We start from the raw sequence: 56,817 nt of genomic DNA, 5'->3' as shown, positions 1-56,817 counted from the left end.
TGATCAGGAAGCTGGACCAGCCCTCAGCCACCGGCGGTACGACCAAGGTCATTCGCCTGAGCCACGCGGACGCGGAGAATCTTACCGAGATTCTCAAGGGTGTCATGGGTGAGGTGGCCAAGGAATCCACTGGGGGCTCAGGTGGTGCTGGCGGCAGTACCGGAAGCGGGCGTAATACGAGCTTTTCAGTGTTCGCTGACGAGGGTCTGAACGCACTTGTGGTACGCGGTGAACCGTCGATGATGCAAGAAGCTGAAATGATCGTTAAGGCTCTGGATGTTCGTCGTGCCCAGGTAATGATTGAGGCGGCCATCGTCGAAATCAGCGATGAACTGGGGCAGGATCTGGGCGTCCAGTTGGCGCTGGGGGATGAATCCGGCGAGTCTACGCCAGTAGCCGGCACTAACTTCAACAACGTCGGCCGAAGCCTGGGCGACGTATTGGGTGCGATCCTTTCTGATTCGGTGATTGCACCGGCCACCGGCGGTATTACCATTGGCGCAGGCCAGCGGAATGAAAACGGCGTTTCCTGGGGCGTGCTGCTGCAGGCTCTGTCGACCTCGGCGGCGGCAAATCTGCTGTCTACTCCCAGTATCATTACCCTGGATAACCAGGAATCCGAAATCATCGTTGGCCAGAACGTACCTTTCCGTACCGGTCAGTCCACTGTCACAGGTGACGGTACAACCAACCCATTTACCACGATTGAGCGTCGCGATATCGGTCTCACCCTGAAGGTGACACCCACTATCAGCGCCGATGGTCTTGTACGGTTGGTGGTGGAGCAGACCACCGAGAATATTGGTGACAGCGTGGAGTCCGCCTCCGATATCATTACCAACAAGCGTGAAATCAAGACTACGGTCTTGGCAGATGATGGCGAAACCATCGTTCTGGGTGGTTTGACAACCGATGATTTGCAGGTGAATAAGAGTAAGGTTCCCCTGCTGGGCGACATCCCGGTGTTGGGGCGTCTGTTTTCCTCCGAATCCGAGCGCCGGGTGAAACGCAACCTGCTGGTATTCCTGCGCCCGACGATCATGCTTGGCAAGGCCGATGCTGTAGCCGCCACGGATGAGAAGTTTCAGAGCCTGTGGGAGATCAATCTCGGTGTGCGCAAGAAGCTGGGCCTGCCAGACCCGGAAAGACCGCCAACGAAAGACTCGCTGTTCCGGCCTCAGCCTGACTGATCGGCCAAGGGGCTGATCTCAGGCTGCCAGTGGCGGCATCGGGCAGTCCAGTTGATCCGCCACCAGGCGGATCAACTCATATTCCGTGGTCTTGATCTCTCCATCCGCAAGCACGCAATGGCCGCAAGCGTCGAGAATTGCCGGTTTTAGCAGCGGCGACAGGGTGTTCAGCACCAAAAGCGCATCCCGCAGATGCTTGATCGACACCGTCTCCAGAAGTTCCGGCTCCTTAGGTCCGTCGGTAAAACCTGCCATCGCCTCAGTGAACAGTCCCTGGCTGTCGATGCCCTGACGAGCACCCGCCCGGGCCATCAGGCTGAACAGCACTTGCAACTGGTCGGTTACTGTCCGGTAGCTGCGATGGCGTACCGGAACCGGGCGGGCCGAGTCTCCCGCCAGGTGGCGGCGAAGAAAGGTATGCATGGCCAGTTCGTAGAGGCTCAGTCGGTTGTCTGCCCTGATCAACACCTCCGTACACGACATTAACTGGTTGCGCTCATCCGGATCGAGCTTTCTCAGGGCCGGCATGGCCAGTTCCAGCGCCGGGAATCGTACTGTCTCGCCCAGTGAGGTAAGGGCGGGCAGCAGTTTGTTCAACAGGTCGGCGTTGGGCGCAAAGAGGGCGTTGGCGGTGACCAGCGCCAGTCGTTTCTGTTGCGATGACTCAGGAAGCTGGTAGATCAGTAGCGCATAGCACAGCTGAATGGCGCCGGCCCGGGTGTAAAGCAGGTTGCGAAATGTTGATGGCAGTCGGTTGAGAAGGTCCACGGCGTAGTCTTCGCTGCGTTTGTTGACGGTGCCTACCGTCGTTGAGATATCTGCCGATGGCCGGGTGTTCAGGGGCGATGTGGAGGCGCGAGGGCTGGCTGCGCTGAAGCCGGAAACCGCTCCATGGGCCGTATCTGCACTGGTTTCGGAGGTTTGGAGCGAGCCCATGGATCGAAGGGCACTTCCCGGTTCGCTGTCTCTAAGCCTGCTGCGAAGGCGGGCAAACATACCCGGCTGGATGGCTTCGATACGCTCCTGAACCGGAGGGTGGGACGCCAGCAATGCTGCAAATTTCATGCGTGCGCTTTCGCCAAAACACATGTGGTTCATGTCACTGGCATGGCTGGTGGTGTCCAGATAGCCCCCTTTGAGGCCAATCTTGAACAGCGCGCCGGCAACGCCTTCGGGGTTACGGGTGAATTGTACCGAGGAGGCATCCGCCAGCATTTCCCGTTGCCGTGATACCGCGGACTGAATCAGTCTTCCGAAGAATACGCCCACATAGCCGATTACCAGCAACGCCAAACCTACCAGCCCGAAAACAGCCTGGCCCCGACGGTCACGGGATGAGTGGCTGGAGACGTGGGAGCGGTGGAAGGATGCCCTGAGCAGGAAGGCACCGATCTGTCCGATCATCAGGATGCCGGCCAGGATGGCGATCAAACGGACGTTCAGACGCATATCGCCGTTGAGAACATGGCTGAACTCGTGACCAACGACGCCCTGGAGCTCATCACGGGTGAGTTGTGTCAGGGCCCCATGGGTCACCACCATGACCGCCTCGCCGGGCGTATAGCCGGCCACAAAGGCGTTGATGCCGGTTTCATGATCCATCACGTAAAGATCGGGCACACTGATGCCGCTGGCGATGGACATTTCTTCCACGATATTGCGAAGCCTACGCTCGTCGGTGTCCCTGGTGGCGGGGTCAATCGCACGGGCGCCGACCATTTTTGCAACACGCTCGCCACCGCCCGACAGGTCCGCCCAGCGGATCAGAGAGCCAATACCGATCAGGGCAACGACCGCTATCGCTGTATACAGCCCATGGCGGCTCAGTAGCCAGTCGGCAAACGCCAGCCCGGTGTATTCGCTGCGGGTTACCAGATAACCCACCAGACAAACCAGGAGCGTGATGATCACGACCGCGGCCAGAAACAGAGCCACCAGCAAGCCCGTGTTGCGACGGGCGCTGGCCTGGCGCTGGAAAAAACCGGGATGTGCCATGGCAACGGGCCTCAGAAGGCGACTTTCGGCGCCTGACGGGCCTCAGGAGATTCCAGCTCCAGCTGGGAGGAAGGTTTGAAAGCGAACAGTCCGGCCACGATGTTGTTGGGGAACTGTTCACGGAAGATGTTGTAGCCCATGACGCCATCGTTGTAGGCCTGGCGGGCAAAGGAAACCCGGTTCTCTGTGCTGGAAAGCTCTTCCATCAACTGCTGGATGGTTTCGTTGGCTTTAAGCTCTGGGTAGTTTTCCGCCACGGCGTAAAAGTTGGCGAGCGCTTTGGAGAGCATGTTCTCGGCGCTTCCCAGGCGCTGGATTTTGCCCCCGTCCGCCGGGTCGCCCGCAGCATCCTTCTGAGCGCTGACCGCATTATTCCGGGCTTCCATCACTTCGGTAAGGGTGTTGCGCTCGTGGGAAAGGTAGGCCTTGGCCGATTCCACCAGGTTGGGAATCAGGTCGTGGCGGCGCTGGAGTTGAACATCAATCTGGGCAAATCCGTTCTTGAACTGGTTTCTCAGGGATACCAGGCGGTTGTAGATAAACACGATGTAGACAACAACAACTGCAATAACAATCAGGCCGATCAGTGTGGTTCCCATGGGCGGCTCCTTGCGTTCCTGGTGGGGTGACTCAGTGGTCAGACATTATTTTCGACAATTTTGTTGTGAAAGCCAGCAACAAATACCTCGAAATCGTGGGGTTTGAGCGGCTTGCTGAAGTAGTAGCCCTGGGCCAGTTTGCAGCCACGCTGCGCGAGGTAGTATTCCTGTTCCGCGGTCTCAACGCCTTCAGCCACTACCGTTAGATTCAGACTTTTGCCAAGGTCGATGATGGTGTTGGCAATGCGGGTGTCTTCCTCGTTGACAAGCAGGTCATGAATGAACTGCTTGTCGATTTTCAGATGCTGGACCGGCATGCGCTTGAGGTAGGTCAGGGAAGAGTAACCGGTACCGAAATCATCCACCGCTATGCTGATGCCCGCTTTATGCAGGCGTTTCAGCTTCTTCACGGCGTCTTCCAGATTGGTCATGAAACTGGTTTCGGTCACTTCCAGTTCAAGACGTCCGGCGGGGATGTTGTGGCGTTTCAGGGTATCCAGAATCTCGTCCACGATGTGGTTCTGACGTAATTGTACCGCTGAAAGGTTGATCGCAATGCGCAGGGGCATGCCGTCTCTGGCCCAGCGCGCCGCCTGCCAGCAGGCCTGATCCAGAACCCACTGGCCGATTTCCACGATACTGCCGTTCATCTCGGCTACCGGTATGAAGTGATCCGGTGGCACAAGGCCCTTCTCTGGATGTTCCCAGCGAATCAGCGCTTCCGCCCCGATAATCCGGTGGGTTTCCAGGTTGATCTGTGGTTGGTAAACCAAGTGGAACTGCTGGTTGTGGAGCGCGATGGAGAGATCTTTCTCAAGCTGTTTGCGTTCACGAATTTCCTGGTCAACGCTGGCAACGTAGAACTGGAAATAATTGTGTCCGCCTTCCTTGGCCAGGGCCATGGTTTGTTCGGCGTTTTGTAGCAACCTGTCGGCTTGACTCGCGTCTCCTGGAAACAGGGCGATGCCGAGGGTGGCGGTCATGGTGATGGTCTGCTCATCGAAGATCATCGGGCTGCTTAGAGAGGCCAGTATACGGTCGGCAGTGTCGGCGGCCTGAAATCCGTCTCTCAATCCCTTCTCCACCACAACAAACTGGTCGCTGCCCAGTCGGGCGATGGTAAAGCGCGTACCGCCGAGCTTCTGCGTAAGGCGATCGGCCACGGTTTGCAGGATCATGTCGCCGGTGCGGAAACCGCACTGCTCGTTGATGGACTTGAAGTCATCGATGCCACAACAGATCAGTGACAGGACCAAGTTGTCATCACTGGCGTCTGCAATATCGGCCTGGAGCAACTCCATGAAGGTGTCTCGGCTGGGCAGGCCGGTTAGCTGATCGTACCTTGAGAGCCGGGTAACACGATCTTCTGCTTCCCGGTGGCGGGTCTGGCTGTCGCCAATCGCAACCAGGAGGTTGTTGGTGGCGTTGACCCAAAGGCCCAATTCATCTTTCTGATGGCCGTGAGGCAGGTGGATCAGATTGTCATCGGGGTGATCCGGGTTGACCTGTTTAACAGAGCGTACAATTCGTAGCAGTGGGCGCGTCAGCAGTAGATGGAAAACCACAAACAGCACCATTCCGAGAATGACGGCAATAGCGATGCCGGAGGCGAAGGTGATGGAAGCGCGCTCAAGCCAGGTTCGGGCAGCCGGACCGGTGTCGTACTTTAGTTCAAGGTAACCGTAAACATTGCCGGCGCCAGTGTCCCGGGAAAGCTCTTTGCGATAGTAACGTTCAGATTCAAAAATCGGGTCCGTAATCCGGCGGGAGCCGCTTTCCTTCAAAGGGCGGTCACGGCTGCCGAGAGGTTCGCCGTCGGGGTGGGTAATGCGTGCGACACGCATGGCTTCCTGAGCAAACAGGCCGTCGACCACCTGTTGGGCAAGGTCAGCATCGATACTGAAAACGGCCTGGGTTGATGCGTCCTTGACCAGTGCCATGGTTTGCCGCGCCTGATCATCGAGAGACTGCGATACCCGTCCGGCATCAAGGATGACCTGCACGGTGCTGACGATGACCCCACTAATTAACGCCACGGCGAGTACCCATCGCAGCACCCGGTACCCCAGGCGATGTTCTACCTCATAAGAATTTTGCATGGAGGCCTGTTTGATTCGTTCCAACTGAATGAGACCCGGTATCGCTCACCTGGGGCAAAGGGGCTCTCGGCTGACATATTCTTTTTCAAGTATGGTTCAGTTTTTACCTACTGTACCCAGTATCGGCAATTCTTCCAGATAATTCAGGCTACGGGTGTATCAATTTGTAAGATCGTTTGTATCACAGATACGAAAACGCCCGCGAAGTGCGGGCGTTTTTGCGTGCAGGTTGTGGCCTGCAAGGTATCCGAAGCGCTGTTATGCCAGGTTTTCGTTGACGAAATCCCAGTTAACCAGTTTCCAGAACGCTTCCAGATAATTCGGACGGGAATTGCGATAGTCGATGTAGTACGCGTGTTCCCAGACGTCGACCGTCAGTACCGGCTTGTCGGCGGTTGTCAGCGGCGTTTCGGCATTGCTGGTATTAACAATGGCAACGCTGCCGTCGGCCTTCTTCACCAGCCAGGTCCAGCCTGAACCGAAGTTGTTGGCGGCCTTGTCGTTAAATTCTTTCTTGAAGTCTTCGAAAGAACCAAAGGCTTTTTCGATCGCGTCCTTGGCTGCTCCTGTAGGCTCACCACCACCGTTCGGGCTCAGGCAATGCCAGTAAAAGGTGTGGTTCCAGACCTGGGCAGCGTTGTTGAACAGTGGGCCGCTGGCGCTCTTGATAATGTCTTCGAGCGATTTGTTGGCGTTGTCGGTGCCTTCGACCAGACCGTTGAGCTTGGTTACGTAAGTGTTGTGGTGCTTGCCGTAATGGTACTCAAGAGTCTCCTGAGAGATGTGTGGTTCCAGTGCGTTCTTTTCATAGGGCAGTGCGGGAAGTTCAAATGCCATGAGGTCGTTCTCCCTGATTCTCTCTGTTTATGTGTATGTAAGCCATTATTAAATATAGGGGCGCTTTGAGTTATATCAACCCCTTGTGTGCACCCTGCCTACTGCTCGGACAGGGTGCTTTTAAACTCTGGACAACCGGGTAAAAACTGGGCGCAGTTCTTTACCCGCCAGACCAATTCTTCGTAGCTGTCCGCCAGAACGGTCACATGGCCAAGTTTCCGGCCCGGGCGCTCGCCTTTATTGTAGAGGTGTACATGAGCGTAAGGCAGTTCAAGGATTCGTTCAATGTCGCCATGCTCGGCAATAATGTTGATCATGCAGCTGACACCGCGAGCGTCGGTGCTTCCCAAGGGGTGGCCGCTCACAGCGCGGATGTGGTTCTCGAACTGGCTGGTCATGGCACCCTCGATGGTCCAGTGCCCAGAGTTGTGGACCCGCGGTGCCATTTCGTTGGCGACCAGACCTTCGGCGGTTTCAAAGAGTTCAAGCGTTAGTACGCCGACGTAATTCAGTTCGTTCAGCAGCGCCTTGATGTAACGTTCTGCGTCTTCCTGGACATGTTTTTCCAGCTTTGGTGCCGGAGCAATGGAATAACGCAGGATGCCTTCGTTATGAGCGTTTTCCGCCATCGGATAGAAGGCCAGTTCGCCATCCTCGGCACGCACGGCAATAATGGAGACTTCGCGGCGAAACTCGACGAATTTCTCGACGATCAGACGCGGATGACCAATGGATTTCCAGGCCTCTGCTGCGTCTTCCGGTGAACGAAGAACTGCCTGTCCCTTGCCGTCATAACCTTCGGTGTTGGATTTGGCAACCACCGGGCAACCGAGTTCTTCGGCAGCGGCCTGCAATGACTCTGCGGTGTCTGCAATTCTCCATTCTGGTGTGGGAATGCCAAGCTCGCCAAAGAGCGTCTTTTCAGCTTCTCGATTCTGGCAAACCTGCAGCGCTCGGGGGCAGGGGTGAACCGGCTTTTCTTTGGCAATTCGCTCTGCTACGTCCACCGGCAAGTGTTCGAACTCATAGGTGACCCGATCTACCCGGGAAATGAGGTCGTCCAGGTATTGACCGTCTCGATCAATAATCACTTCACCCAGCCCGGCACTGGGATTACCTGACATATCATAGAAAACAAACGTCTTGGCCAACGGGTAGCCAGCCAGAGCCAACATCCGGCCAAGCTGACCGGCCCCTAAAACACCAATTCTCATTCGTTGTCTCCTGCCTTTAATTAGTAGGCATCTGCATTAGTTCGGGGAGTGGGTGGGGGATGCTTTCCAAAACTGTGCGGAGCCATGGATGGCGGAGCCCAAGCGCCACATGGATGTGCCGCAAGGAGCGTGTTTTGGAAAGCATCCCCCACCCGCTCGTACACCAAAGTCCGATTCCTGATTATTGATCGCTGGGATCAGGATTATCCAGGATTGTCTGTGTCTGTGTAGCGCGAAACTCATCGACCGCTATACGGACATCGTCCTTGAATGTACCGATAATCTGAGCCGCCAGCAGGCCAGCGTTAGTGGCACCGGCTTTACCAATTGCCAGGGTGCCAACCGCAATGCCGCCGGGCATTTGTACGATGGACAGCAGCGAATCAAGACCGTTGAGTGCTTTGGACTGGACGGGAACACCAAGGACCGGCAGTGACGTTTGTGACGCGACCATGCCAGGCAGGTGAGCAGCACCGCCCGCGCCTGCAATGATCACCTTCAGGCCCCGATCAGAGGCAGTCTTGGCATAATCAAACAGCAAATCCGGCGTACGGTGGGCAGAGACAACCTTCGTCTCGTAAGGCACGCCCAGCTTGTCCAGCATCTCGGCGGCGTGTTCCATGGTGGGCCAGTCAGACTTCGAGCCCATGATGAGTCCTACAAGCGGCTGCATATGCAACAGTCCTGATATGTGAGAAAGCCGGACATTGTATGTAAGGCCCCGTGGCCATGCAAACAGTCGATGGCCAAGGAGCGCATACTGTCAGCTCTCCTGGCCGTCATTTTGCTGAGTCGCAAGGTACGGGTATTATCGTGCTTTATTAACGTTACCGTCCATATACCGGAGCTGTTATGGAACCAATCCGTCCAGATGATGATGAAGTACGTACCGGCGTGCCCGGCAATAAAGTGGAAGAGCGCAAAAAACGCCAAGCACCCGCGCCAGAGTCGGCCGGTAATGGCGGCCCGGGCAAACCTGCTGGAAAACGCCGGAAAACATCTGGCGGTGGTGGTTCGGGCCGCAGTGCAGTGTTGTTGATCGCGCTGTTGATTGTTGCCGGAGCGGCGGGCGCTGGCTGGTATCAGCAAGAGCAGCGTATACAGGCGCTGGAAGGTCAGCTGGAAGAAGCGGATTACTGGGCGCGCCAAAGCAAACTGGCGCTGGCCCGGTTTGAGGGGGAACTTTCCGAGACCGGCGAGAACCTGCAGGAGAAAGGGCAATCCATTGAAGACACGCTGGCGTCCCACAAGGAACGCCTCAATACGGCTGACAGCGAGATCGCCAAGCTGTGGGGGGTTGCTAATGACCGCAACCGCAAGCGGCTCGACGACCACCAGGCCAGGTTGGAATCTTTGAGGTCAGATGTGGATAGCGGCAACAGCCAGCGGGAAGCATTGTCTGCCTCGGTCAAGGAGCTGGAGGCAACGGTGTCCTCCAGGCTGGACAAGGTTCAATCGGACTTTGAGCGGCAGCTTACCGCCGTTCGCGAAACTGGCCAGGAGAATGCCTCACAATTGACGAAGCTGGATGAATCCCTGGCCGGAGTGGACAAGCTGGTAGAGCGCCAGCTGTTGCGTTTCGAGCGAGAGCAAAACCTCACCATTGATGGCCTGGAAAGCCGTATTGCAGCGTTGGAAAAGGCCACCAATAACCTGTCCAGCGGCAGCCAGCTGGATGCCGTTCGCAAAGATTTGGCGGGGCTGAGGGAAACCGTGTCTTCGATTGACTCTTCGCGGGCGCAATTAACCTCAAGGCTGGTTCGCCTGTCGGAAGAGGTCAATGATCTGCGCTCGCGGATGTCCGGCCAATAGAAGGCGGCTGCGAACGGGTACGCAGGCACAGCAGGGCAGGCAGGGCCTGCTGTGCTTTGTAACAGTTTGTATTCATCCCTTGCGGTAGCTCTCAGTTCCGCGAGATTGCAGTTGTTATGATCGGGACAACTCGCGAAAGGATGAAGAGTGCACAACAATGACAACCCGATTTCTTTTTCCCGGTTTTCCCCGGCCACTGGCGGCCGTATTTGTGGCTTTGCTGTTGGTTTCTGGTGCCGGCTGCACGGTGTACCAGTCCATCGGTAAAAGCGTTGGCTCGTTTTTGCACCCGGTATCCGGGCACGATTTCGTTCATATCGGCAATGATGAGTGGGATCGCAGCAATGCGGTTCTCTATTTCTACCGCACCCATTCCCAGTGGGCTGCGGACGAGATCGAGGCGCCAAGCGTTTACATAGACGACCACCACTATTTCAATATTCGAAACGACAGTTTTACCTGGCTTGAAGTTGCCCCTGGCGAGCGGCATATCGCCATCCGCCGGCCACTGCTGGGGCTTGAGGGGCTCAATTCGTTCAGCCTGAGCCTGATTGCAGACGCCACGCTCAAGGTCGAACCCGGAAGGGTGTATTACCTGCGCTATAACGAGTTGCAAGAGCCGGAGAGTAACCATCCGGAACTCGCCGAGGACCACCCCCTGAGGTCTGGCGACTTGCAGCTCGTGACCCGTGACTACGCCATGCAGGCCAAAGAAATTGTCTCCACGCGTTTTCTGAATAGTGATTTGCTTGCCCCTAATCACGCTGCGACCTCCATTGTTGAGGTGAATGAGGACGCAGACTACGAGCGCAATCTGGTTCTTCTGGAAGAGGAGCGAGCGGCTGAAATCGAGCGCCTGAGAGAACAGGGGAAGTATGACGAAACGCCTTGGTACTGGCCCTTTGGCGGTGGCCCTACGGTGCCTCTTGAAAGCGATCGTCGATTGCGGGAACTGGAGCGGGAGTATGCGGCGTTGGAACAGGAGCGGGAGCGTCGGGAAGAGGCAGAATCCGGTGGCGGTTGGTGGATATTCTAACGTCGCCGATCTGGTGTACTGCGAATTGTTGTTTCCGGTTTCGGTTACTAGACTGTGAGGTGTCCGTATTCAGAGGGTTGCCGGATCATGTCGCTGAGAGATTCATTACAACTAACGTTTCGCCGGCTTTCCGGAGAATTGCTTCCCGAGGCACTGGAAAACGCAGGCCACCGGATAGCTAGCCTCAGAAAACGTCTTGATCATCTCAATTGCTCGCTGGCGGAGCGGGCATTGCCTGCGGATCGAAAGTCGCGTGTGAACGAGCTGTCACTTGATCACAAGGCGAGGAAGGCAGGACAGAAAGCCACTCGGTTGAAGTCTGTGAAGGCGGCAAAGAAAACCGGGAGTGATAAACAGGCTTGATTGAAAATTGTACATTTTTTAGCGAGTTGCAGGTTTTTTGAGAAAAACTCCGGAAAAAATTTGACACCGCCAGACAAATGCTTAAAATGCGCGTCTCACTTGGTTGAGACAGCAACGCTGACTCACCAGTGTGCTGTAAAAGTGGGCGGTTAGCTCAGCTGGGAGAGCATCGCCCTTACAAGGCGAGGGTCACTGGTTCGATCCCAGTACCGCCCACCACTTTTCAGCATCACCGGGCCACCCCGCCCGGTTTCAGGTCCCTAAGGCCGATCAGGCCGGGATTGATGCGGAGCGGTAGTTCAGCTGGTTAGAATACCGGCCTGTCACGCCGGGGGTCGCGGGTTCGAGTCCCGTCCGCTCCGCCATTTTTTTGTTTCCAGATCCCGGGTGGTTAGCTCAGCTGGGAGAGCATCGCCCTTACAAGGCGAGGGTCACTGGTTCGATCCCAGTACCACCCACCATTTTCCCCCCTCGTTATTTTCCAATCAACGATTGCCCGCAAACCCGAACAACGTTCCCGTTCACGCCGTTTGATGCAGGATTGCAGTACCACGCAATAGCCTCGGCCACGTCGACTGGCAAACCGCCCTGAGACAAGCTGTTCATGCGCCGGCCGGCCTCGCGAATGGTAATCGGCATAGCGGCCGTCATCTGGGTTTCGATGAACCCGGGCGCTATCGCGTTGATGGTCACGCCGTTTTTCACCTGTTTTGCCATCGCCTCTACATAGCCGATCACGCCGCACTTGGCGGTGGAGTAATTGGTCTGGCCAAAGTTGCCAGCAATGCCGCTGATGGAGGAAATGCAGACAATGCGTCCGTTTTCACGCAGCAGCTCCTGGTGCATCAGCTCTTCGTCGATCAGTTCCTCGGCGGTCAGGTTCACGGCAATGGTCATATCCCAGAAATGCTCGGGCATGTTGCCCAGGGTTTTGTCACGGGTGATGCCGGCGTTGTGGATGACCAGATCAATGCCTTCGAAATGTTCCTTCACAAAGTCTGCAATCTGTTTTGGCGCTTTCTCATCCGTAATATCACACGCCATCGCCTTACCCTTGATGGGGGCCATAACTTTCTGCAGGTCCTCAAGGGCCGGTGGGATATCCAGGCCAATGACCGTGGCGCCATCCCGCGACAGGGTTTCGGCAATAGACGCGCCAATGCCGCGGGACGCACCGGTTACCAGTGCAATCTTTCCGGCCAGCGGCGCGACAGGGTTGCTGGCGTGAGCGGTCGCTCCCTTACTGATGCGGGTTACCTGGCCAGAGACATAGGCCGATCGGGGCGATAAAAAGAACCGGATGCTGGACTCCAGTTGCTGTTCGGCGCCGGGGGCCATCCACAGTAGGTTCGCGGTAGCTCCTTTCTTGCCGACTTCCTTGCCGACACTGCGCACGAAGCCTTCCAGTGCCTGATGGGCAGCGGCCTTGGCGGGTTGGCGACAGGTGCTTGGGTCCTGGCCTATCACCAGCACTCGACCGTTGCCCGCCAGCTTGCGGATGGTGGGGTGAAAGAAATCGTAAACCGCTTTCAGATCGGTGGTGTCTTTCATACCCGTGGCATCAAACACCAGGGCGGAGAATTTGCGATCAATGTCCGCGTTCAGGGGCAAGGCTTCGGCCTTGTTGCCGCTTTTGGCAGAATCGTTCAGAGTATCCATGGCGCTGGCATGAAAGAGTTTTGCGGCGCTGGCGCCCAGCACCTTTCCAATCGTCGAGATAGCTTTGCTGCTGTTGGCAGCGCCGATCAGCACGTCGCCCTCAATAAACGGCTGGTCCGCGCGCTTCCAGCGTTTCAGGGGAACCGGGGCGGGCAGCCCCAGGGACTGGGCGGCGGTCTTGCCAAACGGAGTATTGACGAACTTGAGATAGCGATCAGACATGGCATTTTCCTTTTGCGAAACGAATATCGGCGTACAGGTTAAAGAATCCGGCCGCTTTTGAATTGACTCAATGCCCTGTTACGGTTGTCAGGGATGCCAATGAGCCGGGCCCGGTTGGCGCTAGACTGCAACGCAACGGATACACTCGTTTAAACAGGACATCATCATGGCACAGGCACCGAAAAGCACCCAAAAGAAAACGTCGACGGCAAAGAAGACCACGGCCGCTAAAAGCGATATCCGCCGGGTTGCCATTATTGGTGGCAACCGGGTTCCTTTTGCCCGCTCCAATACCGCGTATAGCAAGGTCAGCAACCAGGAGTTGCTGACCAGTGCGCTGCGAGGACTGGTTGATCGCTTCGGGCTGGAGGGGCAGCGCCTTGGAGAGGTCGTTGCTGGCGCGGTTATCAAACACTCCAGGGATTTTAACCTGACCCGGGAATCCGCGCTGAGTAGCGGCCTGGCGCCGGAAACACCCGCCTACGATATCCAGCAGGCCTGCGGTACGGGGCTCGAAGCGGCCATTCTGGTGGCCAACAAGATTGCGTTAGGGCAGATCGAGTGCGGCATCGCTGGCGGCACTGATACCACGTCGGATGCGCCGATTGGGGTAGGCGAGGGTCTGCGTGAAATTCTTCTGGATCTGAATCGGGCCAAGACAGCCGGAGAACGCCTGAAAGTGCTCAGTCGTTTTCGTCCGAGCCATCTGAAACCGGAAATTCCGCAAAACGGCGAACCCAGAACGGGGTTGTCCATGGGGGGGCACTGTCAGATTACCGCACGCGAGTGGTCCATCCCCCGCGACGAGCAGGACAAGCTGGCCTATGAGAGCCATCAGAAACTGGCATCCGCGTATGATGAAGGTTTTTTCAAGGATCTGATGACCCCACTGGCAGGCCTGGAGAAAGACAACATTCTGCGCCCGGACACGACCCTTGAAAAGCTGGCGACGCTCAAGCCCGTATTTGATCGTGAGAACGGCACCATGACCGCCGCCAACAGCACTGCGCTGACGGATGGTGCCTCCTGTGTGCTGCTGGCCAGCGAAGAGTGGGCAAAAGCCAACAACATGGAGATCAAGGCGTACCTGACGTTCTCCGAGGTGGCTGCAGTGGACTTCGTCGACAAGAAGGAGGGCCTGCTGATGGCACCTGCTTACGCCGTGCCACGCATGCTGGAAAAAGCCGGGCTGACGCTGCAGGATTTCGACTTCTACGAAATCCATGAAGCGTTCGCCGCCCAGGTGCTCTCCACCCTGAAGGCCTGGGAAGACCCTGCGTTCTGCAAGGACCGGTTGGGTCTGGAAAAGCCGCTGGGGAGCATTGATCGAAACAAACTGAACGTCAAGGGCAGCAGTCTGGCCACCGGCCATCCCTTCGCGGCGACCGGTGGGCGTATCGTGGCCACTCTGGCGAAGCTGCTGGAAGAGAAAGGCAGTGGCCGTGGCCTGATCTCCATCTGCGCCGCAGGGGGGCAGGGGGTGACGGCCATACTTGAGCGGTAAGTTGGCGAAAAAATTCATTTTTCCCTTTGACAGGCGCATCAACGCCCCGTACTATGCGCACCTCGTTGATCGGGGCCTTACCCGGTTAACCACCAGTTTGATGCGGGGTGGAGCAGTCTGGTAGCTCGTCGGGCTCATAACCCGAAGGTCGTTGGTTCGAATCCAGCCCCCGCTACCATATTAAAGAAAGGCAGATCAGTTAGTTACTGGTCTGCCTTTTTTGCGTTTGGGCTAGCAGAAATTCCATGTGACGTATATGTGACAAATATGTGCCATGGCTTGTGACGGTTCGATCTGCGGCCAGGTGGAAAATGACCGTCAGTCAGTTTTTGTTCTTCCTGTGACAGTAGTCGTCTACGCTGCAAGTCTGAGTGTGTTCTTGACGTTCCAGTCTAGCCCAAGCTGCCACATTATGGCGACATAGGCCGGGGTTCTGGCCACGCTTTCTCATTGGAAAGCGGACCTTTTACCGCGACGAGATGAGCTAGTGAAGAGAGGCTGAACCGGGGTAGGTTCACTCATGGGTTAGGAGTGACAAGGGCACCAGCATAAGTCCAAGCTTTTAAACAAAAGCGGACATTAGTAATCGCTTTTTAAAGATCCACGCTTCCATTGGGAAAGCAGACCTTTTTCTGCCACGACGAGATTGCCTACTGAAGGATTCTGGGTAGTCGTCCAAAGAGTACGTGGCTCGATTTAGCAACTGGGATAAGTCCACTTTGCATCGCCTCCTAAAACATAAAGTAACATAATGTTTGTAGCTTACCTCTACATGTGTCGTTGTATCCTGCCCTTCGACGTATCACTAACGCAGGAGAATGCATGCCTTTTCAGACCAAGATGTTCCCTCTCATAGTCTCCACGCTGGCCATTGGATTGATCAGTGGTTGCGCGTCTACCGGAATCACGGAAGCCGAGCCTGATCACAGTCGGGCATGGAACCTGACCCACAGTGTTGGAATGACCGATCTCGAAGATGCAGAGGTGCCCAAGGACCAAATCCCGAGCGGTCTGGGTACGGCGACAGGTCTGGCCATCGATGTGGCTTACTTCATGAATAGTTCTACCCTTGCAATGTCATTCGGCGACGCATTCGGTCTGGGATTGCTTGGGGCGCTGACTACGACGAATAAGAGTCACGCTGAGCGAAGCAGTGTCATCGCATGGGTACCGCAAGACCAGGTAGAAGGTCCCGAAACTGTCAACATTTGGCTTGGTAACGAGATTAAAGACGCCACGATGACGGCGATGAACGAATTGGGGATTGAAGGAGAGCCTGAGTTTCACAACGAGCTGACGGATAACTTTTTCAACGGAACCTTCACTGAAACGAAGATTTCAGGTGTGAAGGCCGATGGCACTGAATGTGGCGCGTATTTCAAGGTGTATCCCGAGCAAGTGTCGGAGCTTAAAACAATTCCTGATTTCATTGCTCCAAACAAAAAGGGTTACCAGGTCTTCGCCGGCGATGAAATGGAGTATCCCCGTTTTTCTGCTTACTGCCTGAGTGATACCTCTTTGGATCAGTACGTGGAATTTGTGAGTGCTATCAGCAAGCATCTCCCCGATACGGTGTACTTTTACACGCGCCAGCTGGAGCTTGCAGACCAAACGATCCCGCCCGTTGTGTATGATCACGGCCAGGCGCTGTTATTCCTCACTGCCGAGAACTAAGACAGCCTTAGTCCCCTTAGAGCCAGAGCCGGGAGCATAGAGCGCCCCGGCTTTTCTTCATCAGGCCGAAGGATCACATGTAGTGGCCAGGACCACCGTCATCGTCATCGATCTGGTGAATCTTCCCGTCTCTGGCAGCCTGATGCTCGTTTAAGTAGAAGCTACCAGGCCTCTTGGTTTCTTCTGTCTCTGAATCATTTTTTGTGAATATGTTGTAGATCATAATAAGCACCATGACCACTATGATCGCTCCAAAGAATCCCATCTAAATCTCCAACCCCGAGTCTTTAATCTCTAACTATGACAGAGACGTGAATTGACTGTCGAAACGAGTCGCGACAACTCGCGTTCTTTTTTGTAAACAACAGAATTTGCAGTTCAGTGGGCGGTGCTGGGACTGGCTATGGCTGTGTAACCATCCCTATTTCAGTTGCACCGCTGATCAGAGTTTTCCACCCTTTGGTGTTTGCCCAAATATTCCCATGGCGTCAGGTCTTCCAGTGAATCGGAGTGGGAGGTAACGGGCTCGCGCGGCCCTGCGAAAGGCTCGCTTTGCGACCGTCACGCATCCCACGCGACACCTAAACAAAAGCGAACATTCGATTCAGGTCTTTCCTCCAGAGCCTTAAAGCCGATCACAGCCATTTCATCCAGTACGATGGGAGCAAGTTGCAGACGCTGAATGATTACATGGCAGAGACGGTCATGCTCGGCTAAGCTGTTGTTTTATAAATTTATGCGCAGCGCCATTGATAGTTCAAAGTCAGTAATCATGACGCAGTCAACTTTCTGCAATGATCAAGCCCGCAGCCTAATTATTGTAAGTGGTAAATAAAGGGAATCTATGGCATACGATTTCGAGTTATGGAGAAAGCGCCACGTTGAGAGAAGTGATCTCACCACGGAATTAGTTCACCTAACACGCTCTAAGGGCGATGATCAGGTGGCCCTCGATTCCCTATTTGAAATACTTGAGTCAGGGAAGTTGATTGGCAGTACAACCTTTTCAGGCTTTATCGTTGGCGACACGCCCGCAGTTTGTTTTCAAGATGCGCCGCTCAGCGCGGTTGGACAGAATTGCTGGTTCGAGCAAACTTTTCGGGAAGAGAATACTTGGGCAAAAAAACGGTATGATCCTACCGGAGTCATGTTTTCAAAGACGTACGTTTTTGAAAAGGGCGGAAGACCGGTTGTCTATGACAGGACTTCAGAAGCGAAAATTTATCTGCCCGGGGACCAATGGTGGCGCATTGTCAACTTTGATTTAAGTGATAGAGAGAATATTCGAGATTGGTCCCATGAGAGGGAGTGGCGGATTCCGAACGCGCTGAATTTCAAGACATCCGACGTGATTTTGCTGTTTTCGAACAACGCTTGTGTACAAGAGTTTATCGATAAGTGCGATGACGCTGGCAAACCTTTCTACCGTGATGCTAGGGGAATTACCACAATGGAGAGCGTCATAGGCTAAGCCCTAAAAAGTGCAGGTACGGCGATGCCCACTATATTGCGCTTTCGGCTTCACTACGTGGGCGCGCATGCTGCAAACGTTATGCACGAAGGAGAATGAAGCGCCGGGCTAATCGTTTGTTGTGTTCTCAGAAAGTTCATGAACCTTATGAGGAAAAGGGCCATATAGGATGATTGCCGAGACCGATTTAAAGGAGATAAGGCCTAAGCTGCCAACAGCTGCACCTTCGTCTGCTCATGTGCAATCAGGTATTCCCGTTCCCAAGGCGATCCGCGTCAAAAATTTTAGTCCTGATGATTGGGAAGACTTTATCGAGGAATGGGCAACGAGTCTTGAAGGCTCGTATGTCAAGGTTCGTCGCTTCGGTGGCTCGGGCGACTGTGGCGTCGATATCGCAGGTTTTTGCACTGATAAGGGATTTGAAGATATGTGGGACAATTATCAGTGTAAACGTTACGCGAATCCACTGCGACCAAGCGATGTTTGGGTCGAACTGGGGAAGATCATTTATTACTCGTATATCGGCGAATATACACCACCACGAAAGCATTATTTCGTGGCATCCCTCGGTGTTGGAACAACATTAGAAAAACTTCTAAATAAACCGACCGAGCTTCGTGAAAAATTCAAAGAAAATTGGGAGGGGCACTGTAAAAGCGGAATCACCTCAACCAAGGAAATCGAGCTCAGCGGAAGACTACTGTCATATGTGGACGCTTTTGATTTCAGGATATTTTCATCGAAATCACATGTTGAGCTGATTGAAGCGCATAGTCATACCGGGTTTCACGCAGTCCGATTTGGCGGTGGTTTGCCTTCAAGGCCAGATCCCGAAGAGCCGCCCGCTGTCCCTGCGACATCCGAGAGCCGGTATATCCGCCAGCTCCTTGACGCTTATGGAGATCATTTGGGAAGCCCACTCCAGGATATAAACGCGCTCGCCGCACACAGCACGTTGGAACAGAATTTCTGGAGGCAACGTGAGCGCTTCTATCATGCTGAAGCATTAAGAAACTTTGCCAGAGACACTGTGCCAGAAGGGACATTCGACAATCTTCAGGACGAGATTTTTCACGGCGTCGTAGATGTTGCCGACTCAACCCATCCCAACGGGTACGAAAGGATGAAAGCAACAGTGGCACAGGCATCATCTGTCGCTTTGACGGCAAATCCACTTGCGTCAGCAACCAAGTCGCAGGATCGGCAGGGCATCTGCCACCAGCTAGCGAATGAGGATCGTCTCAAATGGATGATGGACGATGACTAACCACTCTCACCCGGCACCATTCAACAGCCCACTGGAAACTGGTATCCGCTCTCTAGAGATTCTGGTCGCTGCCTATCCGGAAGCTTTCGACCTCGAAAGACTGGTCGAAATGGATTATCTCGTCGTCCATTCCGAAGATGCCGATGGGCCTGAAAGTCTTCACGCAGCTCTGCCTATGAGAGCAGGAGAATTGCTAGTCCGACGTGGGCTAATTGAAAAGGGCATTTTATTGATGATGAGCCGAAACCTCATACAGCAAATACCCGCAGAGGAAGGTTTCGACTACATCGCTGGAGACGCCGCTGCGCCTTTTCTCGCCTCGCTAACATCCAGCTATTCTCAGAGGCTAAAAGAGCGCGCGCATTGGGCGGTCGAGCAGTTCGCGGGTGTGGAAACATCGGAGATTCGACAAACGATGCATCGGTTGTTTGAGAATTGGTCCACCCAGTTCCAAATCATAGATAGACCGCGAGGTAACCAATGAGCAACAGGTACCTCCAACTGCGTCGGATCGCATTTTCCGGCCCCAACAAAATGGCCGAGTTGACGTTCTCGAACGGTGTGAATGTGATTTGCGGCGCATCGGATACGGGGAAGTCGTTCCTCGCGGAATCGATTGATTTCATGCTTGGAGGATCCGAATTAAGAGGCATTCCAGAGCGAACTCCATTCGGTGAAATCCAATTCGACCTTGATATGACCTCAGGGGAGCAATGGCGCTTCTATCGCGCGAGTTCTGGGGGAAACTTCAAGGCTCGGAACCTTCTCGATGAGGATGCCGCAGTTGAAGTCCTCAAAAAAGATCATAGTCACGGAAAAACCGACAACGTTTCGGGATTCCTTCTCGATAAAATCGGGCTTCTTGGAAAACGCATATTGCGCAGCAAGAAGAAGGGTACAACGCAGAGTTTAAGTTTCAGGAATCTGGCAAGACTTGTGATCGTCCAAGAAGGCGAGATTCAGCAAATCGGCTCGCCCTTCTGGGGTGGTCAATACACTTTGAAAACTGCCGAGTTGGCGACAATAAAGCTTCTTCTATCGGGTGTAGATGATTCCGATGTTGTTGAGACAACGCAGAGGGGAACAGATAGTGCAAAACAAATCGAGCTGATTGATGAACTGCTGGCCGAAATTAGACAGGAAATTGCAGACCTTGGTGAAGAAGATGCCGACCTTAAGGAACAGATTGGTCGCCTCGACGAGACTATCGAGCATCGCCGGGAAAATCTGAAGGCTATTCAATCCCAGCTTGATTCCCTTTTGGAGCAACGACGAGAATTGGTGGATGTTCGAACGGCGATTCGGGACCGATTAGACGAAATTGTCGATCTGTTGGCTAGATTTGATCTTCTCCTTGAGCACTATGCTGTCGATATTGAACGTTTGACGGCAATACAGGAAAGCGGAGCGATGTTCGCTCATGTGGAATCGGTTCCTTGTCCACTCTGCGGAGCATCACCGCAAGCACAGCAACATGATGCTGCCTGCGATGGGGACGTTGAGGCGATCGTTCAGGCAGCTACCGCAGAAATTGCAAAGATAGTGCGACTAAAGGGCGAACTCCAAGCGACTGTCGCTAAATTAAAGTCCGAGGCAGTCTCTCAAGAACAAGAGTTGTTAGATAAAAATCGAGAGTACGAGAATGTTAGCGCCCAGATTCAAGAAACCGTAGCGCCGACTGTGAGTGAAGAAAGGGCATCTTTCTCGGAGCTTATTGAAAAGCGGGCAGAGGTCCAGAGGGGGATCGACCTATACGCCAGAGCGGCGAAGCTCGAAGAGCGTAGGATAGCTTTAGAGCAAGATGAAGGCGAAGCAGGTTCCTCTGGCGCCGTCGTCTCCGGCCTACCTGACTCTGTTGCGCATGACTTTTCACTCAGGATTGCCAAGTTGCTGAAAGCATGGGATTTCCCAGGTGACTGCTTCGTTCATTTCGACAAGGAAACGACCGATTTTGTCATCGATGGAAAGCCGCGAGGTAGTCGGGGCAAAGGGCTTCGTGCTATTACGCACGCAGCGGTAAGTATCGCATTACTGGAGTATTGCCTCGAAAACGACCTGCCGCATCCTGGCTTTGTTGTGCTGGACTCGCCGCTTCTTGCGTATTTCAAGCCGGAAGGCGATGAAGATCGGCAACTACAGGGCACAAATTTGAAAGAGAGCTTTTATGCTTATCTTGTCGACCACCACAGTAGCGATAGCCAGATCGTGATCGTTGAAAACCAGCATCCGCCCGATTCTGTATTGGACCGACTAAGCATGACAGTGTTCACCGGCAACCCAAATGATGGTCGGAAAGGTTTCCTCTAGGGTTAATTGATGCTACTTGCGGAACTTTAAGTTGTGACCTCGGGAGGCATAACAAGTGCCTATTGCCGGACGCGCCTGTGCTGGCGCTCCGGCACTCCGAAGAGCCGATGCGTTATACGACCAGCTAACGTTTTATTTGACCAGAATGTTGTGAGCTTTATCTATGTCTCGATGGTTTGATTTTTCACAACCGGAATATCAGCTTCAGGAATTGGGTCGTCTACGAATGCTCTGGCGTGACGTGCCGGATCAAGAAGCTGTTAATGCCATAGCGGAAGCGCATCAGTACTACAGTTTTTTGAAAGACATGATAATTGGGCGCCTCCAAAGCTGGTCGGAGGTACCAGCAGAACGTCCACATTGGCATACGCCCACCCCTTTAAGCCTTTCGACTAGAGCTGGCGCTGTGTCGAGTAGCATTGTCGTTGGGGCATCCATCGTCGAATGCGCAATGAGGGCCCACGCAGAAAACCGCAATTTGAAGAAATTGATGAAAAAAGACCCGAAGCACCGAACCTTTGGCTCGGTTATTTATGCTTGGGAGAATCATGGAGTCCACGGTCCAGAAATTACTGCGATCTTGCCTGATTTAAAGCGTATTCACGGAAAGCGAAATGATATCCACTTGTATGCTAGTTTTGGTCGAACCTGGGAAGATGTTGAGGCTGAGGAGCAAAACTTGGTGAACTCTTTGGAGAGACTTTTGGTTTTCTTCCAGCAACTCAAACCGGCGAAGATCTAGGTGGCTACAGGGGCGTCCGTATAATCAAACGCTGCTGGGCAGAAGCCAAAAGCTAATTCCAAATACGCGCACAGAGATCGTAAGTCGATGGATCTCCTGTTTTATGTGAACTTGAAACATGTCTTTGGAGTTTATGAAGAGCCCTACACGGATGTTTCCGAGATCCAAGATTTTGGGTGTAGGTCTGTACCGTTTGTGAAAGGTCAGATCGCGTGCTGCTTATACGCAAGCGAGGAAGCGCCCCAATGGTTGCGCGAAGTTGTCGGGAATATCCGTCACAAGGTTTGGGACTGAAACAGTGTTCAACAAGTGAATCACGTCGTCCGTTATACTCTGGCGCCAAGAACATTTTTTATAGGCGATGTTATTTGTAAGGAATAATGGGTTATGGAGCAACTCAAAAGCCTCGACGAGCTAACCGAAATGGACGAAAAGCATCGTTTAATGGGTGCTGTCTGTGGTGGTGTTCCTAGCCTGGAAAAAATGCACGATTTGTTGTCGCAAGAGCATCTGAACCACGAAGTCCCGGATGAGATTAAGGGTCAATTTAATGTCGCAAGAAACATGGCACTTTATAGCTACTATTTTTATGCACTGGCTCCAGAAGTGCATTTGAAAACCTATACCGTGATCGAGCATGCTCTGAAACTTAAAGCGAAACCTGAAAAGCATATGATGTTGGGCAAACTTCTCCGTATCGCGCTTCAGAATGGTTGGATCTCTGACGCGGGATTCCGCCACATTGAAAATCCGTCGCCGGCCAACGAGTGGTGCACAGCGATGCTGAAAGGCATTCCTCATCTGCGAAACTCTCAAGCTCACGGCTCATCGATGTTGATCGGGGACTGTATTCATCACATTGCAGTTTGTGCGGACTTTATTAATCAGCTCTTTCCTGAGGGAGAGAAAACGTAACAAGGAGCGCAAGACGGGAGATCCCTATTGGGCCGTCGCTTCGCTCCGCGTTACCTGTCCAATCTGAATGTTCGCGTTGCGACCAGGGCACACTCCGGACTCAGCTAAACAAAAGCGAAAATTCGCGCCCCCACTTTTCGGTCAGTTTTATTCCGACTTTGGTCGATTGCGCTGCTTCTCTAGGAAGTCGGCAATCATTTTCAGTGGTGCTCGGGGGTAACGGCATCATTAATGAATTTGGGGTGGCGCGACACCTGGTGAATCTGGAAGTGGTGAATACCTATGAAGGCACCCACGATGTTCACGCCTTGATTCTGGGTCCAGCCCAGACCGGGATTCAGGCGTTTTTCTGATGATGCCTCCATCTAATAATGGCTGATGGAAAGGCAAGTCGTTGAATGGGTCAGGGTGGAAATGGGCCAGTCCTCAACGGCAGGCCCATTAGCTAAATTTCAAACCCGTTCAATCAGTGTAGCAATACCCTGGCCCACACCCACACACATGGTGCACAGGGCGTAACGGCCACCGGTGCGCTGCAGTTGGTGGGCGGCGGTCATCAGCAGGCGGGCGCCAGACATGCCCAGCGGGTGGCCAAGGGCAATGGCGCCGCCGTTTGGGTTCACCCGGGTATCGTCATCAGCAATGCCGAGCTCACGCAGGACCGCGAGGCCCTGGGCGGCAAAGGCCTCGTTAAGTTCGATTACGTCGATGTCGTCGATACTGATGTTCTGCTTTTCCAGCAATTTGCGGACGGCGGGTACCGGGCCGATGCCCATGATGCGCGGTTCCACGCCGGCAGTGGCCATACCGAGGATTTTTGCCATGGGCTTGAGGCCCTGCTGTTTTACCGCGGTTTCGCTGGCAACCAGCATGGCGGCGGCGCCGTCGTTGACGCCGGAGGCATTACCAGCGGTCACGCTGCCATTCTCACGGAAGGGCGTGGGCAGGGCAGCAAGTTTCTCGAGCGTGCTTTCGCGGGGATGCTCGTCGGTGTCGAATACCAGTGGGTCCTGTTTCCGGCGCGGAATGGACACCGGCACGATTTCTTCGGCGAAGCGTCCTTCCTTCTGGGCTCGGGCCGTCTTCTCCTGGGAACGGAAGGCGAACAGGTCCTGATCTTCACGTGACACTTTGTATTGCTCGGCCACGTTCTCTGCCGTTTCCGGCATGGAGTCGATGCCGTATTGCTTTTTCATCAGCGGGTTCACAAATCGCCAGCCAATGGTGGTGTCCTCAATCTTCTGGCTACGGGAAAAGGCGCTGTCGGCCTTGCCCATCACGTAGGGCGCGCGAGACATGGATTCCACGCCGCCGGCCAGTACCAAATCCATTTCACCGGCGCGGATGGCGCGAAAAGCCGAGCCCACGGCATCCATGCCGGAGCCGCACAGACGATTGAGAGTGGTGCCGGGAACCGACGTAGGCAAGCCGGCCAGCAGGGCAGACATCCTTGCCACGTTGCGGTTGTCTTCACCTGCCTGGTTGGCGGAGCCCATCATCACTTCGTCAATGGCGACCGGGTCCAGTTCCGGAGCCTGCTCAAGCACGGCTTTGAAGATGTGGGCCGCCAGGTCATCAGGGCGAACGCTGGCCAGGGTGCCGCCGAAGCGGCCGATAGCCGAGCGGCGGGGATGGCAAATAAAAACATTCATCAGTTGGAAACCTCATTCCGCCGGAAGCAGATCAAGTGGGGACCTATGTAATCATTTCTGGCCGCCCAACTTACAGGTTGCAAGTGGGTGTCACAATTATATGATTGGCATAAAAGGCATCTAAAAAATGTATATGTCATTGGTTGAGAGAGGATTGGTAATCAACGGCGTTTTTCAAATAGCAGCTTGCCGCTCCATCGCCCGGATTCGACGTGTTGTGTGACTTGATAGAAAATCACCTCAATCAACTTTCTGACAGCGATTGAAGTGGGCCGGTTGCCTGGAGTAGCTATCGCCAGAGAACGGTATAGTTCAGGTTTAACGATAGGGACGGCAACAACCTCTCCACGTTCCACCATTTCATTGACAGTGGCAGAGGACAAAATGGTATAACCAAGCTGCTGCTTGATCATCTCGCTTAGAAGCGGCCACGCACTGACCTCAAAGGCCAGGTTGATCTTTTTGCCCCTTTGCATCGCTTCCTTTTCCATTCGCGCTCTCAAGCCATGTTTTTCTTCGGGTAGGATCAGCGGTAGATTGAGAACTTCGTCAAGATTCACAGTGTCCCGTTTCGAGATTTCAGTGTTCGGTGGAGCAATCAGGAAAAAACGCTCGTCAATAAGTGGGGTATGGCGCGAGTTCTTATGCTTGCTTTGATCATAGGTGATCACCAGATCCAGCTTTTGCTGAGAAACCATTTGCTGCAGCGTGCCGCTCATGGCTGATCTCACCGCGAGATTTACACGTGGATAAAGTGTGCGGAACTGTTTGACGATCATCGTTGCCAATTCGTTGGAGATAGTTGGTAGCAATCCGAGCTTCACCTGACCGGTTACGGTTCCAGAGACTGCCGCCACATCTGCTTGAAGCTGTTCTGTATCCTGAAGCAGGCCTTTGGCGCGTTCATAAAGAACTTCTCCTGCGGTCGTTAGCAGAACACCCCGCCCATGGCGAACAAACAGCTCAGCATCCAGGGCTTCTTCAAGCAATCTAATTTGGCGGCTTAAAGCCGGTTGTGCAATGAATAGCGCCTCCGAGGCGCGACTGAAACTACCTCTCTCGGCAATGGTAAGAAAGCTGTTCAGTTGGCGAAGATCAATCTTGAGGTTGGAAGCCATACAGTGTTGATCACTTATTGTTAGATCCCGTATCTCGCTGATTGCGAGCCGTTCTTTAAGCTATACCAACGATCACTAGGAAATATAGAAAAAAACGATACTGATCGCGTTTCAAACAAGGTCATTAAAAACGATAATAGAAACATTGGTTTATGCGTTCTCTGTTTTGCTTTGGTCTTAGTCGCGGCGTTTGGCTTTTTTGATCTTTGTCATTTTTATTCAATTAGCGGACAAATTGCTTCAAGACGCTATCAGGTAACCCTTGCATCATGTGCAGTATTGTGAGGAAGAAAGGTTAGGGCCGTAGAAATCGTTCGAATCAGCCCGCGCGGATTTCTTTGAGGGTTGCGCTACCCCTTTTCAAACGTACTCCCCATCGACGTGAAGAAAGCAAATCACGAATGTGAGTGCTTTGGTCTGCTGAAGCACGTTGTTGCTGGCGCGAGACAAGCGCTTGTGGGGCGGGAGAAGAGCCAAAAAAAGACGGAGAAGCAATATGTATCCCAATCTCAAGATGTACATCGGTGGTCAGTTTGTGGACGGGAATGGTGAATCCAGCCAGTCGGTCATGAATCCCTCCAATAATGAGGTTTTGGCCACGCTACCTTATGCAAGTGAAAGTGACCTGGACCGGGCGCTGGAATCGTCGGAACAAGCCTTTCGTTTGTGGAAGAAGGAACCCGCCGTGGGGCGTTCCCGGATTTTACGGAAGGTGGCAGAACTTATTCGAGAAAGAGCAGAGAACACGGGTCGGGTACTCACGTTGGAACAAGGGAAGCCGGTTCGCGAAGCCATTGGCGAGGTCTTGTCCTGTGCTGAGCATGCTGAATGGCACGCGGAGGAATGCCGCAGAATATATGGTCGTATCATTCCTTCACGAAAATCGAATGTACAACAAACCGCACTTAAGGAACCGATAGGAGTGTGCGTTGCTTTCTCGCCGTGGAATTTTCCTTTCAGTCAGGCTTTCCGCAAAGTTGTCGCTGCCATTGGCGCGGGCTGTACGGTTATTCTTAAAGGGTCAAGCGACACCCCTGCCTCCGTGATGCTGATGGCACAAATATTCCATGATGCAGGTTTGCCAAAGGGCGTTTTTAACGTCGTATCTGGTGACTCTGGCATGATTTCCGAGTACTTGATCAGGTCGCCGATCGTCCAGAAGATCAGCTTTACTGGCTCTACGCCGGTCGGTCGGAAGCTGGCGTCACTTGCCGGAGCCAACATGAAACGTTGCACCATGGAGCTTGGCGGTCACGCGCCGGTCATTGTTTGTGACGACGCAGATATCGACAAAGCCGTTAAAGACTTGGCCGGATTCAAGTTTCGGAACGCGGGGCAGATTTGTATCTGTCCGACCCGGTTCTTCGTTCAGCGGAATATCTACAACGATTTTGTCTCCAGGTTTTCCGAAGAGGCAAAGAAAATCAAAGTGGGATGTGGGTCCGATGACTCCACAACGATGGGGCCTCTGGCCCAATCCCGTAGGGTAGGGGAGATGCAAAAGTTAGTTGACGACGCTTGCCAGAAGGGCGGCGTGTTGGTGACGGGCGGTGAGACGCCGTCTGGCGCGGGGAACTTTTATCCACCAACGGTTCTCAAAGATGTTCCTGATGATGCGATGTTCATGAATGATGAACCCTTTGGCCCAATTGCAGGTTTTGTGCCGTTCGACAGCATCACCGAAGTGCTGGAACGAGCTAACCGGTTGTCCTTCGGGTTGGCTGCCTATGCGTACACCTCATCTGTTAGCAATGCCCATCGTATTACCAATGGCCTGGAAGTCGGTATGGTCTCTGTGAACCACATAGGGCTGGCGTTGGCGGAAACTCCCTTTGGAGGCGTCAAGGAAAGCGGCTATGGTAGGGAAGGTGGCAGTGAGACCTTTGATAGTTATCTGGCTACCAAGTTTGTGACTCAGATGAGCTGATTTCGGTTGAGAGCCAAGAGTATGAGTTTTCTTTGAGTTAAATGGTTATAAACTTAATTTTATCTTCGGGTCTTTCGATCAAAAACAAAAAGGAGACCGTTAATGACCAGCAACTTGTTAGCACCAAATGACATTCTTAATGTTATACCTGGGCAGGTAATCTGTGACGGTACTGTAGAAAGTTCGCTGAAAAATCGGCTTTCGATGAGAAACTATCGGTTCGATAAAACTGAAGTTTATATTCCTGAAATGCGAGATTACATGCTGGTCAGGTGGGAGTCTCCGCCTGAGAATCTTGGTTTCTTCCATTCGGGTAAGTGGGCAAATCAGGACGCTCGTACCGATAGCGTGACAATTCTGGCGCGTGGAGAGCCATCTCGATGGTTCTGGACAAATGATATTCAGGTCTCACACGTTTATGTCTCCGAGTTTGCTATTAAAAAAGTCGCTAATGATCTCTTTGAGAAAGATATTGACAGCTTGAATATCGATCATAGAGCGGTTTCTCAGGATGCCACACTGGCTGAGTTGATGAAGTCATACGAACGGGAGTGCCTGGGTGAAAGTCTCGGTGGTCAACTATATGCGGAAACCATTGAGACTCAGATATGTATCCATCTGATCAGGGAATATTCTCAATGCAAGCTTCGTGAAATTCAGGTTGATCGAAGTATGCCTGTTTCAAAGCAAAAAACGATTGAAGAATATATTGTTGAAAACCTTGACCAATGTATAAGTATCGATGATTTGGCGGAAATCTCGGGATTTAGTAATTCGTACTTTATTCGCCTGTTCAGAAATGCGTTTGGTATGCCTCCACACGCCTATATTCTTCAGCGGAGGCTGGAAATGGCGAAGGCGATGCTAGAGTCGCCGATGGATATACCGATCAAGGTAATTGCAATGGAGTGTGGTTTTTCCGATCAGAGCCATCTGACGCGTCTGTTCAAGAACAAATTTTCTACAACGCCTAACAGATACAGGAATAAGACGAAACTAACTGAATTTTGTTGAATTGCCGATCAATATATTTACCTTAGATGCCCGACTCTCTGCTTGAAGAGTGAGTCGCGCATCGTTTTTATGCCTGGCTGATTTTCCGGAACCACCTCACTCCCATATGAACTTCCCCGATCCCGTGGTTGCATGTATTTTCATGTGGAATTGCTATGCAGTAATTTCGGTTTATATTTTGGTTGTAATCATTGTCAAAAATTTAAAAATTTTTTAAATGCCATTTAATTTAATTGGTTTATTTATCTTATGGTTCAAAAAAACAATAAATACATTCAATATTTCAAAGGTATATATCAGGATCATTTGAGTTGGTTTTATAAAAAATCAACAAAGGAAAAGCCAGATGATCCAGGAAAATATAAACAATAGTACTGCTGATAAATTCAGTAACAAAACGAATCGTAGCTATTTTAAGATGGCGAAATTGAAACTGCCGGGTGTAATTTTATTGGCGACAGTATCCCTCCCGGCATTTTCTGAAAGTATCACAGTGGGCGACACAAACCTTACGCTGTATGGTTACGCAAAGCTTGACCTCATCTATGATTTCGATTCGCCTCTGGGTATTTCGATTATCCACCAGAATATCAGGCTTGACGATACAAATGGCCCCGATGGTCATTTTGACGCACACGCCTTAGAGTCCAGGATCGGCATTTCAACCATTACTCCTAGCGAGCTCGGAAATATCGAGACCCGGGTTGAAGGTGATTTTTATGGGCCTGGCGGGACCTTTCGACTCCGGCAGGGGTACGGTACATGGAATGGCATTCTTGCAGGTCAAACCGAAACGAACTTTTCGACGTTTCTTGGTTACACGCCGAGCATTGATTTCACCGGTCAGGTAGGACAAACAAACCTGGACCGTCAGGCGCAGATTCGTTACTCAACAGGGGGGCTCTCGATAGCTTTAGAGGAGGCTGACAAGCAAGGAGGCCGAGCCTATGAAATGGAAGAGACCGTCGAAATCAAGAGTAGCCTTCCAGATCTGACTCTCAGATATGACGATGCTCTGGGCAGTATGAACTATTCCTTAGGAGCCGTGTTGCGGAAGTTAACTGCTTATGATGCCGCTGCTGATCGGGAAGAAGACGAATTCGGTTATGGTGTCACCTTCTCGGGAAAAATGCCTGTTTCATCAAGGGTGAGCCTGCAAGGTGCAGTAGTCTACGGTGAAGGTGTTGGTGGTTACCTGTGGTTAAACCCGGCTGCGCCGGCCTACTACGACCCTGTTACTGCCAAACTCGAAGCTATCGAAGCCGTTGGCGGTACTCTTGGAATATCCGTGGCTGTTGGTCCTGGTTTAGCAAACCTGGCCTATGGTGTGTCCGAAGCTGATCTGGACGACATAAAAAATGTTGACGTTAGCAATGAGGGCGAACAAAACACGAGCCTTTATTTGAACTACCTGTGGTCGCCCGTTGAGAATGTCGATTACGGTATTGAAGTTAGCCACCATACCCGAGAGTTGGTGGGGGGGCGTGAAGGGAAGGCGACACGTCTTCAGGCGATGGCTAAATACACTTTCTGAACATTGATTTAAGCGTTGTTGTGCCCCTAGTTGCCCCGACTCTATGTCGGGGCTTTTTTCTGTATGGATCAGTGGCATCTTTCTTTTCCCATAAGTAGCAGGATAAAATCTCGAATTAGCTTCATCATAATAAAGCTCAGCCAATTAATTTGCTGTCTCGATATTCCCAACAAGTCCGTTCTATTTTTCTACCAGTTCGGACATCTTGCCTGCAAGCTTCTTAGTTCTCGCCCCATCAATGTTCTACTCATCTTCGTAGAATTCCGGAGTGAACTTCAGATTTAATTTCATAAAATATTGATTTTTAGAGGAGATCACCTTCTGGCCTCAGCATGTTAATGCCTTTTATTTTGCTTTAATAATGTCGCTATCGGCTTGTTGTTGATAGAGGAAGGTAACATAGACAGCCATAATCGATCCGTCTTTCAGCAGACCTTCCTTTTCTTTGGTGTTGAAACGATTCCACGTGTCACGAAAAGTTGCTGCCCCCTCCCCCTCCCTGCGGCATATAGACCGCCTGGCGCGTCGATAGTAATATTTTCGACAACATCATGGAGATTGAAATTGTTCAGTTCTATGGGTGATCGGAAGGTGCAATCCTTAATCCACAACACCTTGCTCGAGTGTTGCATAAACTTCATTTACCAGGATTGCCATCGGTGATCCCCCGAAGTTGTTCGCCCAGCGAGCGCTAGGAAGCGCCAGATATTCGCAAGCCCTTGCCGTTTAATTCTTCAACCGTATTTACTGGACCATTACAGAACATTACATAAGCGGTTTTAGATACAGCCGAGGTAAAAACCTGGTTGTTTGACGCGAATTCTTTCTGACATTCCGGGCGGTTGAGCATTACATGCTCAAGAATGGCCCGGGAATAAGCGTAGCTCTTTTTACCGGATACTTTACTTTGTAGCACGACGTGTTGGACCGGTGGTTACTCAAGGCTCCTTTGAGGGCTCAGATGGTCATCATAAATACGGTTGTACTGATCAACATGTAGATCCATTCGTTCACGCGGTTTTGAGTTTTCCGAGAGAACTTCGTGGCCAGTATTTCCACGGCGATCGACGAGTTGATCTGCTCGGCGTACGCCAGTGGCGGGAAGCTGGCGATGAGCATGCAGTAGTAAGCAACTATGGTGATAGTTTCGGGCAGGGGGTGTTGAACAGAAATCGGACTAGAATATCCAGGCTGAGATGTATCATCATTAGGGCCATGGCGAGCCCGCTCAGAAAAGTAACTATCTTATTGATCTTTAATATTAGTACTTCGAAGTTCTCCCGCAACTTGTTGCCACTTCTTGCCCTACTTACTATTGTACTCATTTCTATGACCGGCCCCTATTTGAAGATTGATATACGGCCGGAAGGGGCCTGCTTCGGGTAGAAGCAGGCTCTGATGGAAGTTCAATCAATTCGCGGTATATCCTCCATCCACAACGATTTCTGCGCCATGTACGAAGGATGATTCGTCGGATGCGAGAAACAGCACCGCTTTTGATACCTCGTCAGGTGTGCTGGGTCGGTTCATGAGCGTGGGGCCAAGAAGTGCTTTACGGGTTTCTTCATCCGCGTGTAGCAAATCCTTGGTCATGGGCGTATCGATCACCCCGGGGTGCACGGAATTGACGCGGATATTAAAGTCTGCGAGGTCCACGGCGCAGGACTTGGTCATCAGGCGTACAGCGCCCTTTGATGCGATGTACGCGCCAGCGCTTGGCGCGCCGACGATGCCATAAATGGATGAAATATTGATAATTGAGCCGCCGGTACTTTCCTGCATGAGAGGCACGGCTTCCCGAATGCCGAGAAAGGTTCCACGTACGTTTATATCGAACGTGCGATCCCATTCTTCGTTACTGGTCTCATGGACTGGTTTGAGAATGAGTGTTCCTGCGTTGTTGACAAGGATGTCCAGCCTGTCGGCCTTTTCTTTGATTGATTTGATCGCAGCCTTCCAGTCAGCTTCACTGGACACGTCCAGTCGCAAAAACTCAGCATCTCCTCCTTGGCCGCGAATTGCTTCCACGACCTGATTGCCGTTTTCCACGTCAATGTCACAGACGAATACTTTTGCTCCCTCAGCAGCCAGTAGTTCCGAGTGTGATTTCCCCATCCCCATGGCACCACCGGTAACCAAGGCAACCTTTCCAGTTACTCGTTTCATCATTTTTTCCTTGAGTCTGCTCAGGTGACAGAAGGGCGGTAGTTTTGTTAACCACCCCCTTCCGTAGTTGATATGCGTTGCTCAGCTGTCGAATTCGAGCGTCGAATAGTTGTCTTCAACGACGGCCTGAAGCTCTTGCCGGTAGGCGCCAAGCCCGGCCATGTAGAAACGGACGGTATTTTTCTTGCCCGGGATATTCGCCCCGAAGATCCATGATTGGGCTTTGGGAAAAAGTGTCATATTGGCAATCGATTGGCAGGTGTGTACCCAGGCTTCCTGTGCCTCGGGTTTCGGTTCGATGGTCTTATGGCCGTTCCGTTCAGTCAGTGCAATCGTATCGGAAATCCACTCAACCTGGGTCTCAATGCTTGGGACAAGGTTGGTGAAGGGACCGTTCGGCCCCAGAATCATGAAGAAGTTGGGGAAATCTGCTTCCATTACCCCCAAATAGCCCAAGGGGCCGTCTTTCCATTTATCCTGAATGGTGACGTCATTGCGGCCCTTAAGATCGATTCGAGTGTAGTTTCCCTCTACGGCATCGAAGCCTGTGGCAAAGATCACTGCGTCCAGCTCAATCTCCTTGCCGCTTTCAAGGAGAATGCCGTTTTCCGTGAACTTTGAAATTGGATCGGCTTTAACATCTTCCAGGGATACGTTATCGCGGTTATACACCTCGTAGTAGTGATTGCCACACAGGGGACGCTTGGCGTAGAGATCACTGGGCATCAGTTTTTTGGCGGTATCGGGATCCTTTACGATCTGAGCAATTTTCCGCTTTATAAAGTTTGCTGCAGCGTCGTTAGCCTCCTGGTCTGTTGCAATATCCGAAAATGTTTCGAACATGAACCGGAAGCCACCGCCTTTGTTCCAGATTTCCTCGAAGACGCGTTCACGTTCTTCTTCCGAGACTGAGGTGGCAGGCACAGTGCTCTCTTCAAAGCCGAAGGCAACAGCAGACGACTTCACCTGATCCCAGATAGCGTCATAGTTTGCTTTGTATTCCTGAATTTTCTCCTCACTTTCGGGCCAGTTTCCAATCGGTACCACGTACTGTGGAGACCGTTGAAATACGGTCAGGTGTTCTGCAGTTTCGGCCATCGCAATGATAACCTGGACCCCGGTAGAACCTGTGCCGACAACGCCCACTCGCTGTCCGGAGAGATCCGTTCCTTCAGGCCATGCACCGGTGTGAATGATTTCGCCTTTGAACGTGTCCATTCCATCGAAAAGCGGTTTGTTGGTTGCTGACAGAAGGCCCAGGCCGGTTACCAGATATTTTGCGGTAACCACCTGATCTTTGTCTGTCCAGACTCGCCAGAGTTGGGTAGATTCGTCGAAATGGGCAGCGGTTACCTTGGTGTGGAACTGGTAGCTGCGCCGAAGGTCGTAACGGTCAGCCACATCGTTCAGATAGTCCAGAACTTCGGGCTGCGTCAGATAGCGGTTCTTCCACCGGGCGTTTTTCAATCCCTCCTTGTCGAAGGAGAATCGATAGCAGAAGCTCTCGGTATCTGATAACGCACCAGGATAGCGATTCCAGTACCAGGTGCCACCAACGTCGCTGGCGTTGTCGTAGGCCTGAACTTTCAGCCCTTGTTCATCCCGCAGTTTGTGAACGGCATAGAGCCCTCCGAATCCTGCGCCGACTACAACGGCGTCAAAATCAGGGGTCTCGGTTCTTGTGTTTGTGGTTTTCTCGTTCATGTGAGTTTCCTCTTCGAACACAATTCATCCACGGAGCAAGAAGCGCCCCGTTGCTTCGTTTGTTGTTAATTCAGGGTATGCCCGCGCCGGCAATTACCGGCGCGGGTTAAGAGGTATCAGAGGTTCCGATACCAATCGGCGATACGATCCAGCTCCTCGTTTGCTTCCGGTGCACGGCCCGAGAGAGCGGGAAACACGTGCTGCATGCCAGGCACCACAGAAAGCACAGCTTTTACACCCTGGTCTTTGGCCTTGGCGTAAAGGGTTTCTGAATCGCTAAGCAGCGTTTCGGCGCCTCCAGCGGTGATATAAAGCGGCGGGAAACCGGCGAAATCGTTTTCCAACGGATTGGCTAATGGATCGAGTGGATCGGTTTTGTCGCCGAGAAACATGCCCGCCATGCCCTCCAGGATTGGCTTTCCAACGAGTGCATCGGTTGAAGCATTGGATTCCAGAGTGGCGCCGCGCAGCGCCATGTCGAGCCACGGAGAATAGGCGATCACCGCCCCTGGTAGGGAAAGCCCCAGATCACGGAACTTGAGCACGCTGGCAATGGCCAGATTGCCTCCGGCGCTATCGCCTGCGTTGATCAGGTTGTCTGCTTTGTAGCCTTGGTCCAGCAACGCTTTGTAAGCGGATACAGCGTCCTCAATCTGGGCAGGAAACGGATGTTCCGGTGCTCGGCGGTAGTGGAGAATTACGGCCTGAACTTTAAGGGCCTTGGCAAGGTGGCCGGCCATTTTACGATGGCTGTCTGCGGACCCCACAGCGAAGCCGCCACCATGTGTGTAAATGATGGCGCGTGAGCTATCCGCACCGTCTGGCAATGCCCAGATGGCTTCCACGCCGCCAATATGGTCGCTCTTATAGCGAACGTTTTCCGGTTCCAGAGCAGGCTGGCCCCATTCATCAAACATGCTGCGCAGGTTTTCAATGGAAAGATCAGGATTGGCAGTCATTCGATTGGTCCAATCCTGATAAAGGTCGCGCAAGACATTGGATTCGTTGCTAATTGTCATTGTTTTTCCTCTTGGTTTTTTGCTGATGAATACAACGTCTTTCAGCCCCTTACATAAAAGATTGCGACTTGCGGATTACGCTGGTGCTGAAGACTTTCAACTGCAGATTAAATCCCGGCCAAGTCTGAGTATTGAAGATTCCTGTTCAGATATTGGAGTATCCTGCTTTTTCTGAATAACCCGGTTGTTGTTTTTATTTCGAGGATGGCTTGATGTTAATGAGGAGGTTTCGTTTCAAAGGTTTGTACAAAAGAAAAATAACTCTATTCAATCCAGAAAGGCAAAATAACGGGATGATAATTAGGAAGTTCTATTAGTTGAATCATTCGAAAACCGATAATCCAGATATTCGTACCGGGTACGGGCAAGTTTAATAAACAGTGCTATTCGATCCGGTATCTATCTGAACCATGGGAGTAATAATAATGTCGAATCAGGCTGAGACTGACGGAGCATACATCCGTTATGAGTTTTCGGAGTTCGCGGGCAAATTGGAACCGGTAAAGTACGAGATACCCGTTCCGCAAGGAAATGAGGTTTTGCTGAAAGTCGATTACTGCGGTGTTTGCCATAGTGATGTTCATGTGCATGACGGCTATTACGGCCTTGGCAACGGTAAAAAGCTGAATCTCGGAGACCGTGGAATAAAGCTGCCGGTAACACTTGGCCACGAAGTTGTGGGAACCATTGTGGCCGTGGGCGAGGATGCCAGCGATGCATCGATCGGCGAGCGTAGGTTAATCTATCCATGGATTGGTTGTGGCGAATGTTCTGTGTGTCAGCGGGGCGAAGAAAATCTGTGCGGTAAGCCTGCTTCACTCGGCATTTTTAAACCCGGTGGTTACTCGGAATACATTACGGTTCCCCATCCGCGTTACCTGTTAGATCTTGGCAATCTCAACCCTGCAAATGCATCTCTGTTGGCCTGTTCCGGCCTGACAACCTTTTCAGCGATCAAGAAAATTCAGCCGTTGCACGAAGAAGAGTATGTGATTGTTATTGGCTGCGGTGGGCTTGGCCAATTGGCAATCAGAACGCTGAGATCCGCCGGAATCAGTAACATTGTTGCCGTGGATGTTTCCGAGGATAAACGAGAGATTGCCAAGAAGGCCGGCGCAAAAGTCGTACTCGATCCCCGTAGCGTAGATGCGACTGATGCGTTGGCTCGGGAGGCAGACGGGAATTGCATGGCTGTTCTGGACTTCGTCGGCAACGAACAAACTGTTGAGTTTGGCCTTAAGGTTCTGAGGAAGGGAGGAAAGCTGGTCGTTGTCGGTTTACATGGCGGCGAACTGCGCTATCCGATTCCTTTCCTGGTCACGAAGGCAGTTACAATTATCGGCTCCTACACAGGAACACTGGCCGAAATGAAAGAGCTGGTAACGTTTGCCAATCAACATGATCTTCTAGACATTCCTGTAGAAATTCGGGCCCTTGAGAGGGCTGAATCTGCCGTGGAAGACCTGTCCGATGGAAAGGTTTCCGGACGAATAATTCTCAAGAACTAATTGAGCATAGACTTGCTACTTGAGGTCAATGCTAACCGTTGACCAAGCTTTTAATTAAGGCGTGAATCTTCAGTATATTTCTACCTTTGCCTCGGTTGGGTTTTACCGAGGCTTTTTTATGAAACTTTAAAATAATCAAAAAGATAAATAGCCGTTATACCGGTTGGTAATTAATTTTTTGGTAACAGTTAAATGTATAAGTAGAAGTTATAGGAGATATGTTGATCATATAATAGCTACTTCGTTTAGAAGTTAGTAATTTAGTTCACAACTTAATAAGTTCTGGAGAACGGAATGGCACTTGATAAAGAGACTTTGAACCAATTTATTGACAGCATCCGGCGATATGTCCGGGATCGCCTGGTTCCGCTGGAAATGCAGGTCGCGGAAGAGGATCACATACCCGAAGGGGTCATCGAGGAAATGAAAGAAATGGGACTCTTCGGGCTATCAATCCCGGAAGAGTTCGGTGGTCTTGGGCTCACCATGAGTGAGGAAGTAGCCATCATTCAGGAGATGGGGTACACGTCACCGGTGTTTAGGTCGATGTTTGGTACCAACGTAGGCATTGGTTCCCAAGGCATTATCATCGACGGCACTCCCGAACAGAAAGCAAAGTACCTTCCGAAACTCGCCTCCGGCGAACTGATTGGTTCATTTGCACTGACGGAAGCGGACGCCGGTTCCGATGCGGGTTCGGTCGTGACGACGGCAAAGCGAGACGGCGACGAATACGTCATCAATGGCAGCAAACGTTATATAACCAACGCGCCTCGGGCGGGTGTTTTCACGGTGATGGCCAGAACTGGAAGTCGGGAGGAAGGCAGTCGGGGTGTATCCGCTTTTCTGGTGGACGCGGATTTACCGGGCATCTCGTTGGGGCAGCCCGATAAGAAAATGGGCCAGAAAGGCTCTCATACCTGCGACGTGATTTTCGAAGATGTTCGAGTGCCGGTATCTGCCATGATCGGAGGAAAGGAAGGGCAGGGTTTTAAGACAGCGATGAAAGTTCTGGACAGGGGGCGGTTGCACATAAGTGCACTGAGCGTTGGTACAGCCAAAAGGCTAATAGACGAGAGCCTCGCCTACTCGACCCAGAGAAAACAATTCGGCACTGAAGTCGCCAACTTTCAGTTGGTCCAGGCAATGTTGGCTGACAGTCAGACCGAGTACTACGCCGGCAAATGCATGGTGGAGGAAACCGCGCGAGCCTATGATTCCGGTGCCGCGGTGTCCATGAATGCTTCCAGCTGCAAGCTCTACTGCACCGAAATGGTAGGCCGTGTCGCGGATCGCGCAGTGCAGATCCATGGTGGCGCCGGTTATATCAGTGAATATTGTGTCGAGCGATTCTATCGGGATGTGCGTCTGTTTCGGCTTTACGAAGGCACTTCTCAAATCCAACAGTTGGTTATTGCCAAGCAAATGATTCGCAACGCTGAAAGCTCACTCTGACCCAGGAGTCTGGTATGTCTGGTCCATTATCAGGAATTCGAGTACTTGATTTGTCCCGCGTTATGGCTGGCCCCTGGTGTACCCAGATCATGGCTGATTTGGGGGCTGAGGTCATCAAGGTCGAGCGCCCCGAACAGGGAGATGATACCCGTCATTGGGGCCCTCCTTGGCTTAGGGATAAGGCAGGTAATCCTACCAAGCAGTCGGCTTATTACCTCTCTGCCAATCGTGGCAAGTACTCTGTGACCATCGATATTGGTAAACCAGAGGGCCAGGCGCTGATCCGTGAATTAGCCGCAGGTTGCGATGTTCTGGTAGAGAACTTCAAAACCGGTGGGTTGGAGAAAAAGGGGCTAGGTTATGGAGACCTCTCAGCGCTGAATCCCGGTATTGTTTACTGTTCGATCACAGGGTTTGGACACACCGGCCCCATGGCCCATAACGCAGGCTACGATTACCTGATTCAGGCTCAGTCGGGATTGATGAGTATCACCGGTGTGGCGGATGGAAAACCCGGGGCGGGGCCGCAACGCGTGGGTATGGCGGTGGCTGATTTGACCACCGGGATGAATGCGGCGATCGCCGTTCTTGCCGCTATTCATCACCGCACGAAAACAGGCGAGGGGCAGCATATTGATATGGCCCTACTGGACGTGCAGGTCAGTTGGCTGGCGAACCAGGCTCTGAATTACTTTTGTAGCGGCAGGGTCCCCGGCCGAACAGGTGAATATCATCCCAATCTTGCACCCTACCAGCCGTTTCCCACTAAAGACGGCCAGGTAATCATTGCCGTTGGTAATGATGCCCAGTTCCATCGTCTTTGTGGCGTCATGGGATGCGAAGAACTGCCGAGGGATCCGCGGTTTGCAACAAATCCGGAGCGAGTTGTTCATCGACAGGAGCTTGTCGGAAAGCTGTGCGAGTACACCCGCTTGAGGACTAGTCGGGAGTGGATGGATTGCCTCGGTAAAGTACAAGTGCCGTGCGGCCCCATTCAGAATATTGCAGAGGTTTTTGAAGATCCGCAGGTCAAGGCCCGGAACATGAAGCTGGAATTGGAACATCCTGTTCTTGGTAAGGTTCCGGGAGTTGCGAATCCAATCAAGTTTTCCAAAACCCCGCAGCGATACGAAAAGGCACCTCCCTCACTTGGGGAGGATACGGTCGCAATTCTTGAGAGAGATCTCGGCAAATCAGCTGAAGAAATCCGGAATCTTCAGGCCCGGGGAGTCGTCTGACTTCCGTCCGTTGACCTCAATCCCACTTAAGTTACGTGTTCAGATTTCGACTCCATCTTTCAATAGAGGAACGATTCACATATGTTGGTCTCTTATCAACAACTTGATGATCTCGGTATTATCAGCATCGACAACCCCCCTGTAAATGCATTGTCCCGGGGTGTGCGCGAGGGCATTTGCGACGCGGTAAAGTTGGCGCAGGACGACGGCACCAAAGCAATTGTTGTCTTGTGCGAGGGGCGAACATTTAGCGCCGGTGCGGATATCAATGAGTTTGGCAAACCAATGCAGGAGCCGACGCTGCCTCAGGTGAATGCGGCTCTTGAATCTTCAGCCAAGCCTGTTATCGCCGCTATACATGGATCCGCGTTGGGGGGCGGGTTTGAGCTGGCTTTGAGCTGTCACTACCGGTGTGCATTAACATCAGCTTCCGTCGGTCTCCCGGAAGTTACCTTGGGGCTACTGCCCGGCGCGGGTGGAACCCAGCGTTTACCTCGCCTGGCAGGGGTAAAAGCTGCTCTGGATATCATGACAACCGGTAAAAAAATCAGTGCGACGGAAGCTCGGGATCTTGGTGTTGTTGATCGGGTTTTTGACGGCGATCTTGCTCGTTGCGCCATGGAATATGCCCGCGAACTCATCACTGACGGGGCGCGCCCGAGACAGATCCGCGATCTCTCCATCCCGAAAGGCAGCTTCGACAAAGACTCCTTTGAGAGTTATCGAGGCCAACTGAATAAGCGTAAGAGAGGCCAGGAAGCACCACAGAAAATAGTGAGTTGCGTTGAGGCGGCCATGGAAATGCCGTTTAAAGAAGGGCTGGCTTTTGAGCGTTCCCGCTTCATGGCATGTGTCAAATCTGAGCAGTCGGCTGCGTTAAGGCATATTTTCTTTGCGGAACGGCAGGCACCAAAGGTCCCCGGAATTGACAAGTCTGCTACTCCCCGTGCCGTCCAGAGGGTCGGCATTATTGGCGCTGGGACTATGGGTGGTGGTATTGCCATGTCATTTGCCAGCGCTGGCATCCCTGTGACCTTGCTCGAAATTAGTGAGGATGGGTTGGACAGGGGACTTGCGCTCATTGGCAAGAATTACGGTATGAGTGTAAGCAAGGGAAAGCTGTCGGAAGCCGAGGCGACAGAAAGAGAGGCGCTCATCAGCGGCACCACCAGTTACCAAGAGCTTGCCAATGTTGATCTCGTCATTGAGGCGGTCTTTGAGAGCATGGCTGTGAAAAAGCAAGTGTTCGGTCGCTTGGACGAGGTATGCAGGAGAGGAACGATTCTGGCAACCAACACCTCCTACTTGGATGTGAACGAGATTGCGGCGTCAACTTCGCGCCCGCGGGACGTCGTTGGCTTGCACTTCTTCAGCCCCGCCAATCTGATGCGCTTATTAGAGGTCGTAAGGGCAGAGAATACGGCAGATGATGTAATTGCCACTGCAATGGCATTGGGTAAGCGTATAGGCAAGGTTCCGGTGTTGGCCGGTGTCTGTTTCGGCTTCATTGGTAACAGAATGCTCAGACAATATGCCAGGGAAGCCCAGCTATGCCTGATTGAAGGTGCAGAGCCGGCCCAGATAGATGGTGTGCTGACAGGTTTTGGTATGGCCATGGGGCCGCTGGCGGTTGGTGATCTCGCTGGCCTGGATATCGGGTACAAGGCGCGTCAGGCCCTTACAGACGAGCAGAAAGGGGATCCCAAAAGTTACTGTATCGCCGATGCTCTGGTCGAACTGGGACGACTCGGCCAAAAAACCGGGGCAGGGTATTACGCGTATGATCCGGAAACTCGTGCTCGTTCAGCCGATCCGGTCGTCCTAGAAGTTATCAGGGCGCAAGCCGAAAAGCACGGCGTCAGGCGCTGCAGCTTGTCCGATGAGAAAATTCTAAACCGACACCTGATGGCCTTGATTAATGAGGGGTTCCGACTACTCGAAGAGGGGATTGCACTGCGGCCAGGCGATATCGATGTGGTCTATGTAAATGGATACGGCTTCCCAGCATACCGTGGTGGTCCCATGTTCTATGCCAGTCAGCGCGGGCTTGAACATATATTAGAGTGTATTGAGACTCTTTATGCTGACACAGGAGAATCTCATTGGGCGCCCGCTCCTTTGCTTAAGAAGCTGGTTTCCAGTAATCGAACGCTGGATGAGTGGAGCTCTTAGAAAAAGGGGAAAATGGGAATAGCTGGCGTCACCCATTGAGAATAGCGCCAGCTTAATTGTTTCCGATGTGCCTGAAAGTCCACTGGGTCACTGCTTTGACTCACTCAGTTTTCGACGTAGGCACCCGAAAACTTTGATTGATTTTCATTTATCTCTCTGAAATTCCAGAAGCTCACCCACCTCGCAATCGAACAGCTTGCACAGTTTGTCCAACGCATCGAGATCAATTCTCTGGGCCGTTTCTTTATACAGCAGGGTGATGGTGTTCCGGTTCAGCCCCGTCTCTCTCGCCACATCCACGATCTTCATTTTGCGCTCGCCCATTAGGCGCGCCAGGTGACATCGAATCATTCGCAACCATCCTTAATTAAAAAATGCCATCCTGAATAGCAAAAAGTGCTTGCAAATGTACTTTTGTTGCTTAATATGTCATTTAGGATGACATTCTGATACGGAGAATGTCTTTTGTTGATCTAGGGTAACGCAACAGAAGGAACATTTCGATGGAAAATTCCTACACCTATCTGACCACTGAAGAGCTGGCTGATCGCATCAAATATGACTGCCGGACAATCCGTCAATGTCTTAAAGACACGGTACTGCTGGAGGGCAAGCATTACATCAAGCCTTTTGGCCGACGGAAAATTCTCTTTCTCTGGGAAGAAGTTGAAAAGGAAATGCTGGTCAGTGCTCGTGAGCACGAACACCTGTCAATTCCCATGGCAAGCGGAGCGGTATGTCATGGGTAAGGTGAGAGAGCGTAAGGAGACCGGCAAGCTTTATCTGGATTTTATGTTCGAGGGGCTGCGGTGCAGGGAACAGACCGCGCTGCCGGATACGCCGGCCAACCGTAAAAAGTGCGAAGCACTTCTTCAGAAAGTTGAGGCCAAAATTCTCCTGGGTGAATTCGATTACGCTGAATTCTTCCCGGGCAGCAAGAACCTGAAAAAACTGGCCAAGGCAGGGGCGCTTTCTGGAAGCAGCCGGGCTTCAAATGTAATGGCTGATCCGGATCAGGAAACCGATCAGTCGCCGCTGTTCCCTGATTTCGCCGATCTGTGGCTCCAAGAGAACAAGATCCAATGGCGCGCTTCTCATCTGCGCAATGTTGAGTCCATTCTTGAAAGCTCCCTTAAGCCGGCGTTCAAAAACAAGCGCCTGACCGAGATCACCAAATCGCACATCTTGGCCGCGCGCAACAAGCTGGGGGCCCGTAAGGGCAGGGGAGGCAATGCCCAAATGGCCCCCAAAAGCATTAATAGCCACATGGCGATCCTACGGATGATTCTGACAGAGGGGGCCGAGCGCTACGACTTTGCCAATCCCTATCGCAACATCAAGCCGCTGAAGCTGAAAAAGGTCCAGATCGAACCCTTCTCGATGGATGAGGTAGATAAGATCACCAAGTACGTGCGGGAGGACTACCGCAACTACTATCAAGTCCGCTTCTTCACGGGCATGCGCACCGGCGAAATCGATGGCTTGAAGTGGGAGCACGTGGATTTTGAGAAGCGCGAGATTCTTGTTCGCGAGACGCTGATCAATGGTAAGACCGAATACACCAAAACCGATGGCTCCCAGCGGGAAATCCCTATGTTTGGCCCGGTTTATGACGCACTCAAGGCACAGCACGCGGCAACCGGCAAACTGAGCAAGTTCGTATTTTGCAATCGTCTCGGTGAGCCGCTTGATCACAACAACGTGACCAAGCGCGTCTGGTACCCCTTACTTCAAGCTCTGAACTTGAAAAAGCGGCGGCCTTATCAGACACGGCATACCGCAGCCACGTTGTTGTTGGCATCCGGAGAGAACCCTGAATGGGTGGCTCGAGTGTTGGGCCATTCCTCTACTGAAATGTTGTTCAAGGTTTACTCGCGTTTTATTCCGAATGTGACCCGTATGGACGGCAGCGCCTTCGAGCGCCTGATTGACTCGCGTTCAGAAGACTTGGAGGAATCTGAAAATGCCTAAATCATCTCTTAGCTTCGAGACTCAGAGAGATATCGCCGAAGTGGCGGAAGTTTTAATTCGTTTGAACAATATTTCGCAAGGGCGAGACCTGGTCTGGCTGCTAAAACAGCAAAGGGCGCGAGACAATTTCGATGCCGTCGCACTATGGCTTCGGAATGAGGTATGGAAGCGGCAGAGGAACCGTGAAGATGTTGATATTAGCACCTTGTCCAACGCTCTTCAGACGTATCTGACCAAAGCGTTGATGGATTTGGAATAGCTGTGAGCAGTAACTTGCTTTGGCTGGCTGAGAATCGCACGCGGCTTGTTCTGGAATCGGAGGCCTGTCTTGTATACTCAGGTCAGAAAAGGAGAATTCATGACCGAAAATACCACCCCACAAGTTCTTTTTAGGACTAAGTCTGTCGCTGTGTCGAGCGATGCTGAAGGAATCGATCCGCGCACCGACAAGTCGTTAATGCAGGCTGTTGTCATCACCTATGCGGACAATCAGAACCACGCTATCTATCTGAATATCCCGCTGGAGGAGGCCAAAAGGCGCTTCGAGAAGACCATGGTTGAGCGCTCAGATTTTGAGATCGAGGAGGAAGGATGGGATGCGGAAGTTTCTGTGATTGCAGTCGCTGATGAGATACTTATTTCAAGCAATTTGGGGAATCAGGCGGCCCGAATCAACGATCACTTCATGGGCCAGATTGAGAACATGGGGAAGAGGAAATCCCATGGTATAGATCTAATCACCCAGGCGGATGTGGATGAGGATTCAGAAAGCATCCGCGTGAGAGTAGTCCCTAAAACCCTATTGGAGATGACCGATAGCCCGGACGGGACATCCATGAAGTTGGCTCTTGCGCCAGGTTACCCTTACGAGGATCTCGATGTGGACTTCGGTGAGAGCAAGGAGATCTGTATTACCTGCCATTCTTCTGATGCTGAGATAATAATCAACGCGAGTGAGTTCCTCAGTTCCGAGGCGTCTATTAATCAGATACGAGAGAATGATGGGGAAATAACTCTGCAAGTGATACCTGTCTTCGAGTAGTCAAAGACCCCTGCAAGTTATTGGGCCAGAGCTTCAAATTGCTGGAGTTCTAACGTGAGGTGCGCCTTTGGCCCCTTATCTATGAACTGAATCGGAGAGGCTCTTCGGAACGGCTCCTCGCTGCCGCGGCTGACGCCCTGTTAAACTGCCCTGTGTGGCATTGATGCTCACTCGGAGGATGGCCATGGTGAAAAAGAAACGCTTTACTGAACAGGAACCGTTGGAAGATCTGGATGTGGATTCGGCCCATGCTGACGCGTTAGCCGTGCCTCTCCCGCAGGAGCTTTCGCCACTTGAGCGGCTAAAAGGTTCTGTCAAACGCTATGAGCGACCTACCGATCCCGTTTGGGATGAGTACTTTGACTCCAGCGAGGGGGGTTCCGAGGATTTCATGGAAGACCGGGATCAGCCGTCGCGTGAGGACTGATAGCCACACGCGAACCCAATTGACCGGAAGTAGAGTCAGGGCAAAGCCTGGCGTTGTGCGAAAAAAGAACTGGGGCCTGCCAGACGACAAGACGGGGTAGCTTTCGCCGGCGGCTAAATGGCTTTTCTTTAGCCATTCGAGAAGTAGAAGCTCTCTCAAACAATGCTGGACCAGTCGATATTCGGATTGGCCTTCTTGCATTCATCTCCTTTAGTGAGATGATCGATGACGCTTTCTTCTGATATGAATGAAGCCAGCTGCAGGAAGAAAAAAGGTAAATGCAGTGCCGATCAATAAAATGACCATGGAAGTCATTAAGATCTGGAAAAATGCGATTGCCAGATAGCTGGCCAAAAACGCTACCAAATGGAGAGTACAAAACAGCGCCATCTCCGCGGCAGTTGGCAGGTTTCGGCCAGCGCGATTCGACGTGATCTGAAAGCCGCTGATTATTAATGCTCCCGATAAGGGGGCGACAAACATCAATCCCGATTTGCCGCTTACGCCCTCAATGTCCTCGGGACTTATCCAGGCGTATGGCCCGTATGCTCCAACTAGAGTGAGAGTACTCAGCATAAGCATCGCAATTGCTGCGCAATCGAGATATACGCGCAGGTCCTCAGTGCCTCTATGATCGGGAAAGCTGCTAGCCATGGCAATCATTTCCTTTCGAGTAGCGCTTTTTCGCCCACGCTTCTAATTGATCGGCCCGCCAGTAGCCAACCAGACCCAGCAGTGCCAGTGTTAGAAAAAATCCGCCAAAGCCAATCAATCCTGCGAGCATATCCATCGTTCCCTCCGAGTAAAGAAATCTGATGACCAGAATATCGGATTTCTGAAGTCCTCCAAATCTTGCTCGCCGAGCCTTCGGACTGTTTTTCATCGGAAGTCGGAAAATGCAGCCGTCAATACGACGTCATGAACCTCGCCAGATCAAGAACGGGCTTTGGGTTAATCCTGAAGATGAGTGAGGGATTTTGATTGAAGAGAAGAGGCAATTAATCTGACTCCAGAAGTCGAACCAACTGAAAGATCTGATCTGGATCGTGTTTGGCGATGAGCCAGTCTCTGGGGCTCACAGGTTTGTGATCAATTTCTAGATCGCAATGTGGAAGACGCATGAATCGATCTAAAAACATTGGTTCTCGATGCGCTAAGATAGGGAGAATAGTGGCCAGGTGCGGAATCTCCCCTGCATCGGTGAACTGCCAGGCTGGAAAACGCCATACTCCCGGTTCCAGCTCGAATCCATGCAGATAGGGAGGTGAGCGCTGCGCATTCCGTTCGACTTCAGCCACTGAGATCTGTAGTAGTTTTGCGACTGATTCTGAATAGAGTGCGTGTTCAATGAGCGTTTGGCACTCTTCAATCAATCGTCGTAACGAATTAACTCGGGCTATATGGAGGTTTGGGCCTGCATCTAACCCTTTGGCTCCTCCGGACCTTAAAACCTCAACCTCTTTCTCGGACAATGGATGAGTGTCCGTAGATCGTTCTGGCGAAGCGTGAACAGGATAATCAATGTCTGCGACTTTCAGCAATTTCGAAAGATCTGTCTCAGAAATACCTAGGCGAATCATTACCTCGGAAACGTCATTGTTGGGGGCGTTTGAATGAGCCATGTCACTGTTTTCTCCGTTGCGGTTCTTCGACCCTACTCTGCAAACTGCACAAATCCTGAGTTTCTTTGGACAATGATTTCAATGTCAGCATAGTTTTGAGTTGAATCGGCGAGCCCGATGACCTCGCGCAATAGGTTTGAAAAATGGGGCGATTCGCCACCGTGAGTCTTTCGGCCAACTGCCATAGTGCACTGGCATGCTTGATATCCGGCGCATCACTATCCGCATTGATTTTCCGGGCCGGCCTTTGAGGGGGGGGGGAATTAAGGTAGCTACCTATTGTCGAGATCTTTGACTTCTCGATATCTAGACCAAAGGCACCAGGCAGTCAGTACAGCTGACCCCGCAATTCCGATCGCCATAGCCATCAGAATACCCGTTTCAAAATCCATTGCTGCCTCATGCGTGAGTGGCGTGTTTACTATACGATTATAATTTAGTCAGTGAAATTTTGGCGAATACGAATCAACTTCGACCCTATCAACGATGCTGGGCAACTTTATGAAGCAGAATAATTCACAACAATGTCCTGAGATGGTTGTTGGGTGTGTGCCCGAGAACTTGTTCGCTGACCCTCCGGCCTTCATTCGTGCAGTTCGGGAAGGTATTCCAGGACATTGGCTGTCTTCGATCATCCGGTCGTCCGGGTTAGATGAGAGTATTGCTAAGGCGCTTGGCGCGCCGCAAAAGCAGCTTGAGGTTTTGTGCGATATGGATGTCCTGGATACCAGAACCTCGGAAGCAGTTTTGGAAATCGCGAGAGTGCTTTATTCATGCGCAGCCACCTGGGAGTCTCCGGTATTAGCAAATCAATGGTTGAAGAGTGGGGTGCCGGCTCTTGGCGGTGAGAGTCCCGTCAGCCTATTGGACACCCATGAAGGCCGGCGTTGGATCATTGAGGTCCTCCGAAAAATCGAGGGTGGCCAGTTCAGCTAGTGCCGCACGCTGAAAGGTTCGGTGGAGTAAAGATCGCCAGGGTACTATCAGCGAATTAACTGATGTCACTGGCTAGGAGGCAGGTATCCGAATAGAAGACGAGCTCGCGGCCATTGCACGAAAGTTATCCGAGCTTGAGAGGGAAAAGGCTGCCCTTCTTTCTAGGAAGAACGAGCTTCATGCCTCCGCGAAACGACCCGCAGCAACGCAACTGACTCCCGACCAAAAGGCAGAACTGTTCCGGAACCTCTTTGGCGGCAGACAGGATGTTTATGCGGTCCGCTGGCAGGGATCCGGCGGCCGTTCCGGCTATGCGGTCGCCTGTGAGAATGAGTGGGTTCCGGGGATCTGTCAGAAACCTCGAATCAAATGCGGGGAGTGTCCGCACAAAAAATTTAAGCCCCTGGATTTCAATGCGGTGTATGACCACCTGTCTGGCAAGCATGTGGCTGGGTTATATCCTTTGTTGCCGGACAACTCCTGTTATCTTCTGGCCGTCGATTTTGATAAGGAGGACTGGCGGGCAGACATTCGAGCGCTGGCCCAGGCTTGTCGTGATGAAGGCATTCCTTATCTTGTAGAGATCTCCCAATCAGGAGCTGGTGCTCATCTATGGGTTTTCTTTTCCGACGCAGTTCCGGCATGGTCCGCGAGAGCTTTGGGGTTCAATCTGCTGGATAAAGCTATGGAGCGCCACCCTGGCTTGTCTTTTGATTCCTATGACCGTTTATTCCCCAATCAGGATACGATGCCCGATGGTGGGTTTGGCAATTTGATTGCTCTGCCGCTTCAGCACCAGGCACGAAGTCGTGGGTGTACGGTGTTTGTCGATGATGAGCTGAATCCGCATCCCGATCAGTGGGGGCTGCTCAGTCGGCAAGAGACCGTTTCGCCGGACGCGCTTCGAGAGATGGTTGGTAAGGAGCCTGATTCCGATGCTGCAGCGCCAGTTGCGTTACCGTGGGAGCAATCCTCGCCAGTCGAGACTGGGATGATTGAAGGATGTCCCGAGCGCATAACGCTCACTCTGGTCAATCACATTTATATGAAGTTGTCAGACATACCGGGACCACTGGCTGCACGCATAAAGCGTATGGCGAGTTTTGCCAACCCGTTGTTTTTCAAATCCCAGGCACTTCGCTTCTCAACTCATGGCATCCCTCGTTACATTTCTTGTGCGAGGATTGAGCAAGGTTATCTATCGGTTCCGAGGGGCTGCTTTGATGAGCTCCAGGCATTGTTGCTGGAACAGGGAATAGCGGTAGAAATCGATGACCGCAGAACCCGGGGCGAACTTCTGGACGCTATCAGCCTGAAAGCAACGTTGCGTAGTGATCAGAAGAAGGCTGTGAAGGCGCTTGCCAACCACGATACCGGAATACTCCATGCTCCAACCGCTTTCGGCAAAACCGTAACCGCCATTGGCATTGTGGCCAAGCGGCAGGTTAACACGCTGATCCTCACTCACAGTCGCCAGTTACTCGATCAATGGAAGGAGCGTCTGGAAACCTTCATGGAGGGTGCATCGGTGGGTGTGATTGGCGGTGGCAAGAAGAAACCTACCGGTCAGATCGACGTCGCGACTTATCAAAGCCTGATCAACAAGAAAGATAATACGGTCTCAAGCCTGGTCCGGGAGTATGGCCAGATCATCATCGATGAGTGTCACCATGTCTCAGCGCCCCGCTACGAGATGCTGCTTAACGAAGTCAGCGCCCGATACGTCGTAGGCCTTACTGCAACGCCTGACCGCCAAGATGGTCACCAGAGAATCATGTTTATGGTTGCGGGACCTGTTCGTCATAAAGTTCGGGCTGATCATAGTTCCAGGTTTGTCCAACGCGTGATCGTTCGGGAGCGTCACGAAACGCCACCCACTGACCTCTCTCAGGGTGGTGAACGGCCTCACATAGCTTCAGTTTACCGCTGGCTTGCTGAGAGTAGCGCCCGGAATCAGGATATTGTTCAGGATGTCGTACGGTGTGTACAAAACCAAGCAAATTGTCTTCTGCTTACGGAACGACGAGAGCATGCTGAGAGGCTGGCAACGCTGCTGGACGCAGAATCCATATCATCGGTGGTGTTGCGGGGAGGGATGCGCATCAGAGAACGCCGGGCGGCGGAAGCACAGTTACAAGAAGCTCAGGTTATCGTTGCAACCGGGAAATACATCGGGGAAGGTTTTGATTTGCCTCGACTGGACACATTGTTTCTAGCCTTGCCGATCGCCTGGAAAGGAACGCTCTCGCAGTACGCTGGCAGGATCCACAGGGATGCCCATGGCAAACAGGAAGTCACTGTCTATGATTATCTGGACGCTGGCCTACCCATGCTTGAGCGCATGTTCCGAAAACGGGAGAAAGGCTACAAGGCGATGGGTTATCAGTTTACCTCGTCTGGGCAAGAAAGGTTGCTGTAGCTTTTTACGTCATCGTTGCGCCTTGCCTGGTAGCCTTCTTGGCCCGGCGCAACGTTGAGGCGTCGAATATCGACGACCGTAAACCTAGCGCTCAGTCGGATCCTTTGCAAAAGCCTCAGCAACCCAGATTTTAAAATCTAAGTCCTCAAATACCCAGACGCCTTTCTCAACCGGCGCCAGGAACTCTCCCCGAAGCCGATTCAGCGCATTTTGGATCGTATGCGTTGCCACATCGGGCTCTGTCACACCCAGCCAGGTGGCAATGAATCGGCGAGCATCCTCGTGGTAGGGGCCGGCAATGTTCTGGGCGATGACAGCGAGGATGGCCTGCTCGATGGGCTTGAGCTGGGACCAGATTTTCTCGTACTCATTGGCATCATTGGTGAACTGCCGGTAGCGCTCCGTCGCGGAGGTTATGTCCGTCTCGCCGGAGAGCACCATACCTTCGATGACGGCTCGAAAATCCCGCGGAACCCGGTTCAGGGTATGGAATGCGTTCAAAGCGCGGGTGTAGCATAGAGTCCTGGCCGTGGCCTGATCAAAAGCATCAAGCATGTGTTTGACGAAGCCTGACCCTAGCTCTGGCAGGTCGATCTGGGACGATGAGCGAAACAGCGGTGCCTTTCGGCGATTGAACAGGCGGTACAGACCGTCTCTGGACGAACCAGTATAGACAACATAGAGCTTGTCCCTGTTTTCATCGAGCAGGGTCCGGAGGAAAAACACCAGGGGCTCGAAAGCCCGGTCGGTGGCCAGATGCTGGACTTCATCTAGGCACAGCAATATCTTCCTCTTTCCGCTCAGCAACGTCTCGAATCGGCTGCGAAGCTGGCTCAGGTCATCCTCCTGTGGCGGGATGTTTCGTCCAGAGACCTCGGCCGAGGCCTTCACCGTCCCGTCTATGCCGACCTCGCCACCCAGCTTCAGAGCTCCGAGGTGGGAGTTAGCCCAGCGCCGGCGTTCTAGCCAGGTCATTTCCCCGATGCTCCTTTCAAGGCCTTTTTTGAGGCAGGTAACCGGGTTCCGGGGGTTGTCCCAGAAACTTACATAGATGGGCCGATAGCCCTGCTCATGTGCTTCCGGGATAAGGTCAAAGAGGATGAATTCCGTCTTGCCCATGCGCCGAGGTGCAAAGAGCGTCAGGGTGTTGGAGACACCACTGGCGAAAGTCGACAGAAACTGATCCGTCAGCTCGCGGCGAGGAAAGTGCCAGTCCACATGTGCGTTCATAAAGCGCCTCGGCGGCCAGTAGTCGAGATTAGTAAATAAAAAACTATTTTAGTATAGTAAATTACTAAATGCTACTAAAGGCGCCCTGCCTGCTGGCTCAGGTGCTGGTGGCCAAGTACGCCGACCATCTCTCGCTGTACCATCAGGAACGCATTTTCGGCCGTGCCGGGCTCACGATCTCTCGCTACGCTGGCTGAATGGGTGGGGCTTCCAATTGCAGCCCCTTAAGGAGCTATCGCAATGATCATGCGGCGGTTAAAGTCGTATGGCTGTTAAAGCAGCTAAAGGCGCACAGCCGCCAGTGTGGCCCCGGGTATTCTTGCTTGTGCGATCTACTCGGAACCCGCGTCTTACCTCAGCGGTGGTTGAAGCCTTTGGAGCCGCCTGGGCGTTATTGAAGTGGTGGCTGAGCCTGATAACGTCAGGATTTCAGTTTCCTTTTTGCCCAAGCCTCCAGCGCATCGGCTTTCCAGTAACCAATGATGCCAATTGTAAAGAGGGATAAAGCAAAGCCTCCATAGCCGATAAGGGCTGCCATCATGTTCATATCGCCTCCGGAATTTTTATGAACTTTAAGAGAATTATATCTGTCCCGAGATATCCCTGGCGAGCCTCTCCACTTCTACTGGATCATGCCCTGAGGCAAGCCATTCCTGAGGGCTTAGGCAGCGATTGCCGAGTGGTAGATCGCAGTGTTTGCTGGTCATAAAACGGTTGATGGTGAGTGCGCTTACTTTTGGATCAATGTGCTTCAGGATACTCTGAAGAACCGGCATGAGACCTTGTTCTGTGAATTGCCAGCCTGGAAATAGCAGAACGCCATTGGGTGCTTTAAATGCGTGTAGGCCTGGGTGCTTCTTCGTGAGAAGCTGGAGGGCAGCCTCTTTTGACACGGAAAGCCGTTGCGCGACCTCGTTGAGGGTGAGCGCCTGCTGAATCATGGCACGAAGTTCGTCCTGAATTCGTTGAACTTGATGGTGGATGAGTTCGTCACGAGTGTGCCCGAGAGTGTCGCCGAACCGGGCGCCACCGCTCTCAAGGATGTCCCTCTCTTCAGGTGTCAGTGGCTGGCGCGCGGCGCGCGGCGCAGTATTTGTTTCCGGGATTGTCGGGGCGTTTCTAATAGTGTCACCGGACAGCATGTATTTCAGATAATCCCTGCCCACGCTCGCTGCTAGTTGGCTCCGCATATCTTCGTCTGATACCACGTTTCCCCCCCTCCTTCCGGTGCGATCTTTGAGTCAGCCCCAAGTCCAGCTGTCAACATATTATAGGATGCTGTGCCCGGACTCCTGGAGCGGCTTGGCCAGTTAAGCCTGACCCCCAGTCCAGGCGTTGTTGTGCCGAGTATTGGCTAAGTAAACTCACCATCTAATCGCTGTCGGGCGCGGTCACTCCTTCCGATCTTTCGGTGGCTGATCCCGGTCGTCCATGAAATCCTCGGTCACACGTTCCTCGGACTCAAACCATTCCTCCCAGACCGGATCCAGGGGCCGCTCGTAGCGTTTGACGGAGCCTTTCAAACGCTCAAGTGGTGTCAGCTCCTGAGGAAGCGGTTGCGCTAGCTCGTCGGTGTGGGCCGTGTGGGCATTGAGGTCTTGTAGGAGTTGGTTTTCAGTCGTGGGTTTTTTGGCCATATCCCCTCCTTCGGAAGCACTGTCACTTTTTGTTCATTTCGTGATCCTTGAGTTCCTTGCGGCGTGACCAGAGGCACCAAGCGGTCAGCAGCCCGGCACCAGCAACGCCGATAGTCATCGCGGTGAGTATACCGGTCTCGAGGTCCATGATTTATCCTCATGAGAAGTGGTACTGAATATTGTAGGCTAAGGGTTGTGTGAGTCATCCCGTCCACACGGTGAAGTCAGGCCCAAGTACATCAGTCACACGCCTTACTTTGCCCTCGTACCTGAGCGCCCGCAAGAAACTCTCTTTTCTCGCGGCATGCTTGAAGATGTGCTCTCGAACCCTGTGACTTTTGTTCAGTGGGTTCGCAGGGGTATACCCGGTGACTGGCTGGCCTCTTTAGTGGGTGAGACTGGCCTGGAACATGAGATTGCGATAGCACTTGGCATGACTTCATCCCAACTGCGAGCAGCCTGTCAGGCGGATGCTCTGGATGCCAGAACGTCAGAAAACGTGCTCGATCTGGCAAGGTTACTATCGTACTGCGTATCCGTGTGGGAATCCCATGACCAGGCCGTGGAATGGCTGAGTCATCCGGTCCATGCGTTAGCAGATCAGATTCCCATGAGCCTGCTGGATACCTTTGAGGGTAGGCGGTGGCTCACGGAAGTGCTTTACAAAATTGAGCAGGGTGATTTCAGCTGAGCTGACATATGTGACTCGTACGTCCACAGCCGATCGCTCTTCTGAAATGTGTGTAAGTCAACTAATTCCTGGCAAATCTCGTCATAGTTACCGAAAAGTGCGCAAAAAACCCCGCTTTACTGCAAATCTGCCCCATTCAACTCTGAAACAATATGTCTGAGGGTGCCCTTGGTTTACCTCGGTAGATCACAGGTGTCGCCGAAATGGCCTGACTTTTCAACTGTTTTAGGCTTCTCGCCAAAATTCCGGTCTGAGCTGTGTAAAAAGCTCTGATGGAAATTCAGGCGTTAGCTTAACGCCAACTGTGCACAGACAGGTGGCGGTCGGGCTGGGATCAGAAAATTGTAAAGGGCTAACAGTTATGACCAACCAGAAATCCTGCGAGACTCTCAATGCTGCCATCTTGGTGCTACACCCATTAAGCGCGCCCAACGTGGTTCATTCAGGCGGTGCATTAGAGTTTGAAGAGGAGGGTGCGCTGGTTTTGCCGTCGCAGAAACAATTGAAAGACACCATGGTTCGGGTTCTCAATGATTTTGTGAGCTTCCGAAAAACACCTGCAATCGCAGTCGAGTCCCGGTTGCGGGTTGAACCTCAGGATGGAACTGAATATCCCGCGACCCATGTCATCCGGCTCGTTGGGTCTGGAACGACTCCAGCCGAGGTCATGGTCTTTCGAGCGGCTGCACAGGTCATTCTCACGGCATTGATTTCACAGCGATCATTTGGTGAGCAGGAGACCGACCATGTTCTCACGGAAGAGGAAAAACTGTTTTTGAACGAGCTCGGAGGCGACGTTGCCGCGAAGTTTGCGAGTAAATCGATTACCCAGGGTTTTGTGGTGAGGTTCGGTGCCACCGATCTTCATGGGATAACCGTGCAGGGCGTAATGCCGCCATTGGCGTTGGAGCAAAGTGCGCACGGCACTATTGAGGGCGTGGGCAGACCGCTGGGGTTTGATGAACAAAAAAGTACGGCAATATTTTGGTTTTCAAAGGCGGCAAATGATGGCGGTAAAGTGCCCTATGAAGGGCGCCTCGAGATTGTCTGTCATAACCTGGATTTCCTGCGCACGGTCGCGCGAGCGTTTGCGAATCGAAACCTGCTCGAGTTTAAGGCGCTCAGCCAGCCCGAGCCGAAAAAAAAGAAACCGGTTATCACGCTGCTGGAGTTAAGGGAGGTCGCGGCAAATGATCAGGATCAGTTTAAGCTTGAGTAAATTGGCTGGGAGTCGGCTAAAGGCTGCATTGGGCCCGTCCGCGGGCAGTAGGCGGCGGCGATAGCGATGTAAGCCAGCACCAATTCAAGACTGTCGTGAAGAGGGCCACTAGCCGGTTTTGCCAGAACCAGACCAGCGTAGGATCGCGCCCGTCCGAAGGTTTTGCTGTGGTCTTCATTGAACGTATCCAATTGAGTCGTAACACCAACTGCCGGCGCAAATTGCGCTTCGAGCAGTAAATTCTGAGCGCGTGGCACAGCGCTGGGCGGACTTTTTATCATCACCATGAAAGAGGTTTCCGGTAGCTCGAAGCTGTCGACAACAAGGCGCAGGAGGTATGACTCCTCCGGAAGGTTCATGAGCAAATGGCCATTTCTGCCCACCAGGTTTGAGGCCTGATCCAATGAGGGTAGAGGCCGACAGTTGGCCAGTTGGTTTCTGGGCGGCAGTTTTTCAGCCAGTTCCAGCAGTCGTGGCCAGACGCCAGAGGGTCGGGATTTAAGAAGAAAACGCGGTAGAGACTGACCATAGACATACGCCTTCTTCCCCTTTTCAGGATCGAATACCTTGAATCGAATGCCCGCATTGATTCGGTCGACCAGGGTTTCAACATCTGTCAATTCCCCGGGCTCAAGACGCAACAGGTGCTCAATCCGGTTTGTAGGATATCCAAGTGCCATAAGTCGTAAAGCCTCGATCACGATCGAAGGCGTCAGTTCTGCCTTTTGGGAGAAGATCGTTGGCAAAGCATCGTGATCCGGCAGAGATTCAACAGCCCACTCGTTGGTATCAATTGCCTTTGCAATGGAGCTGGCATAGTGGGATCTGACCGGGGTGAGCGTATCGGCCCACTCTGTGAGGAGGTGATTGTAGGAGCGGAACTGCGTGCGTGGGCTCTGATGTCCCAGTGCCCGGCCGATTGCCATTGCACCGCGACGAGATGGCTGCTCATGTTGCCCCAGCATGATATGAATGATGGCTTCTCGATCAATGGATTTGCACAAATTGGCAGCCAGTGGTGTATGAATCCCAAACAACGCGGTGGTCAATACGTTACAGAATGCATGCCTTGCCTGATGCAGGCTCGTTCTCGGATTGCCAGTGGCCAGTTTGAGCGCCTTCGCAATGTCGGTGGGAATTGTGCGAGCAAAGGGTGTGAGCGTCCCGTCGTTAGCTCCTAATATTGGCTTATTGGTGGCATCTGCAAACCGGGTTGTAAAACGAGTCAGTGTCGTTTCAATCAGTGTCTGTTCGATGGCGTCCAACTGGAAAAGCAAGGGTATCGCACGCCGGCTGTTTGTGGTGTTCTTTAAGGACCGAATGGCATTGCTCTGAATCAGTACCCAGGTCAGTTCTCCGGATTGGCACCAATCGGAGCGCAGCAAGCCCAGGGCCTCCTGGGCCCGAAGGCCGAATCGGAAGGCAAGAAAAAGCACAAAGGCAGCTTGCCTGCCACGGTCCGGATCTTCCGAGTTAGCGCGGAGCAGTATCCGAAGCGCGTCCAGATATTCATCTTCTGAAAAAAGCCGGGGGCGAACGGATCGGCGTGATCCGCCCAGATCGAGCTCATCCCAGTCCGGAGTTGAAACACCACGCTCCCCAGCCCAGTCAAAAAACTCGATGAGACGGGCCGAGAAGTAGTTCAGGTCCTTCTGTCTTTCCGCATGCCGGGAGAGCATTCTCGCGCCCAGTTCGGTGACATCCTCCTCTGTCATAATCATTAGATCGGCGTTATAGGCCAGGCCACCGAAAGACGGGGACAGCGCACTCAGGTAACGTTTTATTGAGTTGGCGGCATAGGGGTTGTGGGCACGATTGGGCCTTCCTTTGCCTCTGCGGACCAGATGGGCGATCCAGTAGCCGAGCATTAAAACGGCACTGCTGACCCCGTGGGCATTGGACTTACAGTGCCGCTCGATTTCCTTGGCAATTTCCTGTGAGGAGCTTTTTGTGTAGCGATTCAGGATGTCATGCAATGCCCGGAAAAATGCCTTTGATGAATCGTAGAAGGCGTTGGGGTAGCTGGCGGAGGCCATTGCCGGGATGTTTGGAAAAGCTTCCGGCGCCGAAATTGGGGCGCGTGTATCAATTCCCGGTATTTGATAACGGAGGCCTTCGGTAAGCCTCAGGTAATCGTACAAACAGACGCTTGTCGGAGGGTTTCGTTCGCTCAGGGCGCCGGCGACTATGCCGGGAAAATCGACCAGGTT

Annotated in this window: 50 protein-coding genes, 4 tRNA genes and 3 pseudogenes (2 of these 57 running past the window's edge); 34 read left to right on the top strand and 23 right to left on the bottom strand. The window is 52.6% G+C overall.

Annotation, left to right across the window (positions count from 1 at the left end; all coding sequences use genetic code 11):
* Positions 1-1,190, top strand: partial view of a type II secretion system secretin GspD gene (gspD, locus tag JJO78_RS11560; RefSeq protein ID WP_085679995.1) — the 3' portion only. The gene continues 763 nt to the left of window position 1, outside the view; only the last 1,190 of its 1,953 coding nucleotides appear in the window; its start codon lies off the left edge, out of view; it ends in the stop codon at positions 1,188-1,190.
* Positions 1,191-1,208: 18 nt separating this feature from the next.
* Here the strand turns inward: gspD and JJO78_RS11555 are convergent, their stop codons facing one another.
* The 6 genes from JJO78_RS11555 to purE form a co-directional block, all read right to left on the bottom strand.
* Complete coding sequence (locus JJO78_RS11555; RefSeq protein WP_151982582.1) at positions 1,209-3,185, bottom strand: M48 family metallopeptidase; 1,977 nt, start codon at positions 3,183-3,185, stop codon at positions 1,209-1,211.
* An 11-nt stretch (positions 3,186-3,196) separates the two neighbouring features.
* Entirely contained in the window at positions 3,197-3,784 is a 588-nt protein-coding gene (locus JJO78_RS11550) for a LemA family protein (RefSeq protein WP_041332466.1), read from the bottom strand.
* Between the two features lie 38 nt (positions 3,785-3,822).
* The gene (locus tag JJO78_RS11545) at positions 3,823-5,883 is read right to left on the bottom strand and encodes a putative bifunctional diguanylate cyclase/phosphodiesterase (protein ID WP_151982580.1); all 2,061 of its coding nucleotides are present in this window, start codon (positions 5,881-5,883) and stop codon (positions 3,823-3,825) included.
* Between the two features lie 258 nt (positions 5,884-6,141).
* A complete protein-coding gene (sodB, locus tag JJO78_RS11540) occupies positions 6,142-6,720 on the bottom strand; it encodes a superoxide dismutase [Fe] (RefSeq protein WP_036210113.1) in 579 nt (192 codons plus the stop codon).
* A gap of 98 nt (positions 6,721-6,818) precedes the next feature.
* Entirely contained in the window at positions 6,819-7,934 is a 1,116-nt protein-coding gene (locus JJO78_RS11535; protein WP_151982578.1) for a 5-(carboxyamino)imidazole ribonucleotide synthase, read from the bottom strand.
* A gap of 181 nt (positions 7,935-8,115) precedes the next feature.
* Positions 8,116-8,607, bottom strand: coding sequence for a 5-(carboxyamino)imidazole ribonucleotide mutase (gene purE / locus JJO78_RS11530; protein ID WP_036210119.1), 492 nt, complete (start codon positions 8,605-8,607; stop codon positions 8,116-8,118).
* A 179-nt stretch (positions 8,608-8,786) separates the two neighbouring features.
* Here purE and JJO78_RS11525 point away from each other — a divergent pair, with 179 nt between their 5' ends.
* The 5 genes from JJO78_RS11525 to JJO78_RS11505 all read left to right on the top strand — a co-directional run bounded on the left by JJO78_RS11525 (position 8,787) and on the right by JJO78_RS11505 (position 11,606).
* On the top strand, positions 8,787-9,746 hold the full coding sequence (locus JJO78_RS11525; RefSeq protein ID WP_151982576.1) for a hypothetical protein: 960 nt from the start codon (positions 8,787-8,789) through the stop codon (positions 9,744-9,746).
* 157 nt (positions 9,747-9,903) lie between these two features.
* The gene (locus JJO78_RS11520) at positions 9,904-10,782 is read left to right on the top strand and encodes a DUF2846 domain-containing protein (RefSeq protein ID WP_036210128.1); all 879 of its coding nucleotides are present in this window, start codon (positions 9,904-9,906) and stop codon (positions 10,780-10,782) included.
* A gap of 506 nt (positions 10,783-11,288) precedes the next feature.
* Positions 11,289-11,364 (top strand) — tRNA-Val (locus JJO78_RS11515).
* A gap of 69 nt (positions 11,365-11,433) precedes the next feature.
* Positions 11,434-11,510, top strand: a tRNA-Asp gene (locus JJO78_RS11510).
* A gap of 20 nt (positions 11,511-11,530) precedes the next feature.
* Positions 11,531-11,606, top strand: a tRNA-Val gene (locus JJO78_RS11505).
* Positions 11,607-11,619: 13 nt separating this feature from the next.
* Here JJO78_RS11505 and JJO78_RS11500 read toward each other — a convergent pair.
* Complete coding sequence (locus JJO78_RS11500) at positions 11,620-13,026, bottom strand: 3-oxoacyl-ACP reductase (RefSeq protein WP_151982574.1); 1,407 nt, start codon at positions 13,024-13,026, stop codon at positions 11,620-11,622.
* A 166-nt stretch (positions 13,027-13,192) separates the two neighbouring features.
* On the opposite strand from JJO78_RS11500, the gene JJO78_RS11495 reads away from it, so the two are divergent.
* The 3 genes from JJO78_RS11495 (at position 13,193) to JJO78_RS11485 (ending at position 16,204) form a co-directional block, all read left to right on the top strand.
* The gene (locus JJO78_RS11495) at positions 13,193-14,530 is read left to right on the top strand and encodes an acetyl-CoA C-acetyltransferase (protein WP_075196447.1); all 1,338 of its coding nucleotides are present in this window, start codon (positions 13,193-13,195) and stop codon (positions 14,528-14,530) included.
* Positions 14,531-14,631: 101 nt separating this feature from the next.
* A tRNA-Met gene (locus tag JJO78_RS11490) sits at positions 14,632-14,708 on the top strand.
* 644 nt (positions 14,709-15,352) lie between these two features.
* On the top strand, positions 15,353-16,204 hold the full coding sequence (locus JJO78_RS11485) for a hypothetical protein (RefSeq protein WP_219496179.1): 852 nt from the start codon (positions 15,353-15,355) through the stop codon (positions 16,202-16,204).
* A gap of 73 nt (positions 16,205-16,277) precedes the next feature.
* Here JJO78_RS11485 and JJO78_RS11480 read toward each other — a convergent pair whose 3' ends face one another.
* A complete protein-coding gene (locus JJO78_RS11480; RefSeq protein WP_219496177.1) occupies positions 16,278-16,469 on the bottom strand; it encodes a hypothetical protein in 192 nt (63 codons plus the stop codon).
* 579 nt (positions 16,470-17,048) lie between these two features.
* Here JJO78_RS11480 and JJO78_RS11475 point away from each other — a divergent pair.
* The 8 genes and pseudogenes from JJO78_RS11475 to JJO78_RS20595 all read left to right on the top strand — a co-directional run.
* Positions 17,049-17,675 (top strand): hypothetical protein, encoded by a 627-nt coding sequence (locus tag JJO78_RS11475; RefSeq protein WP_219496175.1) that lies wholly within the window; start codon positions 17,049-17,051, stop codon positions 17,673-17,675.
* Positions 17,676-17,844: 169 nt separating this feature from the next.
* Positions 17,845-18,942, top strand: coding sequence for an ABC-three component system protein (locus JJO78_RS11470; RefSeq protein WP_219496173.1), 1,098 nt, complete (start codon positions 17,845-17,847; stop codon positions 18,940-18,942).
* Positions 18,935-19,426: an ABC-three component system middle component 2 gene (locus tag JJO78_RS11465; protein WP_219496171.1), complete on the top strand. Its 492-nt coding sequence runs from the start codon at positions 18,935-18,937 to the stop codon at positions 19,424-19,426. The genes JJO78_RS11470 and JJO78_RS11465 overlap by 8 nt, the downstream gene beginning before the upstream one ends.
* Complete coding sequence (locus tag JJO78_RS11460) at positions 19,423-21,249, top strand: AAA family ATPase (protein ID WP_219496168.1); 1,827 nt, start codon at positions 19,423-19,425, stop codon at positions 21,247-21,249. Before JJO78_RS11465 ends, JJO78_RS11460 begins: the two co-directional genes overlap by 4 nt.
* 163 nt (positions 21,250-21,412) lie before the next feature.
* Positions 21,413-21,991, top strand: a complete 579-nt coding sequence (locus JJO78_RS11455; RefSeq protein WP_219496166.1) for a hypothetical protein — start codon at positions 21,413-21,415, stop codon at positions 21,989-21,991.
* A gap of 75 nt (positions 21,992-22,066) precedes the next feature.
* Positions 22,067-22,285 (top strand): annotated as a pseudogene (locus JJO78_RS20600) (DUF1780 domain-containing protein); the annotation flags it as partial.
* 93 nt (positions 22,286-22,378) lie between these two features.
* A complete protein-coding gene (locus JJO78_RS11450; RefSeq protein ID WP_228744612.1) occupies positions 22,379-22,906 on the top strand; it encodes a hypothetical protein in 528 nt (175 codons plus the stop codon).
* 206 nt (positions 22,907-23,112) lie between these two features.
* A pseudogene (locus tag JJO78_RS20595) lies at positions 23,113-23,259 on the top strand (acyl-CoA dehydrogenase); the annotation flags it as partial.
* Positions 23,260-23,358: 99 nt separating this feature from the next.
* On the opposite strand, the gene pcaF reads toward JJO78_RS20595, so the two are convergent.
* Both pcaF and JJO78_RS11435 read right to left on the bottom strand, forming a co-directional pair.
* Complete coding sequence (gene pcaF / locus JJO78_RS11440) at positions 23,359-24,558, bottom strand: 3-oxoadipyl-CoA thiolase (protein WP_273623715.1); 1,200 nt, start codon at positions 24,556-24,558, stop codon at positions 23,359-23,361.
* 161 nt (positions 24,559-24,719) lie between these two features.
* The gene (locus JJO78_RS11435) at positions 24,720-25,676 is read right to left on the bottom strand and encodes a LysR family transcriptional regulator (RefSeq protein ID WP_219496160.1); all 957 of its coding nucleotides are present in this window, start codon (positions 25,674-25,676) and stop codon (positions 24,720-24,722) included.
* A gap of 496 nt (positions 25,677-26,172) precedes the next feature.
* On the opposite strand from JJO78_RS11435, the gene JJO78_RS11430 reads away from it, so the two are divergent.
* From JJO78_RS11430 to JJO78_RS11420, 3 genes are all read left to right on the top strand, one after another.
* On the top strand, positions 26,173-27,603 hold the full coding sequence (locus tag JJO78_RS11430; protein WP_219496158.1) for an NAD-dependent succinate-semialdehyde dehydrogenase: 1,431 nt from the start codon (positions 26,173-26,175) through the stop codon (positions 27,601-27,603).
* Between the two features lie 102 nt (positions 27,604-27,705).
* The gene (locus JJO78_RS11425) at positions 27,706-28,617 is read left to right on the top strand and encodes a helix-turn-helix transcriptional regulator (protein ID WP_219496157.1); all 912 of its coding nucleotides are present in this window, start codon (positions 27,706-27,708) and stop codon (positions 28,615-28,617) included.
* Positions 28,618-28,963: 346 nt separating this feature from the next.
* Complete coding sequence (locus JJO78_RS11420; RefSeq protein ID WP_219496153.1) at positions 28,964-30,151, top strand: DcaP family trimeric outer membrane transporter; 1,188 nt, start codon at positions 28,964-28,966, stop codon at positions 30,149-30,151.
* 1,410 nt (positions 30,152-31,561) lie between these two features.
* Here JJO78_RS11420 and JJO78_RS11415 read toward each other — a convergent pair.
* From JJO78_RS11415 to JJO78_RS11405, 3 genes are all read right to left on the bottom strand, one after another.
* The gene (locus JJO78_RS11415) at positions 31,562-32,317 is read right to left on the bottom strand and encodes a glucose 1-dehydrogenase (RefSeq protein WP_273623713.1); all 756 of its coding nucleotides are present in this window, start codon (positions 32,315-32,317) and stop codon (positions 31,562-31,564) included.
* Between the two features lie 81 nt (positions 32,318-32,398).
* Positions 32,399-34,021, bottom strand: coding sequence for a flavin-containing monooxygenase (locus JJO78_RS11410; RefSeq protein WP_273623712.1), 1,623 nt, complete (start codon positions 34,019-34,021; stop codon positions 32,399-32,401).
* 116 nt (positions 34,022-34,137) lie between these two features.
* Positions 34,138-35,040 (bottom strand): alpha/beta hydrolase, encoded by a 903-nt coding sequence (locus JJO78_RS11405; protein WP_273623710.1) that lies wholly within the window; start codon positions 35,038-35,040, stop codon positions 34,138-34,140.
* Positions 35,041-35,465: 425 nt separating this feature from the next.
* On the opposite strand from JJO78_RS11405, the gene JJO78_RS11400 reads away from it, so the two are divergent.
* The 4 genes from JJO78_RS11400 to JJO78_RS11385 all read left to right on the top strand — a co-directional run bounded on the left by JJO78_RS11400 (position 35,466) and on the right by JJO78_RS11385 (position 41,413).
* On the top strand, positions 35,466-36,548 hold the full coding sequence (locus JJO78_RS11400; RefSeq protein ID WP_273623708.1) for an alcohol dehydrogenase: 1,083 nt from the start codon (positions 35,466-35,468) through the stop codon (positions 36,546-36,548).
* 294 nt (positions 36,549-36,842) lie between these two features.
* On the top strand, positions 36,843-38,003 hold the full coding sequence (locus tag JJO78_RS11395; RefSeq protein ID WP_219496146.1) for an acyl-CoA dehydrogenase family protein: 1,161 nt from the start codon (positions 36,843-36,845) through the stop codon (positions 38,001-38,003).
* A 14-nt stretch (positions 38,004-38,017) separates the two neighbouring features.
* The gene (locus JJO78_RS11390; RefSeq protein ID WP_219496144.1) at positions 38,018-39,241 is read left to right on the top strand and encodes a CaiB/BaiF CoA transferase family protein; all 1,224 of its coding nucleotides are present in this window, start codon (positions 38,018-38,020) and stop codon (positions 39,239-39,241) included.
* Positions 39,242-39,322: 81 nt separating this feature from the next.
* A complete protein-coding gene (locus JJO78_RS11385; RefSeq protein ID WP_219496142.1) occupies positions 39,323-41,413 on the top strand; it encodes a 3-hydroxyacyl-CoA dehydrogenase NAD-binding domain-containing protein in 2,091 nt (696 codons plus the stop codon).
* 144 nt (positions 41,414-41,557) lie between these two features.
* Here the strand turns inward: JJO78_RS11385 and JJO78_RS11380 are convergent, their stop codons facing one another.
* On the bottom strand, positions 41,558-41,764 hold the full coding sequence (locus JJO78_RS11380) for a helix-turn-helix domain-containing protein (RefSeq protein WP_219496133.1): 207 nt from the start codon (positions 41,762-41,764) through the stop codon (positions 41,558-41,560).
* A 152-nt stretch (positions 41,765-41,916) separates the two neighbouring features.
* On the opposite strand from JJO78_RS11380, the gene JJO78_RS11375 reads away from it, so the two are divergent.
* The 5 genes from JJO78_RS11375 to JJO78_RS11355 all read left to right on the top strand — a co-directional run bounded on the left by JJO78_RS11375 (position 41,917) and on the right by JJO78_RS11355 (position 44,853).
* Positions 41,917-42,162, top strand: a complete 246-nt coding sequence (locus JJO78_RS11375) for a hypothetical protein (RefSeq protein WP_219496126.1) — start codon at positions 41,917-41,919, stop codon at positions 42,160-42,162.
* Entirely contained in the window at positions 42,155-43,384 is a 1,230-nt protein-coding gene (locus JJO78_RS11370) for a site-specific integrase (RefSeq protein WP_219496125.1), read from the top strand. The genes JJO78_RS11375 and JJO78_RS11370 overlap by 8 nt, the downstream gene beginning before the upstream one ends.
* Positions 43,377-43,643: a hypothetical protein gene (locus JJO78_RS11365; protein WP_092034143.1), complete on the top strand. Its 267-nt coding sequence runs from the start codon at positions 43,377-43,379 to the stop codon at positions 43,641-43,643. The genes JJO78_RS11370 and JJO78_RS11365 overlap by 8 nt, the downstream gene beginning before the upstream one ends.
* Positions 43,644-43,742: 99 nt before the next feature.
* Positions 43,743-44,426 carry a hypothetical protein gene (locus JJO78_RS11360; protein ID WP_219496123.1) on the top strand — a complete coding sequence of 228 codons (684 nt, stop codon included), beginning with the start codon at positions 43,743-43,745 and terminating at the stop codon, positions 44,424-44,426.
* Between the two features lie 184 nt (positions 44,427-44,610).
* The gene (locus tag JJO78_RS11355; protein WP_228744613.1) at positions 44,611-44,853 is read left to right on the top strand and encodes a hypothetical protein; all 243 of its coding nucleotides are present in this window, start codon (positions 44,611-44,613) and stop codon (positions 44,851-44,853) included.
* 210 nt (positions 44,854-45,063) lie between these two features.
* Here JJO78_RS11355 and JJO78_RS11350 read toward each other — a convergent pair whose 3' ends face one another.
* The 3 genes from JJO78_RS11350 to JJO78_RS11340 all read right to left on the bottom strand — a co-directional run bounded on the left by JJO78_RS11350 (position 45,064) and on the right by JJO78_RS11340 (position 46,475).
* Positions 45,064-45,507 carry a hypothetical protein gene (locus JJO78_RS11350; RefSeq protein WP_219496121.1) on the bottom strand — a complete coding sequence of 148 codons (444 nt, stop codon included), beginning with the start codon at positions 45,505-45,507 and terminating at the stop codon, positions 45,064-45,066.
* Positions 45,500-45,643: a hypothetical protein gene (locus JJO78_RS11345; RefSeq protein WP_219496119.1), complete on the bottom strand. Its 144-nt coding sequence runs from the start codon at positions 45,641-45,643 to the stop codon at positions 45,500-45,502. Before JJO78_RS11345 ends, JJO78_RS11350 begins: the two co-directional genes overlap by 8 nt.
* A 208-nt stretch (positions 45,644-45,851) precedes the next feature.
* Positions 45,852-46,475: a hypothetical protein gene (locus JJO78_RS11340; protein WP_219496117.1), complete on the bottom strand. Its 624-nt coding sequence runs from the start codon at positions 46,473-46,475 to the stop codon at positions 45,852-45,854.
* A gap of 501 nt (positions 46,476-46,976) precedes the next feature.
* Between JJO78_RS11340 and JJO78_RS11335 the strand changes: the two genes are divergently transcribed.
* Positions 46,977-47,411, top strand: coding sequence for an antitoxin Xre/MbcA/ParS toxin-binding domain-containing protein (locus JJO78_RS11335; RefSeq protein WP_219496107.1), 435 nt, complete (start codon positions 46,977-46,979; stop codon positions 47,409-47,411).
* 85 nt (positions 47,412-47,496) lie between these two features.
* Positions 47,497-49,830 (top strand): TOTE conflict system archaeo-eukaryotic primase domain-containing protein, encoded by a 2,334-nt coding sequence (locus tag JJO78_RS11330; RefSeq protein ID WP_373274852.1) that lies wholly within the window; start codon positions 47,497-47,499, stop codon positions 49,828-49,830.
* Between the two features lie 84 nt (positions 49,831-49,914).
* Here the strand turns inward: JJO78_RS11330 and JJO78_RS11325 are convergent, their stop codons facing one another.
* Positions 49,915-51,060 (bottom strand): hypothetical protein, encoded by a 1,146-nt coding sequence (locus tag JJO78_RS11325; protein ID WP_219496105.1) that lies wholly within the window; start codon positions 51,058-51,060, stop codon positions 49,915-49,917.
* Between the two features lie 89 nt (positions 51,061-51,149).
* Here JJO78_RS11325 and JJO78_RS11320 point away from each other — a divergent pair.
* Positions 51,150-51,267 (top strand): annotated as a pseudogene (locus JJO78_RS11320) (IS66 family transposase); the annotation flags it as partial.
* A 214-nt stretch (positions 51,268-51,481) separates the two neighbouring features.
* Here JJO78_RS11320 and JJO78_RS11315 read toward each other — a convergent pair.
* The 4 genes from JJO78_RS11315 to JJO78_RS11300 all read right to left on the bottom strand — a co-directional run bounded on the left by JJO78_RS11315 (position 51,482) and on the right by JJO78_RS11300 (position 52,845).
* Complete coding sequence (locus tag JJO78_RS11315) at positions 51,482-51,607, bottom strand: hypothetical protein (protein WP_257903139.1); 126 nt, start codon at positions 51,605-51,607, stop codon at positions 51,482-51,484.
* A gap of 34 nt (positions 51,608-51,641) precedes the next feature.
* On the bottom strand, positions 51,642-52,268 hold the full coding sequence (locus JJO78_RS11310) for a hypothetical protein (protein ID WP_219496104.1): 627 nt from the start codon (positions 52,266-52,268) through the stop codon (positions 51,642-51,644).
* Between the two features lie 183 nt (positions 52,269-52,451).
* Positions 52,452-52,697: a hypothetical protein gene (locus tag JJO78_RS11305; RefSeq protein ID WP_219496101.1), complete on the bottom strand. Its 246-nt coding sequence runs from the start codon at positions 52,695-52,697 to the stop codon at positions 52,452-52,454.
* A gap of 22 nt (positions 52,698-52,719) precedes the next feature.
* Complete coding sequence (locus JJO78_RS11300) at positions 52,720-52,845, bottom strand: hypothetical protein (RefSeq protein ID WP_257903138.1); 126 nt, start codon at positions 52,843-52,845, stop codon at positions 52,720-52,722.
* A 285-nt stretch (positions 52,846-53,130) separates the two neighbouring features.
* On the opposite strand from JJO78_RS11300, the gene JJO78_RS11295 reads away from it, so the two are divergent.
* Entirely contained in the window at positions 53,131-53,388 is a 258-nt protein-coding gene (locus JJO78_RS11295) for an MbcA/ParS/Xre antitoxin family protein (protein WP_273623705.1), read from the top strand.
* 361 nt (positions 53,389-53,749) lie between these two features.
* Positions 53,750-54,607 (top strand): hypothetical protein, encoded by an 858-nt coding sequence (locus JJO78_RS11290; RefSeq protein WP_219496097.1) that lies wholly within the window; start codon positions 53,750-53,752, stop codon positions 54,605-54,607.
* Here the strand turns inward: JJO78_RS11290 and JJO78_RS11285 are convergent.
* Positions 54,589-56,817, bottom strand: the final stretch of a protein-coding gene (locus tag JJO78_RS11285; protein ID WP_219496095.1) for a hypothetical protein. It continues 3,258 nt past the right edge of the window; the window shows 2,229 of its 5,487 coding nt (coding positions 3,259-5,487); the start codon falls outside the window, past its right edge — the gene reads right to left on this strand; it ends in the stop codon at positions 54,589-54,591. The two genes, JJO78_RS11290 and JJO78_RS11285, sit on opposite strands and share 19 nt — an antisense overlap.

It is taken from the genome of Marinobacter sp. DS40M6 (assembly GCF_028581595.1).
Taxonomy (GTDB): domain Bacteria; phylum Pseudomonadota; class Gammaproteobacteria; order Pseudomonadales; family Oleiphilaceae; genus Marinobacter; species Marinobacter salarius.
Note: the sequence above shows the minus strand (reverse complement) of the source record. Positions and strands in the feature narration are given on the sequence as shown.

Coding starts and splice junctions, on each gene's coding strand:
- JJO78_RS11555 (WP_151982582.1), bottom strand. CDS start 3,185: ATGGCACATCCCGGTTTTTTCCAGCGCCAGGCCAGCGCCCGTCGCAAC.
- JJO78_RS11550 (WP_041332466.1), bottom strand. CDS start 3,784: ATGGGAACCACACTGATCGGCCTGATTGTTATTGCAGTTGTTGTTGTC.
- JJO78_RS11545 (WP_151982580.1), bottom strand. CDS start 5,883: ATGCAAAATTCTTATGAGGTAGAACATCGCCTGGGGTACCGGGTGCTG.
- sodB (WP_036210113.1), bottom strand. CDS start 6,720: ATGGCATTTGAACTTCCCGCACTGCCCTATGAAAAGAACGCACTGGAA.
- JJO78_RS11535 (WP_151982578.1), bottom strand. CDS start 7,934: ATGAGAATTGGTGTTTTAGGGGCCGGTCAGCTTGGCCGGATGTTGGCT.
- purE (WP_036210119.1), bottom strand. CDS start 8,607: ATGCAGCCGCTTGTAGGACTCATCATGGGCTCGAAGTCTGACTGGCCC.
- JJO78_RS11525 (WP_151982576.1), top strand. CDS start 8,787: ATGGAACCAATCCGTCCAGATGATGATGAAGTACGTACCGGCGTGCCC.
- JJO78_RS11520 (WP_036210128.1), top strand. CDS start 9,904: ATGACAACCCGATTTCTTTTTCCCGGTTTTCCCCGGCCACTGGCGGCC.
- JJO78_RS11500 (WP_151982574.1), bottom strand. CDS start 13,026: ATGTCTGATCGCTATCTCAAGTTCGTCAATACTCCGTTTGGCAAGACC.
- JJO78_RS11495 (WP_075196447.1), top strand. CDS start 13,193: ATGGCACAGGCACCGAAAAGCACCCAAAAGAAAACGTCGACGGCAAAG.
- JJO78_RS11485 (WP_219496179.1), top strand. CDS start 15,353: ATGCCTTTTCAGACCAAGATGTTCCCTCTCATAGTCTCCACGCTGGCC.
- JJO78_RS11480 (WP_219496177.1), bottom strand. CDS start 16,469: ATGGGATTCTTTGGAGCGATCATAGTGGTCATGGTGCTTATTATGATC.
- JJO78_RS11475 (WP_219496175.1), top strand. CDS start 17,049: ATGGCATACGATTTCGAGTTATGGAGAAAGCGCCACGTTGAGAGAAGT.
- JJO78_RS11470 (WP_219496173.1), top strand. CDS start 17,845: ATGATTGCCGAGACCGATTTAAAGGAGATAAGGCCTAAGCTGCCAACA.
- JJO78_RS11465 (WP_219496171.1), top strand. CDS start 18,935: ATGACTAACCACTCTCACCCGGCACCATTCAACAGCCCACTGGAAACT.
- JJO78_RS11460 (WP_219496168.1), top strand. CDS start 19,423: ATGAGCAACAGGTACCTCCAACTGCGTCGGATCGCATTTTCCGGCCCC.
- JJO78_RS11455 (WP_219496166.1), top strand. CDS start 21,413: ATGTCTCGATGGTTTGATTTTTCACAACCGGAATATCAGCTTCAGGAA.
- JJO78_RS11450 (WP_228744612.1), top strand. CDS start 22,379: ATGGAGCAACTCAAAAGCCTCGACGAGCTAACCGAAATGGACGAAAAG.
- pcaF (WP_273623715.1), bottom strand. CDS start 24,558: ATGAATGTTTTTATTTGCCATCCCCGCCGCTCGGCTATCGGCCGCTTC.
- JJO78_RS11435 (WP_219496160.1), bottom strand. CDS start 25,676: ATGGCTTCCAACCTCAAGATTGATCTTCGCCAACTGAACAGCTTTCTT.
- JJO78_RS11430 (WP_219496158.1), top strand. CDS start 26,173: ATGTATCCCAATCTCAAGATGTACATCGGTGGTCAGTTTGTGGACGGG.
- JJO78_RS11425 (WP_219496157.1), top strand. CDS start 27,706: ATGACCAGCAACTTGTTAGCACCAAATGACATTCTTAATGTTATACCT.
- JJO78_RS11420 (WP_219496153.1), top strand. CDS start 28,964: ATGATCCAGGAAAATATAAACAATAGTACTGCTGATAAATTCAGTAAC.
- JJO78_RS11415 (WP_273623713.1), bottom strand. CDS start 32,317: ATGAAACGAGTAACTGGAAAGGTTGCCTTGGTTACCGGTGGTGCCATG.
- JJO78_RS11410 (WP_273623712.1), bottom strand. CDS start 34,021: ATGAACGAGAAAACCACAAACACAAGAACCGAGACCCCTGATTTTGAC.
- JJO78_RS11405 (WP_273623710.1), bottom strand. CDS start 35,040: ATGACAATTAGCAACGAATCCAATGTCTTGCGCGACCTTTATCAGGAT.
- JJO78_RS11400 (WP_273623708.1), top strand. CDS start 35,466: ATGTCGAATCAGGCTGAGACTGACGGAGCATACATCCGTTATGAGTTT.
- JJO78_RS11395 (WP_219496146.1), top strand. CDS start 36,843: ATGGCACTTGATAAAGAGACTTTGAACCAATTTATTGACAGCATCCGG.
- JJO78_RS11390 (WP_219496144.1), top strand. CDS start 38,018: ATGTCTGGTCCATTATCAGGAATTCGAGTACTTGATTTGTCCCGCGTT.
- JJO78_RS11385 (WP_219496142.1), top strand. CDS start 39,323: ATGTTGGTCTCTTATCAACAACTTGATGATCTCGGTATTATCAGCATC.
- JJO78_RS11380 (WP_219496133.1), bottom strand. CDS start 41,764: ATGATTCGATGTCACCTGGCGCGCCTAATGGGCGAGCGCAAAATGAAG.
- JJO78_RS11375 (WP_219496126.1), top strand. CDS start 41,917: ATGGAAAATTCCTACACCTATCTGACCACTGAAGAGCTGGCTGATCGC.
- JJO78_RS11370 (WP_219496125.1), top strand. CDS start 42,155: ATGGGTAAGGTGAGAGAGCGTAAGGAGACCGGCAAGCTTTATCTGGAT.
- JJO78_RS11365 (WP_092034143.1), top strand. CDS start 43,377: ATGCCTAAATCATCTCTTAGCTTCGAGACTCAGAGAGATATCGCCGAA.
- JJO78_RS11360 (WP_219496123.1), top strand. CDS start 43,743: ATGACCGAAAATACCACCCCACAAGTTCTTTTTAGGACTAAGTCTGTC.
- JJO78_RS11355 (WP_228744613.1), top strand. CDS start 44,611: ATGGTGAAAAAGAAACGCTTTACTGAACAGGAACCGTTGGAAGATCTG.
- JJO78_RS11350 (WP_219496121.1), bottom strand. CDS start 45,507: ATGGCTAGCAGCTTTCCCGATCATAGAGGCACTGAGGACCTGCGCGTA.
- JJO78_RS11345 (WP_219496119.1), bottom strand. CDS start 45,643: ATGGATATGCTCGCAGGATTGATTGGCTTTGGCGGATTTTTTCTAACA.
- JJO78_RS11340 (WP_219496117.1), bottom strand. CDS start 46,475: ATGGCTCATTCAAACGCCCCCAACAATGACGTTTCCGAGGTAATGATT.
- JJO78_RS11335 (WP_219496107.1), top strand. CDS start 46,977: ATGAAGCAGAATAATTCACAACAATGTCCTGAGATGGTTGTTGGGTGT.
- JJO78_RS11325 (WP_219496105.1), bottom strand. CDS start 51,060: ATGAACGCACATGTGGACTGGCACTTTCCTCGCCGCGAGCTGACGGAT.
- JJO78_RS11315 (WP_257903139.1), bottom strand. CDS start 51,607: ATGAACATGATGGCAGCCCTTATCGGCTATGGAGGCTTTGCTTTATCC.
- JJO78_RS11305 (WP_219496101.1), bottom strand. CDS start 52,697: ATGGCCAAAAAACCCACGACTGAAAACCAACTCCTACAAGACCTCAAT.
- JJO78_RS11300 (WP_257903138.1), bottom strand. CDS start 52,845: ATGGACCTCGAGACCGGTATACTCACCGCGATGACTATCGGCGTTGCT.
- JJO78_RS11295 (WP_273623705.1), top strand. CDS start 53,131: ATGACTTCATCCCAACTGCGAGCAGCCTGTCAGGCGGATGCTCTGGAT.
- JJO78_RS11290 (WP_219496097.1), top strand. CDS start 53,750: ATGACCAACCAGAAATCCTGCGAGACTCTCAATGCTGCCATCTTGGTG.